Annotated in this window: 43 protein-coding genes, 1 tRNA gene, 1 other RNA gene, 1 pseudogene and 1 riboswitch (1 of these 47 running past the window's edge); of the genes and pseudogenes, 28 read left to right on the forward strand and 18 right to left on the reverse strand. The window is 65.2% G+C overall.

Annotated features, from left to right (window positions below; translation table 11 throughout):
* The 10 genes from RBA40_RS29675 to RBA40_RS29725 form a co-directional block, all read right to left on the reverse strand.
* Positions 1–1,239 (reverse strand): hypothetical protein (locus tag RBA40_RS29675; protein WP_306652178.1); only part of this gene is annotated, 1,239 nt, incomplete at its 3' end.
* Between the two features lie 685 nt (positions 1,240–1,924).
* Positions 1,925–2,000: transfer RNA gene (locus RBA40_RS29685), tRNA-Lys, on the reverse strand.
* Positions 2,001–2,083: 83 nt separating this feature from the next.
* Positions 2,084–2,845: a tol-pal system protein YbgF gene (gene ybgF, locus RBA40_RS29690; RefSeq protein ID WP_306652180.1), complete on the reverse strand. Its 762-nt coding sequence runs from the start codon at positions 2,843–2,845 to the stop codon at positions 2,084–2,086.
* A gap of 136 nt (positions 2,846–2,981) precedes the next feature.
* A complete protein-coding gene (gene pal / locus RBA40_RS29695) occupies positions 2,982–3,506 on the reverse strand; it encodes a peptidoglycan-associated lipoprotein Pal (protein ID WP_306652182.1) in 525 nt (174 codons plus the stop codon).
* A gap of 55 nt (positions 3,507–3,561) precedes the next feature.
* Positions 3,562–4,827, reverse strand: a complete 1,266-nt coding sequence (tolB, locus tag RBA40_RS29700) for a Tol-Pal system beta propeller repeat protein TolB (protein WP_306652183.1) — start codon at positions 4,825–4,827, stop codon at positions 3,562–3,564.
* Positions 4,820–5,851, reverse strand: a complete 1,032-nt coding sequence (tolA, locus tag RBA40_RS29705) for a cell envelope integrity protein TolA (RefSeq protein ID WP_306652185.1) — start codon at positions 5,849–5,851, stop codon at positions 4,820–4,822. Before tolA ends, tolB begins: the two co-directional genes overlap by 8 nt.
* 7 nt (positions 5,852–5,858) lie before the next feature.
* Positions 5,859–6,293: an ExbD/TolR family protein gene (locus RBA40_RS29710; RefSeq protein ID WP_306652186.1), complete on the reverse strand. Its 435-nt coding sequence runs from the start codon at positions 6,291–6,293 to the stop codon at positions 5,859–5,861.
* Between the two features lie 12 nt (positions 6,294–6,305).
* Complete coding sequence (tolQ, locus tag RBA40_RS29715) at positions 6,306–6,995, reverse strand: protein TolQ (protein WP_099881322.1); 690 nt, start codon at positions 6,993–6,995, stop codon at positions 6,306–6,308.
* Between the two features lie 29 nt (positions 6,996–7,024).
* Positions 7,025–7,429 carry a tol-pal system-associated acyl-CoA thioesterase gene (gene ybgC, locus RBA40_RS29720; protein ID WP_306652188.1) on the reverse strand — a complete coding sequence of 135 codons (405 nt, stop codon included), beginning with the start codon at positions 7,427–7,429 and terminating at the stop codon, positions 7,025–7,027.
* Positions 7,430–7,731: 302 nt separating this feature from the next.
* Positions 7,732–8,478: an SDR family NAD(P)-dependent oxidoreductase gene (locus RBA40_RS29725; protein ID WP_306652190.1), complete on the reverse strand. Its 747-nt coding sequence runs from the start codon at positions 8,476–8,478 to the stop codon at positions 7,732–7,734.
* Positions 8,479–8,607: 129 nt separating this feature from the next.
* Positions 8,608–8,718: riboswitch (ZMP/ZTP riboswitch) on the forward strand.
* Positions 8,719–8,820: 102 nt separating this feature from the next.
* On the opposite strand from RBA40_RS29725, the gene glyA reads away from it, so the two are divergent.
* The 11 genes from glyA to RBA40_RS29780 all read left to right on the forward strand — a co-directional run bounded on the left by glyA (position 8,821) and on the right by RBA40_RS29780 (position 20,372).
* A complete protein-coding gene (gene glyA / locus RBA40_RS29730) occupies positions 8,821–10,068 on the forward strand; it encodes a serine hydroxymethyltransferase (protein ID WP_306652191.1) in 1,248 nt (415 codons plus the stop codon).
* Between the two features lie 26 nt (positions 10,069–10,094).
* Entirely contained in the window at positions 10,095–10,562 is a 468-nt protein-coding gene (gene nrdR, locus RBA40_RS29735) for a transcriptional regulator NrdR (protein ID WP_306652193.1), read from the forward strand.
* A gap of 159 nt (positions 10,563–10,721) precedes the next feature.
* Entirely contained in the window at positions 10,722–11,303 is a 582-nt protein-coding gene (gene pilV / locus RBA40_RS29740; protein WP_306652195.1) for a type IV pilus modification protein PilV, read from the forward strand.
* Entirely contained in the window at positions 11,300–12,247 is a 948-nt protein-coding gene (locus RBA40_RS29745; RefSeq protein ID WP_306652196.1) for a PilW family protein, read from the forward strand. The genes pilV and RBA40_RS29745 overlap by 4 nt, the downstream gene beginning before the upstream one ends.
* Before the next feature lie 6 nt (positions 12,248–12,253).
* Positions 12,254–12,886, forward strand: coding sequence for a pilus assembly protein (locus RBA40_RS29750; RefSeq protein WP_306652197.1), 633 nt, complete (start codon positions 12,254–12,256; stop codon positions 12,884–12,886).
* Positions 12,883–16,749, forward strand: a complete 3,867-nt coding sequence (locus RBA40_RS29755) for a pilus assembly protein (protein WP_306652199.1) — start codon at positions 12,883–12,885, stop codon at positions 16,747–16,749. The genes RBA40_RS29750 and RBA40_RS29755 overlap by 4 nt, the downstream gene beginning before the upstream one ends.
* Before the next feature lie 24 nt (positions 16,750–16,773).
* Positions 16,774–17,223 (forward strand): type IV pilin protein, encoded by a 450-nt coding sequence (locus RBA40_RS29760; RefSeq protein WP_306652200.1) that lies wholly within the window; start codon positions 16,774–16,776, stop codon positions 17,221–17,223.
* Positions 17,220–17,789 carry a GspH/FimT family pseudopilin gene (locus RBA40_RS29765; protein ID WP_306652201.1) on the forward strand — a complete coding sequence of 190 codons (570 nt, stop codon included), beginning with the start codon at positions 17,220–17,222 and terminating at the stop codon, positions 17,787–17,789. The genes RBA40_RS29760 and RBA40_RS29765 overlap by 4 nt, the downstream gene beginning before the upstream one ends.
* A 329-nt stretch (positions 17,790–18,118) precedes the next feature.
* On the forward strand, positions 18,119–19,195 hold the full coding sequence (gene ribD, locus RBA40_RS29770; protein ID WP_306652202.1) for a bifunctional diaminohydroxyphosphoribosylaminopyrimidine deaminase/5-amino-6-(5-phosphoribosylamino)uracil reductase RibD: 1,077 nt from the start codon (positions 18,119–18,121) through the stop codon (positions 19,193–19,195).
* A gap of 6 nt (positions 19,196–19,201) precedes the next feature.
* Complete coding sequence (locus RBA40_RS29775) at positions 19,202–19,831, forward strand: riboflavin synthase (RefSeq protein ID WP_306652203.1); 630 nt, start codon at positions 19,202–19,204, stop codon at positions 19,829–19,831.
* A 64-nt stretch (positions 19,832–19,895) separates the two neighbouring features.
* On the forward strand, positions 19,896–20,372 hold the full coding sequence (locus tag RBA40_RS29780; protein WP_306652205.1) for a GNAT family N-acetyltransferase: 477 nt from the start codon (positions 19,896–19,898) through the stop codon (positions 20,370–20,372).
* 85 nt (positions 20,373–20,457) lie between these two features.
* Here RBA40_RS29780 and RBA40_RS29785 read toward each other — a convergent pair whose 3' ends face one another.
* Positions 20,458–21,396 carry a GlxA family transcriptional regulator gene (locus tag RBA40_RS29785; RefSeq protein WP_306652206.1) on the reverse strand — a complete coding sequence of 313 codons (939 nt, stop codon included), beginning with the start codon at positions 21,394–21,396 and terminating at the stop codon, positions 20,458–20,460.
* A 156-nt stretch (positions 21,397–21,552) separates the two neighbouring features.
* On the opposite strand from RBA40_RS29785, the gene RBA40_RS29790 reads away from it, so the two are divergent.
* The 3 genes from RBA40_RS29790 to RBA40_RS29800 all read left to right on the forward strand — a co-directional run bounded on the left by RBA40_RS29790 (position 21,553) and on the right by RBA40_RS29800 (position 24,508).
* On the forward strand, positions 21,553–21,861 hold the full coding sequence (locus tag RBA40_RS29790; RefSeq protein WP_306652208.1) for a DUF3817 domain-containing protein: 309 nt from the start codon (positions 21,553–21,555) through the stop codon (positions 21,859–21,861).
* Entirely contained in the window at positions 21,858–22,286 is a 429-nt protein-coding gene (locus tag RBA40_RS29795; protein WP_306652210.1) for a CopD family protein, read from the forward strand. Before RBA40_RS29790 ends, RBA40_RS29795 begins: the two co-directional genes overlap by 4 nt.
* A 269-nt stretch (positions 22,287–22,555) precedes the next feature.
* Complete coding sequence (locus tag RBA40_RS29800; protein ID WP_306652212.1) at positions 22,556–24,508, forward strand: S9 family peptidase; 1,953 nt, start codon at positions 22,556–22,558, stop codon at positions 24,506–24,508.
* A gap of 40 nt (positions 24,509–24,548) precedes the next feature.
* Here the strand turns inward: RBA40_RS29800 and RBA40_RS29805 are convergent, their stop codons facing one another.
* Complete coding sequence (locus tag RBA40_RS29805) at positions 24,549–27,365, reverse strand: M16 family metallopeptidase (protein WP_306652214.1); 2,817 nt, start codon at positions 27,363–27,365, stop codon at positions 24,549–24,551.
* Between the two features lie 36 nt (positions 27,366–27,401).
* Positions 27,402–30,251 carry an EAL domain-containing protein gene (locus RBA40_RS29810; protein WP_306652216.1) on the reverse strand — a complete coding sequence of 950 codons (2,850 nt, stop codon included), beginning with the start codon at positions 30,249–30,251 and terminating at the stop codon, positions 27,402–27,404.
* 350 nt (positions 30,252–30,601) lie between these two features.
* On the opposite strand from RBA40_RS29810, the gene ribBA reads away from it, so the two are divergent.
* The 3 genes from ribBA (at position 30,602) to nusB (ending at position 32,806) form a co-directional block, all read left to right on the forward strand.
* Positions 30,602–31,735, forward strand: coding sequence for a bifunctional 3,4-dihydroxy-2-butanone-4-phosphate synthase/GTP cyclohydrolase II (gene ribBA, locus RBA40_RS29815; protein WP_306652217.1), 1,134 nt, complete (start codon positions 30,602–30,604; stop codon positions 31,733–31,735).
* Positions 31,736–31,781: 46 nt separating this feature from the next.
* The gene (gene ribH / locus RBA40_RS29820) at positions 31,782–32,261 is read left to right on the forward strand and encodes a 6,7-dimethyl-8-ribityllumazine synthase (protein ID WP_306652219.1); all 480 of its coding nucleotides are present in this window, start codon (positions 31,782–31,784) and stop codon (positions 32,259–32,261) included.
* Between the two features lie 74 nt (positions 32,262–32,335).
* Positions 32,336–32,806, forward strand: a complete 471-nt coding sequence (gene nusB, locus RBA40_RS29825) for a transcription antitermination factor NusB (protein ID WP_054263535.1) — start codon at positions 32,336–32,338, stop codon at positions 32,804–32,806.
* A 238-nt stretch (positions 32,807–33,044) separates the two neighbouring features.
* On the opposite strand, the gene RBA40_RS29830 is transcribed toward nusB, so the two are convergent.
* Positions 33,045–33,854, reverse strand: coding sequence for a transglycosylase SLT domain-containing protein (locus tag RBA40_RS29830; RefSeq protein ID WP_374710563.1), 810 nt, complete (start codon positions 33,852–33,854; stop codon positions 33,045–33,047).
* Between the two features lie 569 nt (positions 33,855–34,423).
* On the opposite strand from RBA40_RS29830, the gene ubiD reads away from it, so the two are divergent.
* The 11 genes and pseudogenes from ubiD to RBA40_RS29890 all read left to right on the forward strand — a co-directional run bounded on the left by ubiD (position 34,424) and on the right by RBA40_RS29890 (position 50,669).
* Positions 34,424–35,908 carry a 4-hydroxy-3-polyprenylbenzoate decarboxylase gene (gene ubiD, locus RBA40_RS29835; protein WP_306626846.1) on the forward strand — a complete coding sequence of 495 codons (1,485 nt, stop codon included), beginning with the start codon at positions 34,424–34,426 and terminating at the stop codon, positions 35,906–35,908.
* 260 nt (positions 35,909–36,168) lie between these two features.
* Positions 36,169–40,419: pseudogene (locus RBA40_RS29845) on the forward strand (RHS repeat-associated core domain-containing protein).
* A 27-nt stretch (positions 40,420–40,446) separates the two neighbouring features.
* The gene (locus RBA40_RS29850) at positions 40,447–40,965 is read left to right on the forward strand and encodes a hypothetical protein (RefSeq protein WP_306652223.1); all 519 of its coding nucleotides are present in this window, start codon (positions 40,447–40,449) and stop codon (positions 40,963–40,965) included.
* 50 nt (positions 40,966–41,015) lie between these two features.
* Positions 41,016–41,114, forward strand: an RNA gene (gene ffs / locus RBA40_RS29855) — signal recognition particle sRNA small type.
* Between the two features lie 161 nt (positions 41,115–41,275).
* Positions 41,276–43,450 (forward strand): DNA polymerase III subunit gamma/tau, encoded by a 2,175-nt coding sequence (locus RBA40_RS29860; protein ID WP_306652224.1) that lies wholly within the window; start codon positions 41,276–41,278, stop codon positions 43,448–43,450.
* 46 nt (positions 43,451–43,496) lie between these two features.
* Positions 43,497–43,823, forward strand: a complete 327-nt coding sequence (locus RBA40_RS29865; protein WP_099881273.1) for a YbaB/EbfC family nucleoid-associated protein — start codon at positions 43,497–43,499, stop codon at positions 43,821–43,823.
* The gene (gene recR / locus RBA40_RS29870; protein ID WP_306652226.1) at positions 43,824–44,414 is read left to right on the forward strand and encodes a recombination mediator RecR; all 591 of its coding nucleotides are present in this window, start codon (positions 43,824–43,826) and stop codon (positions 44,412–44,414) included. It begins immediately after the preceding gene.
* On the forward strand, positions 44,414–45,634 hold the full coding sequence (locus tag RBA40_RS29875; protein WP_306652228.1) for a CaiB/BaiF CoA transferase family protein: 1,221 nt from the start codon (positions 44,414–44,416) through the stop codon (positions 45,632–45,634). The genes recR and RBA40_RS29875 overlap by 1 nt, the downstream gene beginning before the upstream one ends.
* A gap of 135 nt (positions 45,635–45,769) precedes the next feature.
* Positions 45,770–46,903, forward strand: a complete 1,134-nt coding sequence (locus RBA40_RS29880; RefSeq protein WP_306652230.1) for a glycosyltransferase — start codon at positions 45,770–45,772, stop codon at positions 46,901–46,903.
* Entirely contained in the window at positions 46,884–47,873 is a 990-nt protein-coding gene (locus tag RBA40_RS29885; RefSeq protein WP_306652231.1) for a DUF2334 domain-containing protein, read from the forward strand. The genes RBA40_RS29880 and RBA40_RS29885 overlap by 20 nt, the downstream gene beginning before the upstream one ends.
* 396 nt (positions 47,874–48,269) lie before the next feature.
* On the forward strand, positions 48,270–50,669 hold the full coding sequence (locus RBA40_RS29890) for a penicillin acylase family protein (protein WP_306652232.1): 2,400 nt from the start codon (positions 48,270–48,272) through the stop codon (positions 50,667–50,669).
* Between the two features lie 64 nt (positions 50,670–50,733).
* Here RBA40_RS29890 and RBA40_RS29895 read toward each other — a convergent pair whose 3' ends face one another.
* From RBA40_RS29895 to RBA40_RS29910, 4 genes are all read right to left on the reverse strand, one after another.
* Complete coding sequence (locus tag RBA40_RS29895; RefSeq protein ID WP_099881265.1) at positions 50,734–52,839, reverse strand: putative bifunctional diguanylate cyclase/phosphodiesterase; 2,106 nt, start codon at positions 52,837–52,839, stop codon at positions 50,734–50,736.
* A gap of 2 nt (positions 52,840–52,841) precedes the next feature.
* Positions 52,842–55,820: a hybrid sensor histidine kinase/response regulator gene (locus RBA40_RS29900; RefSeq protein ID WP_306652234.1), complete on the reverse strand. Its 2,979-nt coding sequence runs from the start codon at positions 55,818–55,820 to the stop codon at positions 52,842–52,844.
* A gap of 247 nt (positions 55,821–56,067) precedes the next feature.
* The gene (locus RBA40_RS29905) at positions 56,068–56,295 is read right to left on the reverse strand and encodes a YbdD/YjiX family protein (protein ID WP_306652236.1); all 228 of its coding nucleotides are present in this window, start codon (positions 56,293–56,295) and stop codon (positions 56,068–56,070) included.
* On the reverse strand, positions 56,292–57,671 hold the 3' portion of the coding sequence (locus tag RBA40_RS29910) for a carbon starvation CstA family protein (RefSeq protein ID WP_306652238.1). The gene runs 684 nt beyond the window's last position; 1,380 of the gene's 2,064 nt are visible here — the last part of the coding sequence; the start codon falls outside the window, past its right edge — the gene reads right to left on this strand; its stop codon occupies positions 56,292–56,294. The genes RBA40_RS29905 and RBA40_RS29910 overlap by 4 nt, the downstream gene beginning before the upstream one ends.

A 57,671-nucleotide genomic window follows, 5' to 3' on the forward strand; every position in this document is an offset into this window, starting at 1 on the left:
CCTAGACGTGTCGGAACCGTCAAATGCTTTCTCCAGTAGACCTTCCAAAAGCGACAAGCGAAAAGCGACATGCTTTCGTACCGTTGAAAGATCCGCTTCAACCTCTCCACACGCCAGACGGATTCGGTCGGTGGGCCAATCCAAGGTAGTGACTATCGGGGCGGTGCTGATTTGTGGCGGCTCCGACAAGGACCCTGGGTAGATCGCACAATGCAATGCACTAGGGGTTGGAAGAAGCGAGACTCCTGTCAGCCATGAGAGACTCCCCCATCCGAGATGTTCCAATTCCGCCAAATCCCGGAACGGTTTGGTGCTTTCGGCTAGAGATTCAACGTTCGGTAGTATACGGGGATCGCCATTGGTTAATTTTTCGAACTCGTGCGCTATTCGGGCGACTGCACGAACGAACAACCATGCGTCCGAAAACACATGAGAAATGAATGAAGCGAGCTCCAACTCCTTTGGAGGGTTCAGCGCGTTAGCGGTGAGTCCTTCGCGAAGCCTCAGGAACGCAATATCCATGGTCTCGGCTGCGTGGCGGATTGCGTTGAGACAGCGCATCTGCTTGGAGTCTATGTTGCTCGGTATACATCGAAGAGGCGACTCTCGCCCCAGAATCAACGCGCTTGAGGCGCGGAGGTTTGGAAGTTCGATGCGTTCGCCCGCCGAGCTGTCGATTGCCCTATCGTCGGCATCGGATGTCGAGAGAGGCCGGAATAGGTAGGCAGCCGCTCCACTTAGCGCATTCGTGAGTTCGACCAGTGCAGCGTGGGACATGAGTTCCGGCCCGCCGATTTCATAGGCGTATCGCCATTTGACGAACGGTTGCGCGCCGACTTCATCAAGCGCTTCGGCGAAAAGCTTCAAGTGGGTTTCAATTACGTTTTCGTGCGGATATTGGTCTGGATTTCGAAACATGCCAACGATCATCTTCCGCCGGGGAAGGCTTATTTTTTGCCATAATGCAGGCAAAGTGTGTCCAGATGCTTTTTCCTTTAAATTTTGCTGCTTCTCGGTGTTTTCGTACGTGATGAAGGCTTTGAGGAAAAGCTCGATGGAAAAGCTCGAGCATACGACTGCCGGGAAGACAAACTCTGTTTCGTGGGAGCGATGCGCCCTGTCGCTTAATATCAGACCGGACTGGGCATAGGCCATGGCGATTGCGAAGATCGCGCGGTAATCGTCTTTTGTCGATCCAGGAATAACTATTAGCGAGGGTACTGCGGGTTTTCGCACCATGTAAGGTCACCTTGGTTTGGTAGTCGTGTTTGGTTTTGGTATTAGTTCAGTGTCGTTTGCATCCTGATGAAGCGCTTTCGCTTTAAAAAATCTAGCTGAGTAGGCATCTGTATTCAAATTTGCCGAATTCGAAGAGCGTAGCCATAGACTATCTTGGCACGATTTGAGGCATAGGGTCCGGCAATCTGACATCGGCGAACTTCTCCACTGTCGATTAGTTCCACCATGTTCGATCGCCGGCCCTGACACACTTCTAGATTTTGGAACCTAACGGGACCTATTTCACTCCATCAGTCTGTTTGTGAAAATCTCCTCGTTCTATAAGGTCCTAGCCACTCAAGCACGTCAACACCAAGCCGTGGCGAAGCCCACTGGAGCGGGCAGGAATCAAGAATTTTCGCTAGCACGATTTGCGCCACACTTGGGCAAGCTGGCGGGGCCAGAAAGGCAAGCCGCTCTACGACTTGCATGAAATGGGCAGGCGGAAGTCGGCGGACATGGTGCCGCGGTATGCACACCTGACGCCGGCGTAGAAAGCGAAGCATGCCGCCGGTCGCTGGCCCCAAGCATGCCGTGGATCACCACACACTTGCGGCACAGGGGGGGCTAAACGGATCAGATTCCCCAAACAAAAAAAGCAGTTACGATCGCTCGTAACTGCTTCATTTGCTTACTGCTGTATTCGTGGTAGGCCGTGCGGGATTCGAACCTGCGACCAACGGATTAAAAGTCCGCTGCTCTACCAGCTGAGCTAACGACCCGAAGAAGCAAGATTATAGGGGGCATCCGTGCTTCTGTCAAATGCCCCTGCATACATTTTTTACCGCAGTGTTACATCAAGCGCCTACTTGAGCACCGCCAGCCGGTCTTTGGCCGCTTGCGCCGCGCTCGAGTCCGGATACTTGAGTACCAGTTCCTTCAGTGCCTTCTTGGCATTCTTAATATCTTTCAACTCGGTATAGCTGCTCGCGATGTTGAGGATGGCGTCCGGCGCCTTGGCGCTGTCGCGGTACTGGCTCACCACCACTTCCTGGGCCGCGATCGCGCCCTTGAAGTCGCGCTGCGCGTAGTGGGCATTGCCCAGCCAGTATTGCGCATTGGCCGCATAGCCCGACGATGGATAACGGCGCACGAAGTCGCCCAGCGCCGCCGCCGCGCTCTTGTAGTCGCCCCCCTTGAACAGGCCCATGGCCGCATCGTAGGCGCGCTGCTCGTTCGGGTCGACCGCCGCTTCGCGCCCGTCGATGGTCACCTGGCGCGGCTCGAGCTTGCGCATGCGTTCGTCGAGATCGGCGTATAAATCTTTCTGGCGTTTCTGGGCATTGGCCAGTTCATTGCTCAGCACTTCCACCTGGCCGCGCAATTTCGCAATTTCGGACAGGGTCTGTTCCTGCTGGTTCACCATGTCGAGCGCGCTGCTGCGGTCGGACTTGGTGTCGATGCGGGCGTTGAGCTCGCGCGCCATGTTCTCGACCTTGGCGCGCAGGTCGATGATGGCCTTGCGCGCTTCATCGTCGTCGAGCAGGCCGGCGTGGCCTTGCAGCGGCATGCAGGCGGCCAGCGCGACACAGGCGGCGGCAATGCGGGACTTGGACAGTGTGATCATGATCGTGACTCTTTCAAAACCGTTGAAACTGAAAACCACGGGACCCGGCGGTCGAACAGCCGCGCAAGGTCAGCGGGGCGGGCACAGTTCGCACTGCGCGCCGCCCCGATGGTCCGGATGCCGTTACGGCAAGCGATTAATAGACGATATCGGCACGACGGTTTTCCGTCCATGCTGCTTCGCCGCCACCGGTAGCTTTAGGCTTTTCTTCGCCCAGCGAGACGGCTTCCATCTGCGACTCGGCTACGCCCAGCGATGCCATCGACTTGCGCACAGCTTCAGCACGCTTCTGGCCCAGCGCCAGGTTGTACTCGGTGCCGCCGCGCTCATCGGTGTTGCCCTGGATGATGATCTTGCGGCCCTTGTTCTTGCTCAGGTAGCCGGCGTGGTTCTCGACGACTGGCTTGCCATCTTCGCGCACGACATAGCTGTCGAGGTCGAAGTAGATGCTGCGGGCTGCCAGCACGCCTTTTGGATCGTTGACCGGATCGACCGAGCCGGTTTCGACGGGGTTGACATCACGCTTGTCGGCGGCGACGTCTGGCTTGGCGGCGACCGGACGCTCGGTCACTGGCGCGACTTCTTCTTTTACTGGGGTGCTGCAAGCTGAGAGCAGGGCGGCGCTCGTGACGATGAATGCGAGGGTTTTAAAATTGCGCATGGGTTCTTCTCCTGGTCGGTGTTAAAAATGACGTGAATGTTTGGACTTCTTTTTTTTACTTCATGAAGGGACCCCAGTTGGGCTCCCTGATGTTTCCTGCCTGGGTTGTTAAGCGCTGCTTGACCCTTCCATCGACCGACACCACAGCCAGCGAAGTACGGCCGCCGCCTTTGGTTGCGTACATGATGTATTTGCCGTTGGGCGAAAAACTCGGTTCGGTGGCCGCATCGGCCAGGCGCAGTTCCTGGCCGCTGGCCAGGTCCATCGCATAGAGGGAATAGCCACCGTCACGCTGGGATACCCAGGCCAGGGTTTTGCCGTCCGAGGAGACGCGCGGGCTGATATTGTAACTGCCATTGAAGGTGACGCGCTGCGCCGCGCCGCCGTTGGCACTCATTTTGTAGATTTGCGGGCCGCCGCTGCGGTCGCTCGTGAAATAAATGGTCTGTCCGTCAGCCGAAAATTGCGGCTCGGTATCGATGCCGTTACTGTTCGAGACGCGCCGCAAGCCGCTGCCGTCCACGCCCACGACGTAGACCTGGGTGTGGCCATCCTTTGACAGCGCCACCGTCAGGCGCGTGCCGTCGGGCGACCAGGATGGCGCCGAGTTGCTGCCCTTTTCATTGACCACGATCTTGCGGCCGCCCGTCACCAGGTCCTGGACGTAGATGATCGGCTTGCGTTTTTCAAACGACACGTAAGCGACCTTGGTGCCGTCCGGCGACCAGGCTGGCGAAATGATCGGCTCGTTCGAGCGCACCGCCACCTGCACCGCTTCGCCATCGGCATCGGCGATTTCGAGGCGGTAGTCGCGCGCGCCGCGGTTTTCATTGACGTACGCGACGCGGGTGGCGAAGGCGCCGCGGCTACCGGTCAGCTTTTCGTAAATATCGTCGGCGATCTTGTGGGCCGACAGGCGCGTGTATTTCGCTTGCGCGGCCTGGGTCAGGCTCGACAACTGGTTGGTCTTGATGGTGTCGTGCAGCTTGTAGCGCACTTCAAACCGGCCGTCGGCCAGCTTTTGCACGCTGCCCACCACCAGCGCATCGGCGCCGCGCGATTTCCACTGGCTGTAATCGATCGGCGAGGTTTCCGACAGGGTGCTGCCGGCGTCGATGATCTTGAACATGCCGCTGCGCTCGAGGTCGGCGCGGATGATGGCTGAAATCTGCGCGGGCGCCACGCCTTCTTCGGCGAAAGCGGCAATGGCGATCGGAATCTGGTTGCTGCCGACGCCAACGACTTCCACGCGCATTTGCGCGTAGGCCGACGAACCGGTGATCAGGGCACCGGTCAGGATCAATGTGCTGAGTTTAGTCATGGTTTTTCTGGGTTTCCTTCAATTTGAATGCTGCGGGAACTGAACGATCTACCGTACCATCTTTTTTCCGTGGCAGCGGTGACGATTTGGCAATCGCGTTTTCCACTGCCTGGTCGTACGCCGGCACACCACTGCTTTTAATCTTCTTGACCGACTTGATTTCGCCGGTCGGCCATTGTTCGATCTGGTATACCGCTTCCGGATCGCCGGCCATGCTGGTGCTCCCCGTGTAATTCAGGTTGCTCTTGATCTTGGCGCCGATCGCGCCGAAGTAACTCGGATCGCCTTTCGGTGCGCTCTTTTGCTCGGCCTCGCCGGCACCGCCGGCGCCGCCGGTGATGCGGCGCATTTCGGCGGCGTGCAGCTTGTCGAGGATCTTTTTCTCTTCAGCCAGTTTCTTGTCCTTGGCCGCTTTTTCCGCCTTGGCGGCCTTTTCCTGCGCCAGCTTCTCGGCTTGCTTCTCGGCCTGCTTGTCGGCCAGCTTTTCCTGTTCCGCCTTCTGCTGCTCGAGCTTCTTCTGCTCGGCCAGTTTCTTTTGCTCGTCGAGCTTCTTCTCTTCGCGCTTCTTCTGCTCGGCCAGCTCCTTGCGGGCTTTCTCGAGCTCGCGCTTTTCCTCGGCCAGGCGCTCCTCCTGCTTGAGCTTCTGTTCCTTGAGCTTCTTTTCGCGTTCGAGCGCGATGTCCGGCGGCTTGACGGCCGGCGGTTTTTCGACCGGCTTCTCCACCGGTTTTTCGATTTTCTTCTCGACCGGTTTCTCGACCGGCTTGGGCGGCTCCACCGGTTTCACCTCGCGCGGCGGCGGCGGCGGCTCGGGGGCCGGCGGCGCCGCGTCCTGCACTTTCATGTCCCACACTTCCGCCTCGGTGGTGGTCGGGGCGACGTTCTGCCAGCTGATGCCGGCCCACAGGAACAGCAGCAAGCCGGCGTGCACGGCCAGCGCCAGCAAAATGGCCGGGGTGCGGCTCGGCTCGGGCGGAACAATGTAAGGGCCGCCAGTGCTGGCGGGAGGGTTCAGGGGCGCCATCGTGTCGTCACTTGGTGGCCAGGCCGACCCGGTTGATGCCCATTTTCTTCGCTTCGGAAATCAACTGGATCACTTCGTCGTACTTGCTGTCGCGGTCGCCGGCGATCATGACCGGATACTCGGGATGCTCGGCATGCAGCGCGCGCAGGCGGCGCAGCACGGCGGCGCGGTTCGGCAGTTCCTCGGGCGCGGCGCTGTTCTTGCCGTTGACGCCGATGCTCAGGCTGGCGTTGGGCTTGATCACGATCTGGATGTAGTCGTCCGGCGGCAGCGCCGATTTCTCGGCGCTCGGCAGGTTGATCACGCTCGGGCTGTTCGCCGGTGGCACGACCATGAAAATGATGAGCAGCACCAGCATCACGTCGATGTAGGGGACGACGTTGATTTCGGACTTGAACTTGCGTTTGCGTCCGCCGCGCAGGCTGCTGGAAAACGATGCCATGAGTGACTCCGATCAGCGCGACTGGCGCTGCAAGATGTTCGAGAATTCTTCGACGAAGCTCTCGAAGCGGATGGCCAGGCGGTCGATATCGTGCGTGAAGCGGTTGTAGGCGACCACGGCCGGAATCGCCGCGAACAGGCCGATGGCGGTGGCGATCAGCGCTTCGGCAATGCCGGGCGCAACCGCTGCCAGGGTCGCTTGCTGCACGTTGGCCAGGCCGCGGAAGGCGTTCATGATGCCCCATACGGTGCCGAGCAGGCCGATGTAAGGCGAAACGGAACCGACCGAGGCCAAAAAGTTCAGGTGCGAATCGAGGCCGTCGAGTTCGCGCTGGAAGGCGGCGCGCATGGCGCGGCGGGCGCCATCGAGCACGGCGCCGGTCTCGAGCGGATCGCGCTGGGAAGAGGCTTGCTTGCCCTTGATGAATTCGCCCATGCCGGCTTCAAAGATGCGCGCCAGCGCGCCGCTCTGCTCGCGCGTGGTGCTGGCGTTCTGGTGCAGGGTGTGCAGGTTGCCGCCGGCCCAGAAGCTGCGCTCGAACTGTTCGGTCTGCAGACGGGCGGCACGCACGGCAAACGCTTTGCGGAAGATGTAGGTCCAGCTCATGATGGACAGGCCCAGCAGGAGTGCCATGATCAATTGCACGATCAGGTGCGCGTTGCTGATCAGGGCGAGAAAGGAAAGGTCTTGGGCTGCATTCATGGGCGTTGGATTTTTCTGGATGTGAAGTGTCAGGCGGCACGCATTTTAGCAGCCGTTGCGTCGGGCAGGGCGCGTGGACGCAAGGATGCGGCATCGACGCAACCGACCTTGACCCGCGCGCTGGCCAGCAAGACGTCGCCGTGCCAGGCTTGCTGGAGGAACTGGACCGATGCGTGCCCCAGTTTTTCTATACTCAATTTCAAGTTTAATTCATCATCGAGGCGGGCTGGCGCGTGATAGTCGATGCTGGCGTTCTTGACGACGAAGATGGCCCCATCCTGGTCGCGCAGCGCCTGTTGGCCGACGTTGGCCGCGCGCAGCCACTCGGTGCGGGCGCGTTCGAAGAATTTGAGGTAATTCGCGTAAAAGACGATGCCGCCTGCATCGGTGTCTTCGTAATAGACCCGTACCGGCCAACTGAATACTGAGGGCATTTCATTTGCCATAAGTGAATATCGGAAACATTTTACGCGATTTCCGGGCTGTAAATGTACGCAAGCGCACATAAAGATGACCCGGCGCGGGTTGGGTGGGGCACAAGTAGACGTGAGCGATAGCGAAGTGCCAAGTTCTGTAACAATCGCTTACATGGGGTGTAGTTGTGTTACGTACTGCAGCCGTTTTTACCACTCCGCCACGTCGATCTCGTCATTTTGGCCTCCATCTGCGTCGTACCCGCGCCTTGGCGCGGGTACGACGTGGAGGCGGTACGACGTGGAGGCGGTACGACGGGGAATTAGGTCCGTTTGATCGCAAACGGCGAAAACCCCTGGCAAGTCGGCATCATCTCGATCGTATTGATATTAATATGCGGCGGCAGCGTCGCGATCCAGAACACCGTCGCCGCAATATCGGCTGCCGTCAGTGGCACCGTGCCTTCGTACACCTTGGCCGCGGCCGCATCGTCGCCCTTGAAGCGCACGTTGGAAAACTCCGTCCCACCGCACAATCCCGGCGCCAGGTTGGTCGCGCGCACGCCCGTGCCCGCCAGATCGGCGCGCAGATTCAGCGTAAACTGGTCGACAAAGGCCTTGGTCGCGCCGTACACATTGCCGCCCGGGTAAGGATAGTGGCCCGCCACCGACCCCAGGTTGATGATCAGCCCGCTGCCGCGCTCGACCATGGCCGGCAGCAGCGCGCGCGTCATCGTCACCAGCCCGGTGCAGTTGGTCGCGATCATGGTTTCCCAGTCGGCCAGCGGGGCTTCGTAGGCTGGTTGCGTCCCCAGCGCGAGCCCGGCATTGTTGATCAGCACATCGACCTGGCGCCACGATTGCGGCAGCATCGACAAAGCTTCATTGATCGATTCCTTGCAGGTGACATCCATGACGATCGGCAAAGCCAGGTCGCCAAGCTCGGCTGCCAGGGCGTCGAGGCGATCCTTGCGGCGACCGCTGATGACGACCTGATGGCCGTTGTTGACGAAGGTACGCGCCATTTCGGCGCCGAAGCCGGCGGAGGCGCCGGTGATGAAAACGATCATGTTGTGTCCTGAAGAAGTCCGAAACTATGCCGGATTGTAGCCCAAGTGACGATATTGGCCGCGACCTGCCATTTAGGCAATCCCATTCCTTGCCCTAATCAGGGACTTAACTTACAATTTGGGCTCCATTATGTCTCACGTAACTGGCGAAAAGTCGCGGCGCATTGCTGCCTGGCGGCGAAAGGTGGGCATCCACCGGGGAACGTGAGATTTCATCAGCCGTTCGCCTGGGCAGCCACCGATGGAAGCGCACGATGAGGCTGCCTGTTCCATTTCCGACGGCTTCCCTCATTCGATCCTTGCAATCAGGTGCCTCGCACTCTTATCGATTGGAGTTTTTTCATGTTTTCAAAAGAACACACGCTCGCCCATGTTGACCCGGAATTGTGGGGCGCGATCCAGAAGGAAACCGCACGCCAGCAAGATCACATCGAACTGATCGCGTCCGAGAACTACACCTCGCCAGCGGTCATGCAAGCCCAGGGCTCGCAGCTGACCAATAAATACGCCGAAGGTTATCCAGGCAAGCGCTACTACGGCGGCTGCGAATTCGTCGACATCGCGGAACAACTGGCGATCGACCGTGTCAAACAACTGTTCGGCGCCGAAGCGGCCAACGTGCAGCCGAACTCCGGCTCCCAGGCCAACCAGGGCGTGTTCTTCGCCATGCTCAAGCCGGGCGACACCATCATGGGCATGTCGCTGGCCGAAGGCGGCCACCTGACCCACGGCATGGCGCTGAACATGTCGGGCAAATGGTTCAATGTGGTGTCGTACGGCCTGACCGAACAGGAAGACATCGACTACGAGGCCATGGAGCGTCTTGCGCATGAGCACAAGCCAAAAATGATCATCGCCGGCGCATCGGCCTTCTCGCTCAAGATCGATTTCGAGCGCTTCGCCAAGGTTGCCAAGGCAGTGGGCGCTTACTTCATGGTCGACATGGCGCACTACGCCGGCCTGATCGCCGCCGGTGTGTACCCGAACCCGGTGCCGCATGCCGACTTCGTCACCTCGACCACGCACAAATCGCTGCGCGGCCCGCGCGGCGGCATCATCCTGATGAAAGCCGAGCACGAAAAGGCCATCAATTCGGCGATCTTCCCTGGCATCCAGGGCGGCCCGCTGATGCACGTGATCGCCGGCAAGGCTGTCGCGTTCAAGGAAGCGCTGGAGCCCTCGTTCACCGAGTACCAGAAGCAGGTTGTCAAGAACGCCGACGCGCTGGCCAAGGCGCTGATCGCACGCGGTCTGCGCATCGTGTCCGGCCGCACCGAATCGCACGTGATGCTGGTCGACCTGCGCTCGAAGAACCTGACTGGCAAGGAAGCCGAAGCCTTGCTGGGCGCCGCCCACATGACCTGCAACAAGAACGGCATCCCGAACGACCCGCAAAAACCGTTCGTGACTTCCGGCATCCGTCTCGGCAGCCCGGCGTTCACCACGCGCGGCTTCAAGGAAGAAGATGCAACCACGGTCGGTAACCTGATCGCGGACATCCTCGACAACCCGAACGACGCCGCCGTCGCCCTGCGCGTCAAGGCCGAAGTCAAGAAGCTGACCGACAAGTACCCGGTCTACGCGGCTTAACCTCACACCAGCAGCCCGGCGCCCCCATGAAATGTCCTTTCTGTCAGCATGAAGACACGCAAGTGCTCGATACGCGCGTATCCGAGGAGGGCGATTCGATCCGGCGCCGGCGCCGCTGCGTCAAGTGCGACAAGCGCTTCACCACCTATGAGCGGATCGAATTATCGATGCCGATCATTGTCAAGAAAAACGGCAGCCGCACCGAGTTCGCCTTGGTCAAGCTGCGCGGCAGCCTGATGCTGGCGCTGCGCAAGCGGCCCGTGTCGGCCGAAGCGATCGACAGCGCGGTCGCCTCGATCGAGGAAAAGCTGCTTACCAGCGGACAGCGCGAGGTCGATACCGGCCACGTGGGCGAACTGGTCATGCAGGAACTGAAACGCCTCGACAAGATTGCCTACATCCGCTTCGCATCCGTCTATAAAAACTTCGAAGACCTGGCCGAGTTCCAGGAAGCCATTGCCGAAGTAGGCCACGAGCGCAAACCGCGCAAATAGTTCAGCTCACACGCTTGAGGCAGGCCATCCGTGCCTGCGCGCACTGCTGTTAACGTAGCTCACAAGCGATCCGGATCACCCGTCCACGCACCTTGCAGCCACGCCTGCCGGGCCGCGGCGTCATGACCGGACGTGTCTGTTCAACGTTGCGGGGGAGTCATGCGCTTATCGCGAAAATGTGTCGCCGGCGGATTTACGCTGACCGAAGTGCTGGTGGCGGTGCTGCTGCTGACCGTCGGCATTCTGGGCGCCCTTGGCACGCAGGTCGCCGCGCTGCGCACGCACCAGGGAGCGAGCCTCATGTCGCGCGGGGTGCAACTGGCCAGCGGCCTGGCCGGGCGCATGCAGGCGAACGCCGGGCAAATGCAACGCGACGATCTCAGCAATCCCTATCTGCAACTCCATTACGATGCGGCCGATGGCGCGCCGCCGCCCGCGCCGGCGCAATGCTACGGCATGAACCGCTGCGACAGCGCCCAGCTGGCCCAGTTCGACATCGCCGACACGATCGCGGCGCTGCACGCGGGCTTTCCCGGCGGGCGCATCGCGGTCTGCCGCGACGCCACCGTGTGGGACGAGGCGCGCCAGGCGCTGGCCTGGGAGTGCGCCGGCGCGGCCGGGGCACCCGTCGTGATCAAGCTCGGCTGGCGCGCAAAGCGGGCCGACGGCGCTGCCGATGCCGCCGCCGGCGCACCATCCGCGCCGGCCGTGGCGGTGATGCTCGGCACGGGTGCCCCATGAGCGCGCACGCAGCGCTCCGGCGCGGATGGCATCAGGCCGGCCTGACGCTGCTGGAATTGCTGGTCGCGCTGCTGCTCGGCCTGCTGGTTTCCCTCGCTGCGGCATCGGTGCTGGTGTCGGCCCAGACCGGCTACGCCGCCCAGGGCGAACTGGCGCAGGTGGACGACGCCGGCCGCTTTGCGCTGGACGCCATCGAACGCGCGGCGCGCCAGGGCGCTTTTGTCGATCTTGACCGTGAAGACGCCCCGTCGTCGCCAGCCAGCGCCGCCGCCCGCATCGGCGGGCTGGACGACCAGGTGCTCGGCGGCGGGCCCGGCATCGCCAGCGCGCGCCCGGGCGGCGTCAACGGCAGCGACGTGCTGGCGCTGCGCTTCGATGGCGTGGGCGAGGGCGCCGAGGGCGATGGCAGCATGCTCAGTTGCGCCGGGTTCGGCGTGGGTGCCGGCAGCGAGGGCTGGAGCATTTTCTATGTCGCGCCGGCAGCGGGGGGCGAGGCCGAACTGCGCTGCAAATACCGTGGCCAGAGAAACTGGCGCAGCGATGCGCTGGTGGCCGGGGTCGACACCTTCCAGGTGCTGTACGGACTCGACACCGACGCGCCGGCCGACGGCCTGCCCAACCAGTACCTCAGCGCCGGCGCCGTCAACGCGCTCGATGCCGTCCTGGCGCTTGACGGGGCAAGTGCTGCCGAGCGCGAGCAGGACCTGCGCCGCAAAACCCACTGGAAACGGGTGGCCAGCATCAAGGTGGCGCTGCTGCTGCACGGCGCCCGGCGCGGCGCGGCCGACCGCGAGCCGCACGCCTTCGACCTGTTCGGCGCGGGCTACAGCGGTGCGGCCGATCCCGGTACCCGGCTTGACGAAGCGCGCATGCCGCCAGCCCTGCGCTGGCGCGAACGGCGCAGTTTCGCCGCCACCATTGTGCTGCGCAACGCGGCCCTGTGAGACGCCATGCCCTGCGCTCCCTCTCCCCTCGACCGCCAAGCTGGCGCCGTCATGCTGGCGGCCCTGTTCGTGCTGCTGGCGCTGATGATCATCGGCGTGTCGGCTGCCCGCAGCGCGCTCGACGGCGAAAAATCGGCGCGCCACGAGCGCGACCGGCACATCGCCTTCCAGGCCGCCGAGGCCGCGCTGGCCGACGCCGAGCACGATATCGAAGGCGGCGCCGATCCCGCGTCGGCGCGCGCGGCCTTGTTTGCCCGTGGTTATGCGCTCGGCTTCGTCGACGGCTGCGGCGCCGAACGCGAGGTCAATGCCGGGCTGTGCCAGCATGTGCCCGGGACGCCGGCGTGGCAAAGCGCCGATTTGTCGGGCAATGACGGACCGGGGCCGGACGGGGTCGAATACGGCCGCTTCACCGGCGCGCAGCTGCCGTCTGGCAAAGGCACACTGCCGCTGCGGCCTCCGCGCTATCTGATCGAACTGTTGCCGCACACTCAGGCCGGCGCCGACGCTGCCCGCCCGCCGGGCAACTTTTACCGGATTACCGCCGTCGGCTTCGGCGCGCTCGACGCCACCCGCGTGGTGCTGCAATCGTTCTACCTCAAGGCCGTGCCGGAGGCCACGCCCCAGGAGGCGCCATGAAGCCGCTGCGCGCCTGTCTTCGCTGCCTGCTGGCGCTCGTGCTTGTCTGCGGCGCCTGTCTGGCCTCGGCCGCGCCGCCGCTGGTGCTGCCCGACGGCGTGCTCGGCGCACCCGGCCAGTTGCCACCCAATCTGCTGCTCAACCTGTCGCTCACGTTCGAGGATGCGGGCGCGGCTTACCGTGGCGAATATGCACAAGGGGCCGATTACCCCGGCTACTTCAACTCGCGCCTGTGCTACCAGTACCCGACCAGGGCGCGCTCGCACTCGGTGCGCGAGCCGGACCTGGACGAGCGCCAGGGGTATTTTTCACCCGTCGGGCCGGCCGATGGGCAGCATGGCTGCGGCGGCGACGCCTTCAGCGGCCATCTGCTCAACTGGGCCACGGCGTCCACGCTCGACCTGGTGCGGCTCGGCCTGACCGGGGGCGACCGCGTCATCGACGAAACCGGCATCACCGTGCTGCAGCGCGCATGGCTGCCCGATGGCGCGGCGCATCCTGATTTCTACGCCCATCCGCGCCATTTCCCGCGCAAGAAGCTGGCGGCGGCACACAGCGCGGCGCTCACGCCGTTCGGTAACGCCGACCTGTACATCGTGTCGTGCCGCAACCGCGTGCTGTTCAGCGGCACCGGCAAAGGCAGCAACTGCGACGCGCCCCGTTACGGCGCCAGCGGCACGCGGCTGGTGTCCGACAAGTACCACGGCGAATTTCTCGCGCGCGTGCGCGTCTGCGGCGCCGACGACAGCGCCAGCCGGCCCGGCTTGTGCCGTCCCTACGGCGCCGCCTTCAAGCCCGAGGGGGCGCTGCAGCGGCATGCGGGGGCGGGGCGCATCGGCCTCATGGCGTACCCGGCCGTCACGCGCGAGAAGGGCGCGGCGCACGGTGGCGCGGCGCACGACGGCGCGGCGCCCGACGGCGCGGTGCAGGGTAGTGGCGTCCTGCGCGCCCCGCTCAAGTTCATCGGCGAGAAGGCCGTCGAAGCGCCTCGCTACGAAGCGCAGGTCAATCAGCGCGCCGAATGGAGTGCAGTGAGCGGCGTGCTCGTACCCAATCCCGACCGCAGCAGCGGCGCGGCCAGCGGCACGATCGCGGCCATCAATTTGGCGGGCAGGAGCCATCCCGCCACCGCCGGCAGCTATGCGGCCAGCGATCCCGGGGCCGAACTGTATTACGAAGCCCTGCGCTACCTGCAGGGGCGCGAACCGGGCACTGGCGCCGTGCCCGGCGATGGCTTGCCCGCCTGGTCGAGCCGGGCCGACCCCGTCAGCGCCGCCTGCCAGCGCAACGTCATCGCCACCATCGGCCACGCCGCCTTCATCGATGACCGTCATGTGCCGGGCAACACCCGGAGCGGCCGCAACGATGCGGCGCGCGCCGTCGACACCTTCGGGCCGGTCCGCTTCGACGTCATGCAGGCGACGCGCCGCGTCGGCGACATGGAAGCCGACCGCAACGGCGCCTTCGGCAACGCTGCGCCCCGGCCGGACCTGGACGGGCTCGACCTGTGCAACGACGGCCCCGACGGCGCGGGCAGCCTGTACCTCGCCGGCGCCGCTTACTGGGCGCACACCAACCCGATCCGGGGCGACAAGCCAGTCACGGTCAGCAGCATCGCGCTCGAACTTGGCGCAGAATCGGACAAGGGCGCGGGCATGGGCGCCAGCGCGCTCTACCTCGCCGCCAAGTACGGCGCCTTTAACGACCGCAACGACGACGGCAATCCCTTCATCACCACCGGCAACCGGCGCGACAACACCGAATGGAGCGCCGACGGCAGCACGCCGACGGGCTTTTTTGCCGCCAGGGACGCGCCGGCGATAGTGCCAGCCATCGACGCCCTGTTCGCCGCTGCCCGCAGCGGTAGCGGCAAGACGCCGGGCGCGGTGGTGGCCAGCCCGGTCAGCAAGGGAAGCGGCTTCATCGTCCAGGCCAGCCACGATCTGGCGACTGGAAGCGGCAGCCTGCAGCGCCGCGCGCTGACCATCGGCAACGGCGGCGAGCCGGCCATCGCTCCGGCGCCGGACTGGGACGCGTCCGACCTGCTCAGCGGGAACGCCAGTGCAGTGCCGCCGTTGCCAGCGCCGAGCGCGGCGGCGCGCAAGATCTACACGCTGGACTACCGCCCGGACAGAACGGTCACGATCGCTTTCGACTGGGCCAGCTTGCCGCAAGAATCGCGCGCGCTGCTCGATGTTCCTGTTGCCGGTGGCGTCGCCGACGCACTGGGCGAGGCCCGCACCGCCTTCCTGCGCGGCGAACGCGGCATGGAAGCAGGGCGCCCCGGTGGCGTGTTCCGCCGCCGCAGCAGTGTGCTCGGCGACATCGTCCACAGCGTCCCCTTGCTGGTCGGACCGCCGCCGGCATCCCGGTCCGACCCGGCCTATGCCGACTTCCACCGGCGCCACCACGCACGGCGCAGCGTGGCCTATGTCGGCGCCAACGATGGCATGCTGCACGCCTTCGACACGGCCAGCGGCGCCGAGCTGTTCGCCTACGTGCCCCATGCGCTGTTGCCGGCGCTGCCGCTCCTCGCCAGCCCTGGCTATGGTCACCGGCCCTATGTCGACGCCAGCGCCGGCAGCGGCGAAGCGCTGGTGGACGGGCGCTGGCGCACCATTCTCGCTTCCGGCATGGGCATGGGCGCGCGCGGTGTGTTTGCGCTCGATATCTCCGACCCGGCCGCCTTTCATGCGGGCCTGGGCGCGCTGTGGGAATTTACCGAGCGCGACGATCCGGCCATGGGCCATGTGGCCGCGCCGCCCCTGATTGCCCGCTTTCGCACCGCCGTCAAGGATGGCGTGCCCCAGTACCGCGACTTTGTCGTCGTGGCCAGCGGCATCAACAGCGGCAGCGAGGATGGCGACGGTGCGCTTTTCCTGCTCGCGCCCGACAAGCCTGCCTCCCAGCGATGGCGGCGCGGCGTCAACTATTACCGCTTCGATGCCCCGGCATCGGTCCCGTCGTTGGCCAACGCGCTGGCGCCGCCGGCACTGGCCATGGCGGGCGACGCCAGCGTGCGCCACGCCTACGCGGGCGACTTGCAGGGCCGGCTGTGGCGTTTCGATTTCAGCGGCCCGGCGCCATGGGGTTCGGCCGTCTCGCCCTTGTTCGATGCGCGCGACGCCGGCGGGCGGCGCCAGCCGGTCGCGCACGCACCCCGTATCGTGTTCGCGCCCGGCGGTGGCTACCTCGTCCTGTTCGGCACCGGCAAGTTCCTCGAACTGGCCGATACCCAGCGCGGCAGCTACCTGCCGCAATCGTTTTACGCCGTCCACGATGCCGCCGGCAGGCCGCAGCCGCCGCTGTCGCGCGCCCGGCTCGTGCCGCGCATCTTGACCGGCACGGCGCGCTATGCGGTCACTGGTGCGCATGCCGGGCTGGGCGGGCCGGACGCGCCAGACGCGCCCAAGGGCTGGTTTTTCGATTTCCCCCAGACCGCGCTGGACGGCGAACGGGTCGCCGGCAGCCCGCTGTCCAGGGCGGGAACCTTGATCGTCGACACCGTGCTGCCCGGCGCCGACCTGTGCACCGCACCGGCGTCGCGCAGCTACGTGATCGACGCGCTGAGCGGCTTTGCCATCAACGCCGACGGCTTGGCCCGATCCGGGGAAAGCACGGGCGAGCGCCACGCAGCCCTTGCCGGCGTGGCCCCGATGATCATCGCAATGAGCGCCAGCACGGGCGTGCGCACGGCCACCGGACGTGCCGAGGCGGCACACACCTACGCCATTGTTCGCCCGCAGGAAGACGGCAAGGCTGCGCCGGCGCAGCAGGTCATCGTCAGGTTCCCGTCGCGGCGCCTCGGCTGGCGCGAAATACCCAACTGGCAAGACCTGCACGACGCAAGCAAGAAAAAATGACCACTTGAGCGAAGGGAGTCGGCAATGAAACGCAGTCAAGGCTTTACCCTGATCGAAACGATGATCGTGATGACGATCGTCGTCGTGCTAGCCGCGCTTGCCTATCCCGGCTACCAGGACTTCCTCATCAAGGCGCGCCGCGCCGAAGCCCAGGCGGTCCTGCTTGAACTGATGCAAAAGCAGGAGCGCTATTACACCCAGCACAACCGCTACCTGGCTTTCTCGGCCGACGCCGGCAGCCCGGAGCAAAGACACTTCAAGTGGTGGTCCGGCAGCAGCGCCGCGTCAAGCGCGTACGAGTTGCGCGGGCACGCCTGCGCCGGCCAGACGATTGCGCGCTGCATCATCATCGAAGCCATTCCCGGCACCGACCGGGTCGACTCCACCTTCCGCGATGGCCACTGCGAGACCCTGACGCTCAATAGCGTCGGCGAACACGCGGCCAGCGGCGGTGGCGCCGGTTGCTGGCCATGAACCACGCGCGGGCGTGGCGCCTGCATGCCTTCTCGCTGGTCGAACTGATGACGGTGCTATTCATCGCCACCATCGTGCTCGCTGTCGTCATTCCCGACATGCGCGCGCTGATCCGCCACTACCAGCTCAACGCGGCCGTGAACGACCTCGCTGGCGCCATCGCCATGACGCGTACGCAAGCCATGGCGCGCGGCCAGCGTGTCATGCTTGCGCCGGCCGACGTTGGCGGCGCCGACTGGAGTCTCGGCTGGGTGGCGTTTGTCGACCGCGATGGCGACCGCCGGCCCGGCGCCGCCGACGAACTGATCTCCATGCATGGCCCGGTCGGGAAGGGCATCGTCGTCAGCGCCGTGTTCACCAGCCAGAATTTGCCTGATTACCTGGCCTATAACAGTGCCGGACGCAGCTGCAGCGCAAACAGCAGCGCAGCGGCGCGCTGGGGCACGCTGTCGCTATTCCAGGGCGGGCAGACGCGCCGCATCAAGATCAACATGCTCGGCCGGGCCCGCGTGTGCGACCCCGCGCGCGACGGCGCCAACTGCGCCGGAGAAGAGGAGGAGCCGTAGAGCCTTTTCCGGCATACAGGAGTCGCAGCTGGCGGGCCTGCCACGAGGAGCGGCCTCGACAGTCCTGCGGAACGCCCTCGTCGCCGCATGGCTAGCCACGCATCGTCCTCGCGCCTTGCCTGCGCTGGAACATGCGTCGCCTACGCGCATGTCGCCCACGCGCATGTCGCCCACGCGCATGTCGCCTACGCGCATGTCGCCATCTACATCCTTCTATCTACCGGAACAGGCTCTTGGCAAGACCGGGCGGGAACGGCCGTCTTGGCGTAAAATCGCGGTCAGCCATTTACGCTGGGATATCCGTGCAACTACTTACCGATTCTGCCGCCATGACCCTCGCCCTTGACTGGGCTGCAAGAGGGCTGTACACGACCTCGCCAAATCCGCGCGTCGGCTGCGTGATCGTGCGCGATGGCGTCGTCATCGGCGCCGGGCACACACAACCGGCTGGCCAGGCTCATGCCGAAATCGAGGCCCTGCGCGACGCCGCGGCCCGCGGCAACGACGTACGCGGCGCTACCGCCTATGTGACGCTGGAACCGTGTAACCACCATGGCCGCACCCCGCCGTGCTCCGACGCCCTGGTGCGGGCCGGCCTGGGCCGTGTGGTCGCCGCCATGGTCGACCCCAATCCCCTGGTCGCGGGGCAGGGCCTGGCCAAGCTGGCCGCAGCCGGCATCGCAGTCAGTTCCGGCCTGCATGAAGCCGAGGCGCGTGAACTCAATATCGGTTTCCTGTCGCGCATGCAGCGCGGCGTGCCATGGGTCCGCCTCAAGACCGCCGCCAGCCTCGACGGCATGACGGCGTTGCACAATGGCGCCAGCCAATGGATTACCGGACCCGAGGCGCGTGCCGACGGCCACGCCTGGCGCGCGCGCGCTTGCGCCATCCTCACCGGCATCGGCACCGTCAAGGCCGACGATCCGCAGTTGACCGTGCGTGGCGTCGACACCACGCGCCAGCCGCGCCGCATCATCGTCGACAGCCGTCTTGAGATCGATCCCGCCGCCCGCGTGCTGGCCGGCGCCCCGAGCTGGATCGTGTGCGCCGTGCCCGATCCCATCAGGGAAGCCGTGCTGCGCGCCGCCGGCCACGAGGTCATCCTGCTGCCCAACGAAGCCGGCAAGGTCGATTTGCCGGCCCTGATGCGCGAACTGGGCCGGCGCGAAATCAATGAACTGCACATCGAAGCCGGCGCCCAGCTTAACGGATCGCTGATTCGCGAGGGTTGCGTCGACGAACTCCTCGTCTATCTGGCGCCGAGCCTGCTGGGCGAAGCGCGCGGCATGTTTTCAATGCCGGCGTTGACCAGCCTCGACCAGCAGAAGCGCCTGCGCTTTCACGCCATTCACCCGCTGGGCGACGATCTGCGCATCCTCGCCCGCTTTACTCACACCAAGGAATAGACCAGCATGTTTACAGGAATCGTCGCCGCCGTCGGCAAGATCAGCTCCGTCCAACCACTCGAAGGCGGCCTCGATGCGGGCGTGCGGCTCGACATCGATGCCGGCGCACTGCCGCTGGCCGACGTCGCCCTGGGCGACTCGATCGCCATCAACGGCGCCTGCATGACCGTCGTCGCCAAGACCGACGCCACCTTCAGCGTCGACGTTTCGCGCGAAAGCCTCAATTGCACGGCCGGCCTGGACGCGCCCGGTGAAGTCAACCTTGAAAAAGCGCTGACCCTGGCCGAGCGCCTGGGCGGCCATCTGGTGTCCGGCCACGTCGACGGGCTGGGCCGGGTGCACCGCTTTGAAGCCGTGGGCGAATCGTGGGAACTGGTCATCGACGCTCCGCACGAGCTGGCCAAATTCCTCGCCTTCAAGGGCTCGGTCGTCATCAACGGCGTCTCGCTCACGGTCAACCGCGTGGAAGACCTGGACGCCGCTTCGGGCAAGCTGTGCCGCTTCTCGATCAACCTGATTCCGCACACCATTTCCGTCACCACGCTCAAGCATTTACGCGTTGGCAGCAAGGTCAACCTGGAAATCGACCTGATCGCCCGCTACGTCGAGCGCATGCTCTCGGTCGGCAAAGCCTGACCGGCATCAATCCGGCGGCCGGCCCGTTGCCGCGCCGCCTCCCAGTACAACCGCCAGGAGCCGCATGACGATCACCTTGCAAGCTGTCGCGGAACACAATTTCGACGCCATCATCAAGCTGCCCTTGCTGCCGGAGCAGCAAGGCTACCTGGCCAGCAATGCCTATTCAATTGCGGAAGCAAGTTTCTTCCGCGAGACGCACTTCCCGCGTGCCATCTACCTCGGCGACAAGCCGATCGGGTTCATCATGTACGCGTCACTCCTCGATGACGGCCAGCCGGATGAGTACTCGATCTTCCGCTTCATGGTCGAGAGCGGAGAACAGGGCAAAGGCTACGGCCGGCGCGCCATTGCTCTGGTGCTCGATGAGATACGCAGCCGTCCGGGTGCCACTGTGATCTACATCTGCTACTTGCCCAAGAACCCGGTCGCCAAAGCGTTCTACGGCAGTCTGGGCTTCGTCGAGACCGGCCTGGACGAGGACGGCGACATGATCGCCGAAATCCGGCTGGACGGCGCTTGCGCGGCGCCATCGCTGTAACATCCTTAAGGCCGGCGAGGGCGGTCACTTCGGTCGTGGAATCCCTCCCGCTACGTCGCAAGGTTGCGTGGATGCCTGCTTGCCCTTAACGCGACCGGAAACTTTGCCGATAATCATGTGGACTGGTACCGACCTGTTTGCCGAAACAAGCCCGCAGGGCGGCGCTTGAACCGAATCCGGTCGCGTTGGCAACTTGCTCGATTGATAGCGCGCTCGTTTCCAACAGATACTGGGCGCGCCTCACGCGCGCGCCAAGCAGCCATTGCAGGGGCGAGGTGCCCGTCTGCTCGAGAAAGCGGCGGCTGAGGGTGCGTTTGCTGAGCGCGGCATGCGCAGCGATGGCCTCCAGCGTCAACGCAGAATGCAATTGCGATTCCATCCATTTGAGCACCGGCTGCAGAGCCAGCGACGATGACGGTTCCGGATGCACGATAAACTGGGCCTGGCCACCGCCACGTTCCAGCGGCATCACCGCGGCGCGGGCCGCATCGGCCGCGGCCGCGGCGCCGTAGTCGCGCCGCACCAGATACAGGCAAAGGTCGAGTCCGACCGCAGCCCCCGCCGAGGTCAGGAATTTGCCGTTGTCGACGAACAGCACGTTCGGGTCCACGGTAACTGCCGGAAATCGGCGCGCCAGTTCGCCCGCCGCCATCCAGTGGGTGGTGGCACGCTGGCCGTCCAGCAAGCCGCTTGCCGCAAGGAGGAAGGCGCCGCTGCAAATCGAGGCGATGCGAGCCCCTCCCGCTGCAGCGGCCCTGATCGTCGCAAGCACCGGTTCCGACACTGGCGCGTCGATGTCGTCGATGCCCGGAATGATCAAGGTATGGGCGCCGGCCGCATGGCTCAGATTCCATCGCGTGTGCAAATCGAACAGGCTGGCTGTCACCGACGCCGCTTCGCCGCATACGACGACCTCGTATGCAGCAGGCAAGCCCGCAACGCGAACGCGGCTGAACACTTCACAGGCAGTGGCCAGATCGAATGGTATGACGCCGTGGGGCGCCAGGATGGCGATTTTGTGCATGGCGCGATTCTAGCGACCATAGGCTGTCGTGTCAGTCTCTGGATAGCGTTTGGCCGGATTCATGCGCAATATGGCAATGCGGCCAATGTTCAGCTGGAAATTGCGTCGCCATAATCGTGCTTTATTCAACGGCAAGGGTGGGCGATGGAATCACGATTGAAGCAATTCCGGCGCTTGCGCCACGCTGCGCTGTGGGAAGGGGCGACCTTGGTGCTTCTGCTCGGTATTGCGGTACCGCTAAAACATATCGCCGGCCAATCGGCGCTGGTCACGTTCATGGGGCCGGTGCACGGCATGGCATTTCTCTATTATCTCTGGACCGTGACGAGCAACGTCACCGCCGAAGACTGGACCCGTACCGAAGTCGCGCAACTGATTGGCTGCGCGATGCTGCCATTCGGCGCATGGTTCAGCATCGGCCTGATCGAGCGCAAGGCCGCAGGGATCGTCACACCGGCCGCATGATGTACCTGCTCCTGAAAACGCTGCATATCGTCGCTGTGATGACCTGGATTAGTGGCCTGCTCATGCAGGCTTTCTTGTTGCGGACGGTGGCGCGTCAGCCCTTGCCGTTGTTGCCGGATGAGCGCAGCGTGATTGGCGCGGCGGTGCGTTGGGACCGGCTCCTGATCGCACCGGCGATGCTGCTGGCCTGGGCGTGCGGACTGGGGCTGGCCACCCTTGGACACTGGTGGATGACGCCCTGGCTGAGCCTGAAGATGGTGCTGGTGCTCGCCCTGTCGGCCTTGCATGGGATTCAGGGCGGCAGTCTGCGGCGCATGGTTGCCAGCCCAGCGCGCCGTCCACCCGCGTGCTTGCGGCACGCCACCGCAGCGGTTTTGTGCGGCGTGACGGCGATCGTCTTGCTTGTCGTACTAAAACCGGGCTGAGCGTCTCCAGTTGCGCTTGAACAGCAGCGCCCGGACCCGGTTGCTTCTGATCCTGCCCGGCGCTGCTCAACGGCCATGACGATGAGTTTATCCGGCGCCCATTCGATGACACCGTTCACCTGCCCGATGCAAGCAAACGCGGACCCGCCTGTGTAGCGCACTGCGCAATCGTATATATTGAGTCCCCTGAACGTGCCGGCCCTGTCGCCTGGCCGATCACGGTTTTCCTTTTGCCGGATTTGACAGAAACTCACCCACATAAACTCACTATGGCACAACTCCACACAGTCCTGTTCTCGGCCATGATGGCCGGCGCCGGCGCCGCCGCTTCCGCACTGGCCGCCGAGCCAGCCGTGCTGCGCGATTACCGCGCTCTGGCCATCACCCCGGACGGCAAGCGTATCGCCGCCCTCGAATCGCTCGACCCGGGCGGGCTGCCGCTTCGCCCGCACACCGTCGTGGTCGTGCGCGATGCCGTCAGCGGCGCCATCCTGGCCCAGTACGACCCGTGCGCCGCCTGCACCTACGACCATCCCGCCTGGTCGCCCGACCAGCGATCGCTGGCCTTCATCAGCGCCGACGCCAAGGCCGGCATGGCCACCGTCTACGTCGCCAGCCCCGCTGGCGCCGCGCCGGTCGCCTCGATCAAGGGCGTGGCCAGTACCGTGCGCTGGTCGCCGGACGGCAAACTGCTGTCGCTGCTGGCCACCCCCGGCGCGAAAAAACTCGGCGGCGCCGTCGAAGCGGGCGCGCGCCAGGTCGGCGAAATCGGCACCCAGGACGACGCCCAGCGCCTCGCCCTGGTGGCCCCGCACGGCGGCGAACTGACCATGGTCTCTCCGCCCGACAGCTACATCTACGAATACGACTGGACCCCGGACGGCAAAGGCTTCGTCGTCACCAGCGCCAAGGGCAACGGCGACAACAACTGGTGGGTTGCCACCTTGGGCCATGTGGACGCCGCCAGCGGCACATTGCGCATGCTGGCTTCCCCGAAGATGCAGATGAATATCCCGCGCGTTTCGCCCGACGGGCGCAGCGTCGCCTTCATCGGCGGCCTGATGAGCGACTTCGGCTCGGTCGGCGGCGACGTCTTTACGATACCCCTGTCGGGCGGCGAGCCGCACAACGTCACCCCGCGCTTCGCCGGCTCCTTCAACGCTCTGGCCTGGCAGGGCAGGCAGCTGATCGCCTCGGCGCTGGTCGGCAGCGACCATGCGGTATTGAGCATCGACCCGGCCAGGCGCAGCACGCGTACCCTGTGGTCGGGCGCCGTGGGTGCCACCGGCTCGCGCCAGGGCCGCTTCGTCTTCAGCGCCGATGGCGCGCTCGCCGCCTCGGTGCATGAAGACTTCGCGCGCGCCCCGCGCATCGTCGCCGGACGTTTGCCGCAGCTGGCCGCCATCACGCGCGACAACGACGGCTTCGCGCCGCAGGTGCGCGCCACCAGCGTCGAATGGACCAACGAGGGCTTCAAGATGCAGGGCTGGCTGGTCGCGCCGCTGGCGACCGAGCCGGGTAAAAAATATCCAATGGTGGTCCAGGTGCACGGCGGACCGGCATCGGCCGCCTCGCCGCGCTTCGTCTCCGAGGGCGAACAGGCCAATCCGCTGCTGCGCGACCTTGCGCGCAAGGGTTACTACGTGTTCCTGCCCAATCCGCGCGGCAGCTTTGGCCAGGGCATCGCCTTCAGCAGCGCCAACAAGCGCGATTTCGGCGGCGGCGACTGGCGCGACATCATGGCCGGCGTCGACGCCGTGGTGAAGACGGCGCCGGTGGACGCCGGCCGCCTTGGCCTGATGGGACACTCCTACGGCGGCTTCATGACCATGTGGGGCGTCACGCACAGCCAGCGCTTCAAGGCCGCGGTGGCCGGCGCCGGCATCGCCAACTGGATCAGCTACTACGGCCAGAACGGCATCGACCAGTGGATGATTCCCTTCTTCGGCGCCTCGGCCTACGACGACCCGGCGGTGTACCGGGCTGCCTCGCCGATCGAATCGATCAAGGCCGCCAGGACGCCGACCCTGCTCTACGTGGGCGAGCGCGACGTCGAAACGCCGGCGGTGCAATCGATGGAGTTCTGGCACGGCCTGCGCGCCATGGGCACGCCGACCACGCTGGTGATCTACGATGGCGAAGGCCACGCGATCCGCAAGCCCGAACACCAGCGCGATCAGCGCGCCCGCACGGTGGGGTGGTTCGAGCGCTATTTAAAATAAGCTGGAACAAGCCTTGGGTACCCGACAGGGCACCCAAGGCTTATTTTTCCGGATACAGCACCAGCTGCACGTAGTTGTTCATGTCGAAGTAGCGCCGCGCGGCTTGCTTGAGCTGTTCCGGCGTGATGGCCTCCACCTTTTTCGGATACGCCAGGATCTCGTGCGGATCGTTCCCCTGCAGCTCGGCCGCTTGCAGGCGGTTGACCCAGTAACCGTTCTCGCGCAGCGATTTCTGGTGGTTCTGCAGCCAGTTCTGCTTGACCTTGTTCAGGTCCGCCAGATCCGGTCCTTGCTCCTTGATGCGCGCAATCTCGGCCATCGTGGCGGCGATCACCTTGTCCACATTGGCCGGCCCGGTCGGCAGCGAGGCCGTGATCAGATAATTCTCGTACGGGTATTTGCTCAAGCTGCCGCTCATGCCTCCGCCGTAGATCAGGGCCAGCTTTTCGCGCAGGATGTCGGTGATCCGGATGTTGATCACTTCCAGCATCGCCTGGAAGCGCATCGCTTCTTCGTCCGAATACGGCGCCTCGCCGCTGAAGTTGAGCGACACGCTGCTCTTGGCCTCGGACCCGCTGCGCACGTCCTTCTTCACCACCCCGCGCACCGGACGCACGCCGGCATCCTTGTAGCCGATCTCGATCTCGCCCACCGGCAGCGCGCCCAGGTAAGTGGCCAGCAGCGGCTTGACCTTGGCCATGTCAAAACTGCCCGCGAAAATGAAGGTCATGTCTTTGGCGCTGAAGAAGCGCGCGCGGTAGACCGCCAGCGCGCGCTCCAGATCGAGCTTGTCGAAGTCGCTCGGGCGCGCCGTGCGGGCCACACGCGGATGGTTTTGATACAGGGTGCTCACCAGCGTGTCGCGAAACACCGATTCCGGCTGCGCCATCGCGTTGCGCGCAGCTTCGACCTGCTTGCCGACGAAGGACTTGTACAGGCCTTCGTCGCGCCGCACGCCCGTCATGCGCAGGTACAGCAGCTGCAGCATGGTTTCCATGTCGTCGTTGGCGGTGCTGCCGGTGATGCCGTCCACATGGTTCCCCAGCGTGACGCTGACCGTGGCGGCCTTGCCGGCCAAGATCTTTTGCAGGTCGAGCGGCGAGTGGTCCTTCAGCCCCATCGTCCCCACCACCGCATTCGCGTAGCGCGCGTTGATGATGTCGGCCTCCCCGAACAGGGTCTGGCCGCCGAAGCGCGCCGCGCTCATGAGCACCTGGTCGTTGCGAAAGTCGGTCGGCTTGAGGATCACTTTCACGCCGTTCGACAGGGTCAGCCTGGTCAGCCCCAGCGCCTTGTCTTCGCTCTGCGCGACGATGCTGCCGCCCGCCGGCGGCTTGTCCATCAGCTCCGTGGCCAGCGTCTTTTGCTCGAGCGCGCGCACCGTCACTTTTTCGGCCGCGGCCACCGCCGCCAGCAGCTGGGCGCTGGTCGGCACCGGAATATCGCTCTTGGTGCTGCCCGTGTACACCACCAGCTTGGCCGATGCGGCCGGAATGGTGGCGCGCGCGTAGCCGTTCATCTCGTCGAGGGTGATCGCCGGCAGCAGCTCGCGCACGTAGGCGTATTCGTTTTCGATGCCGGGGATGCTTTCCTGTTCCAGGAAGTTGCGCACGTATTCGCCGACGTAGCTGCCCGAGTCGGTCTTGTCACGTTCGTTGTAGGCCAGTTCGTACTGGCGCATCATGTTCTTGCGGGCGCGCTCGAATTCCTGGGCGCTGAAGCCGAACTGGCGCGTGCGCGCGTTTTCCTGCACCAGCGCCTCGATGGCCGGCGTGGCGCCGCCCTTGCCGAGCGCGGCGAAGGCATTGAAGGACGTGTAGCGCGGCGTGAGTTTGCCCACCGAGCTGCTGCCGGCGATGAACGGCGGGTCGGCCTGCTGCGCCAGTTCCTGCATGCGCTGGCCCAGCATGCCGGTAAACAGTGCCTCGACCAGCTTTTCGCGGTAGGCGCCGAAGGTGCCCTTGTCGATCGCTTCCTTCACCGGGTAGCGGATCAGCAGCGCATTGGAGGTCGCTTCCTTGTCGGTCACGACCAGCGCCTCGGTGTGGGCGCGCGTGGGAATGGCGGCGTAGGTGCGCGCGCGCGGGCTGGCCGGGTTCTTCAGCTGTCCGAAATGCTGTCTGATGCGCCGCTCGGCATCAAGCGGGTCGATGTCGCCCACCACCACCACCGCCATCAGGTCGGGCCGGTACCAGTCCTTGTAGAAGCGCCGGATGGCCTCGTGCTTGAAGCCCTTGATGACGTGTTCCTGCCCGATCGGCAGGCGCCTGGCGTACTGCGAGCCGTTGTACAGCTTCGGAATGAGCACCTTTTGCATGCGGTCGTTGGCGCCTTTGCCCAGCCGCAGTTCTTCCAGGATGATGCCGCGTTCCTTGTCGATGTCGGCCGCGTTCATGGTCAGCCCGCCCGCCCAGTCCTGCAGCACCAGGAAGCCCTTGTCGATGTTGTCGCGGTTGTCGGTCGGGATGGGCAGGATGTACACCGTCTCGTCGAAGCTGGTGTAGGCATTGAGGTCGGCGCCGAACTTGACGCCGATCGATTGCAGGTACGAGATCAGTTCGTGCTTCTTGAAGTTGGTCGAGCCGTTGAAGGCCATGTGCTCGGTGAAGTGGGCCAGCCCTTGCTGGTCCTCGTCTTCCAGGATCGAGCCGGCCTTGACGACCAGGCGCAGTTCGAGTTTTTTCTCGGGCCTGGCGTTTTTCTGGATGTAGTAGGTCAGCCCGTTGGCCAGCTTGCCCACCTTGACCTGCGGCCCTACCGGTATCGCGTCGTCCAGCTTGATGGCGGCCTGGGCGCCGATAACGCACGCCAGCAGGAGGGTGGCCGCACAGGCGGATCGAACGAAATACTTGGTCATCGGCGTCTCTGCAATTGTGTTGGTGGAGCGCGGATTCTACTCCTTTGCCGACACGGGTAGCGACGCCGGTTGCGGCGGCGGCAGCGCCAGGCGCGCATCCGACGCCATCAGCAGCGCCATCGCATCGGCCGCCAGCGGACGGCTGAACAGGTAGCCCTGTACCTCGTCGCAGCCGATGCGCTGCAAAAACGCCAGCTGCTCGGGTGTCTCCACGCCTTCGGCCACCACGGTCAGCGACAGGCCGTGCGCCAGCGCGATGGTGGCCTGGGCGATGGCGGCGCTGCGCGGATCGCTGATGATGTTGCGGACAAAACTCTGGTCGATTTTCAGCTTGTCGAGCATGAAGCGCGACAGGTAGCCGAGCGAAGAGTAGCCGGTGCCGAAGTCGTCGAGCGAAATCGATACGCCCATGTCGGTCAGTTCGGCCAGCTGCTTTTCGGCCGCTTCGCTGTCGCGCATCATGACGCTTTCGGTCAGTTCGATCTCCAGGTAGCGCGCCGCCAGGCCGCTTTCGCGCAGCGCCTCGCGCACCACGGCCGGCACCGTGCCGGCCGTGAACTGGTGCGCCGAGACGTTCACCGCCACCCGCAGCGGAGGCAGGCCGGCGTCCTGCCAGGCCCTGTTTTGCATGCAGGCCTGGCGGATCACCCAGTTCCCGATCGGCAGGATCAGGCCCGTGTCTTCGGCCAGCGCGATGAAGTCGCCCGGCCCGACCTGGCCCAGTTCCGGGCTGCTCCAGCGCAGCAGCGCTTCCATGCTGCACATGCGGCCACTGCCCAGCGCCACCTGCGGCTGGTAGTGCAGCGACAGTTCGTTGCGCTCGATGGCGCGGCGCAGGTGCGTTTCCAGCGCCATCCAGCGCAGCGCGTGCGCGTTCATCTCGCCCTTGAAGAAGCGAAAGCCGTTACGGCCCGCATCCTTCATGTGCGACAGCGCCACGTCGGCCGCTTTCAGCAGTTCGCTCGGGTTGGCGCCGTCGCGCGGGTAGATGCTGATGCCCACGCTGGTGGTGACGATCAGTTCATGGCCGTCGGCGTGGAACGGTTGCGCGATCTCCTCGATCAGGCGCCGCACCGCGACGATGATGGCGTCCGAGTCCAGGCATTCGGTCAGCAGCAGCACGAATTCGTCGCTGCCCAGGTGCGCCAGCGAGTCGGCGGGACCGGCCAGCATGCCGGCGCGGCGCGCCACTTCCTGAAGCAGGGCGTCGCCGGCTTCGTGTCCCAGGCTGTCGTTGATGCGCTGCAGGCGGTCGATATTGAATAGCAGCAGGGCGATCTGGCGGTCGCCGTGGCGCGCCGAGGCGATCGCCTGCTGCATGCGGTCGACCAGCACCGAGCGGTTCGGCAGCAGGGTCAATGGATCGTGGTTGCTCAGGAAGTCGACCTGGTGATGAGCCGCCTTGAGCGCGCTGATGTCGCTCGATACCGATACATACGCGTCGACCGCGCCGTTTGCCCCGCGCACGGCGTTGATGCTGATCCGCTCCGGGTACACCTGGCCGTTCTTGCGCCGGTTGGTGATTTCGCCGCGCCACTGGCCGCTGGAACTCAGGCTGGCCCAGATGGCGCGGTAAAACGCGCTGTCGTGGCGGCCCGACTGCAACAGGCGCGGATTGCGGCCCACCACCTCCGCTTCACTGTAGCCGGTAATGTGCTCGAAGGCCGGGTTGACGGCGATGATGGAGCCCTGCGCATCGGTCATCATGATGCTTTCCTGCGTGCTCTCGAGGATGCGGGCCGACAGGCGCAGGCGCTGCTCGCTGTCGCGCAGGGCGCGGTCGGCATGCAGGCGCGCGGCCGCTTCCAGCTGCAACTGGGCGGCGTGGCGCTGCACCACTTCGTACAGTCCGAGGTTTTCGTAGGCTACCGCCAGCTGGGCGCCGAGCGTCACGCCGATGCGTTCATCTTCATGGCTGAACGGCGTCGCGCCGGGCGCGCGGGCGCAGTACATCCAGCCGTACAGGTGGTTGCGGTCGCGGATCGCCAGGCCCAGGAAACCGCCCACCGCCGGATGGCCCTCGGGCAGCGCCGCGCCGTCCTGCAGACGCAGCGCCAGGGGCTGCTGGAGCAGGGCGCCGGGCAGCTGGCGCGTATCGAGCGCATGCCCGGCCAGCAGCGCGCTGTCGACCCCGCGCGCGGCCAGGTGGCGCACGCGCTGTTCGCCGCTGTCGAGCAGGCACACGGCCACGCGGTCGGCGTCCAGGATGGCGCCGGCCGCCTGCAGGAACACGCCGATCATCGCATCGGCATTGCGCTCGCCGGTCAGGCGCAGGCTCATTTCCTCCATGGCGCCCAGGCGCGCGGCCAGGCTGCGCAAGCCGCTCATGCGCTCCCCCAGCAGGGTGCCCAGGTCGGCGCCGAGGGCGGCATCCGTGGCGCCATGGCGCTGTAGCAGGGCACCGAGCGCCTGGCGCGCCGACACCAGCGCGTCGTCGATGCTGCTGCCCAGGTCCGCGCTCAGGCCCGGCGCGCCGTCGTCCGGTGCCGGTCCCTGCTGGTGCATGCTGGCGCTGCCGGACAGTCCCAGTTCGCCATGCACCGCGGCCAGGATGTCTTCCGGGTCGGCCGGCTTGGCCAGCACCCGCGTCACGCCGCAGCTGCGCGCCAGCGCGGTGGTTTCGCTTACGGCGTAGATGGCCGAGTAAAAGATCACGCGGGTGGCGGCCAGTTCCGGGTCGGCGCGCAGCTGCTGCACGAATTCGTAGCCGTCCATGGCCGGCATCAGGATATCGGTGATGATCAGGTCGGGCCGCTCGGTGCGCACCTGCGCCAGCGCGTGCGCGCCGTCATAGGCTTCGAGCAGGCGATGACCGGTGTGGCCGAGCAGGGCGCTCAGGTAGCGCCGGTTCGAGGGCCGGTCGTCGACGATCAGGATCGTGGACATACGCCAGGCTCCGGGGGCCGGGATGGTGTGCGGTGAGAGTGGGGACGTGCTTGCATCGGTGGCTCCGGGGCATCTCTCCGGCATGCAAAAGCACGGAAGGCGAGGCCTGCAGTGATAATAATGCAGGTCGGCGCACGCTTTCCGGATTTGTTTCGGAACGATTTGAAAAACGTAACATTTCCTTATCATTTACCCCATATTGTTGTCTCAGTGCAACGAATCAGGGCGAGCATGGGTGAAGTCGCTGTACCTCCTCGGAATCTTCCCAAGCTTAGGGCGGTTGAAGTCGGGTAAATCCTTTAAAATAGCGGATTACGCTCCAGCAGCTTTGTCGCATCAGAGGATCTTTTATGTCTATTTCCAGTACCCCCGAAATCGTTGAAGAGTTGCGCGCAGGACGCATGGTCATCCTGGTCGATGAAGAAGACCGCGAAAATGAGGGGGATCTGGTGCTGGCGGCCGATTTCGTGACGCCCGAGGCCATCAATTTCATGGTCAAGCACGCGCGCGGCCTGGTCTGCCTGACCCTGACCGAAGAGCGCTGCAAGCAGCTCAACCTGTCGATGATGACGTCGAGCAACGGAACCTTTTACGGCACCAACTTCACGGTGTCGATCGAAGCGGCCGAGGGCGTGACGACCGGTATTTCGGCGGCCGACCGCGCCAAGACCATCCAGGTGGCGGTGGCCAAGAACGCCAGCCCGGCCGATATCGTCCAGCCCGGCCACATTTTCCCGCTCAAGGCCCAGCGCGGCGGCGTACTGATGCGCGCCGGCCACACCGAAGCCGGCTGCGACCTGACCGAGATGGCCGGCCTGACGCCGGCCTCGGTGATCTGCGAAATCCTCAAGGACGACGGCACTATGGCGCGCCTTCCGGACTTGCTGGAGTTTGCCAAGGAACACAATCTGAAGATCGGCACCATTGCCGACCTGATCCACTACCGCGGCCAGAACGAGTGCCTGGTGGAACGCATTGCCGAGCGCAACATGCAGACCGCCTACGGCGAGTTCCGCCTGATCGCCTTCCGCGACAAGCCGAGCGGCTCGGCCCACCTGGCCATGGTCCATGGCGACCTGGCGCCCAACCTCGACGCCCTGGTGCGCGTGCACCAGCCGGTTTCCATCCTCGATCTGCTCGATAGCGAAGCGACCACCCACTCGTGGACCATGGCGTCGTCGATGCAGGCGATCAAGCAAGCCGACCGCGGCGTCATGGTGCTGCTCAACTGCGGCGAGACGGCCGACCAGCTGTTTGCCCAGTTCGCGGCGCTCGACGCCGACACCAGGCCGACCGGACGCGCCGCCAGCATGGACTTGCGCACCTACGGCATCGGCGCCCAGATCCTCAAGGACTTGGGCGTTGGCAAGATGGAATTGCTGGCCAGCCCGCGCAAAATGCCGTCCATGACCGGTTTCGACCTGGAAGTGACCGGTTATCGGGCCCGACCGAACGGCGAGCCATCCGCCAAGCCGGCCGCCTGACGCGGTACACTTCTCATTCAATCACACATATAAAAAGGGGTCTGCCATGACCGTAGGAACTTATGAAAGCAATCTGACCGGTGCAGGCCTGCGCGTTGGCATCGTCCAGGCGCGTTTTAACGCCGATGTGGGTCATGGCCTGCTGTCGGCTTGCCTGGCTGAACTGAAGCACCTGGGCGTGAGCGATGAAGACGTGCTGCACGTCACCGTGCCCGGCGCGCTGGAAATTCCGCTGGCGCTGCAAAAGATGGCAGAGACCCAGCAGTTCGATGCCCTGGTCGCGCTCGGCGCGGTCATTCGCGGCGAAACGTATCACTTCGAGCTGGTCTCGAACGAATCGGGCGCCGGCATTACCCGCATCGGTCTCGACTACGGCATCGCGATCGCGAACGCCGTCCTGACCACCGAGAACGACGAGCAGGCTGAAGCGCGCATGGCGGAAAAGGGTGCCGAAGCGGCGCGCTGCGCCGTCGAGATGGCCAATCTGCTGATCGCGCTCGAAGAGCTGCAAGCCGACGAAGACTGAGTCCGGGTCGTCAGCAATACATTGTCCAGAATACGTAGTTAAGAACAAACGGTAATAAAGAAGGTAAGAACACCATGACAGAGAAAACCTTGCACGCCAACCCCAGCAAGAACCGCACGCCGCGTCACCGGGCGCGCGAGTTCGCCTTGCAGGGGCTGTATCAGTGGCTGCTGAACAATGAAGATGCCACCACGGTCGTGACCAACATCCGGGCAGCGCACGGCTTCGAAAAGGCCGACGCCGACCACTTTGCGGTCTTGCTGTACGGCGCGATCAAGGATTCGGTTGCCCTGCGCGAAGCGTTTGCGCCCCTGATCGACCGCGGCGTGGCCGAGCTGTCGCCGATCGAGCACGCGGTGCTGCTGATCGGCGCGTTCGAGCTGAAGAACAACCTGGATATTCCTTATCGCGTTGTCATCAACGAGGCGGTCGAGCTGACCAAGTCGTTCGGCGGTATCGATGGGCACAAGTACGTCAACGGTGTGCTCGACAAGCTGGCGCCGAAGCTGCGCGCTGACGAAGTCGCGGGCGATACCCGGCGCTAAGGCGCCGGTCCCGCCATTGGCGCAACCGGCCTCCAGGGTTGGGGCGGCACTGGCGGGAGCCGGGAGCCGGGGTCCGCTCGTTCAGCCGGCACCGCGAAAGCCATCGTTTTTGCCACTGGCGGGAATCGATGGCACATTGCGCAGGGGGCCGGCCTCTACTTCCCGAACCGAAACGCCCATAAAAAAAGCCCGATGCATGCGTCGGGCTTTTTTACATCTATATATATATAGCAGCAAATTACAATCCGGCGATCTGCTCCTGCGAGGCTTTCTCCGCCAGGACCGGTTTCGGTGCGGCCGGTGCCGTAAACGTCGGCACTTTCTTTCCGCTCGCCACCAGCTTGAGCTTCTGATATTCGTTCATCACGCGCGAACCATAACCCTGGTCGGTTTCGAAGGCGGCGGCGCCCACGTAAGTCTTCAGGCCGGCTTCCACCGAACCGCCGCGTTTCACGTATTCCTTGAGGATCAGCGAGCCGACGCGGATATTCGCCACGGGATTGAGCGCGGCCTTGGTCCCGCCCATATCCTGAAACTTCTCATGGTGAATCTTCGACATCACCTGCATCAGGCCTTGCGCGCCGACCGGGCTCTCGGCAAACGGGTTCAGACCCGATTCGATGGCCATCACCGCCAGGATCAGCAGCGGATCGAGCTTGATTTCGCGCGCCGTCGAATAGGCGGTCGAAACGAGCATGTTGGCGGCATCGCCCGCCACGCGGTAGCGCTTGGACAGCCAGGTGGTCACGAACTCCTGCTGCTTGCGGTTGGCGTGGGTCGCCTTGTCGTCGAGCGCCAGAATCGGCTGCTCGTTCGGCGCCAGCACGGCTGGTGCCGGTGCGGGTGCCGGCGCGGGCGCCGTCATCAGGGCCGACAGGGCGGGCGCCTGCACAGGCGCGCGCGCGACCACGACGACGGGCGCCGGCTTGTGCGGCGCTGCCAGCAGTTGCGACGCTTCGTGCGCCAGTTCAGGACGCATGTAGAGCAAAGCCATCATGGCCAGTGCGGAAACGCCGAAAAACGTCAGTGTGTGTTGCATTGTAGTCAGGAGACCACGCGCCGTTTTGCTCACGGAAGACCACGTGAATGGCTGGCTGGCCATGGTTTGGGCGAGCTTTGCTGTCGCCCCGTTGAAACGATGTATCATCGAATTCCCCTTTGTCGCGGAAAAAGCCATCCCAGCACCGCGCGTTAGCGCAGCGGGCAGACTTGTGCCGTGCATCAGAAATATCGTCCATCGCCGCCGCGTGGGCGCGCGATTAACGCCGTCATTGCTCGCTTCAGCTGGTCGTTCCCTGTGGTATTGGACCAGTAGCTAAACAACTTTTTCGGGGGAGAAGGCAGACGCCTATTGAAAACACTCCTTAAAATGTCATTGGGGCCCCGACCCCGTGAAGTTATGAGACAGGCTAGAATCGAGTCCGTAGACAGTGCCTGCTCATCAAGTAGGGCGAATTGTAGAAGCGGGTATATACTAAGTCAATACTAACACAAACGTTCTATATTACTTTTAGATCTAGCTTTTTGTGCTGCGTTGCAGCAAAGTCCTATGAAATCAACCACTTGGCATGGCTAATTGAACAACCATGCTCACATGAAAAAAAGAATTTAAAACCGATGAATTACGTAGACTTGCGCGATTTCATGTCGAAAATGCAAGAAATGGGCGAATTAAAGCGCATTTCCTTGCCAGTTTCACCTTATTTGGAGATGACGGAGGTGTGCGACCGCGCTTTGCGGGCCGCCGGACCGGCCATTTTGTTTGAAAATCCGACCGGCCATACGATTCCGGTCCTCGGTAACCTGTTCGGTACGCCGCGCCGGGTGGCGCTCGGCATGGGCGCCGACGACGTCGGCGAGCTGCGCAAGATTGGCCATGTATTGGCCCGCCTCAAGGAGCCGGAACCACCCAAGGGCTTCAAGGACCTGATGGGGCTCGGTTCGCTGGTCAAGGCCGTGTGGGACATGTCGCCCAAGGAAGTGCGCGGCGCGGCCTGCCACGATATCGTCTGGGAAGGCGCCGACGTCGACCTGGCGCGCCTGCCGATCCAGCATTGCTGGCCGGGCGACATCGCGCCCCTGATCACCTGGGGCCTGGTCATCACCAAAGGCCCTAACAAGAAGCGCCAGAACCTGGGCATCTACCGCCAGCAGGTGATCGGGCCGAACAAGGTCATCATGCGCTGGCTGGCGCACCGGGGCGGTGCGCTCGACTTCCGCGAACATGGCATCGCCACCAAGGGCCAGCCGTATCCGGTGGCGGTGGCGCTGGGCGCCGATCCGGCCACCATCCTCGGCGCGGTTACGCCGGTGCCGGACAGCCTGTCCGAATACCAGTTCGCCGGCCTGCTGCGCGGCAGCCGCACGGTGCTGACCAAGGCCATCGGCAGCGAGCTGCGCGTGCCGGCCTCGGCCGAGATCGTGCTGGAAGGGCATATTTACGCCGATCCGAATCACCCGACCGGCTACGAGCACGCGCTGGAAGGGCCGTTTGGCGACCATACTGGTTACTATAATGAGCAGGACAGTTTTCCGGTGTTTACCATCGACCGCATTACCATGCGGCGCGACCCGGTTTATCACTCTACGTATACAGGCAAGCCGCCCGACGAGCCGGCCGTGCTCGGGGTGGCGCTCAATGAAGTGTTCATTCCGCTGCTGCAAAAGCAGTTCAGCGAAATCACCGACTTTTATCTGCCGCCCGAAGGCTGCAGCTACCGCATGGCCGTGGTGCAGATGAAGAAGCAGTACGCCGGCCACGCCAAGCGCGTGATGTTCGGCGTGTGGAGCTTCCTGCGCCAGTTCATGTATACCAAGTTCATCGTGGTGGTGGACGAGGACGTGAACATCCGCGACTGGAAAGAGGTGATCTGGGCGATCACGACGCGGGTCGACCCGATGCGCGACACGCTGCTGGTCGATAATACGCCGATCGATTACCTCGACTTTGCCTCACCCGTCAGTGGGCTGGGCAGCAAAATGGGCATCGACGCGACCAATAAATGGCCGGGCGAGACCAACCGCGAGTGGGGCACGACCATCAGCATGACGCCGGAAGTGAAGGCGCGGGTCGATTCGATCTGGCAGGAGCTGGGTATTTGAAGTGTCAAACGGGGGCTTGGCGGCAAGCCCCCGCCTCGGAGCCGCCGCCATCCGCACTTGCGCTTGTGCGGTGTGGTGACAAGCTCGCCCGTTTCGGTGTATTCTTGCACTGATCAATTGTTGCTATAGTTGTATCCTTGTGGTTTCGTCCAGCGCCACGCTGGCACCGATAACAAGCCCGGGCGCACGCTGGCGTCCGATGACCAACCGGAAAAGGCGTGCCGCGGCACTGGCCTTCACCAACCAGGTACGAGCCCGCCATGTTTGAAGCCGCCCGTCTCACCGACCCCATCGCCCACAGCAGCGCGCTGGCCGGATTTCTGGTCGGCGCCCTGATCGGCATCGCCCTGATCGCCGCCGTCGCGTTTGCCACCTTCACCTGCGGTTTTGGCGTCGCGCTGCTCGCTGGCCTGGCGGCCGGCGTGGGCGGCTCGCTGATACTCGGCATAGGCGAGGCGATCGGGAAGTCGATCATGTCGCCCGCCGGGGCCATCACCAGCGGCTCGCCCACTGTCTTTACCAACGGCCTGGCGGCCGCCTTCGCCAAGGCGAGCACGGTCCTGTGCGACAAGCACAGCCCGGTGCCGCTGGTGGCGGAGGGGTCGACCAATGTCTTCATCAACGGCTTCGGCGCGGCGCGCAAGGACGACTCCACGGTCTGCGGCGCCAAGATCGACGGCGGTTCGTCGAACGTGTTCATCGGCGGCGGCACCAAGGAATACCTGCCGGTCGCCGACGAAGTGCCGCCCTGGCTGCGCACCACGGTCGACTGGGCGTTCGCGCTGGCCGGGTTGGCGGGCGGGCTGGCCGGCCTGGTCAAGGCCGCCGGGGGCTTGTCGCGCGCGGTGCTGCCGTGCGCGGCGAAATTCATCGCCGGCTACGTGGCCGGCGAAGCGGTCGGCCGCTACGTGGCCGCCCCCGTCATCTCGCGCGTGATGGGTGGCCTGCTGGGCAACCCGGTCGAGGTGGCGACCGGGCGCAAGGTGCTGCTGGCCCAGCACGAAATCGACGCCGTGCTCCAGAGTCCCATCCCGCTGGTCTGTGCACGTTTTTACGGCAGCGACCTCGCTTTTGAGGGCAGCCTGGGCAAGGGCTGGGTGCTGCCATGGGATTTGCGCCTGCAGCAGCGCGACGGCATGATCTGGTTGACCGATGCCCAGGGCCGCGAAACCGGTTTCCCGCTGGTGCAGCCCGGCCACTGCGCCTACAGCGAAGCGGAGCAGTGCTACCTGGCCTGCACCGCCACCGGGCAGTTCATCCTGTATGACCTGAACGAGGTGTATCACGACTTCGGCCTGCTCGATGCCGGCGGCGATATCGCCTGGGTGCGGCGCAAGGAAGACCGCACCGGCTAGTGGCACAGCTACACCCGCGACGACGCCAACCGCGTGAGCATGATCCGCACCAGCGGCGGCCAGCAGCTGCAGCTGCGCTACGCCGAATCGCCATCGCGGCTGACCGCGATCGATTGCATCGATGGCGGCACCCCGGGCACCCTGGTCGCGTATGGCTACGACGGGTTCGGCCAGCTGGTGTCCGTCACCGACGCCAACGGCGCCGTGGCGCGCCAGTTCAGCTACCTTGACGGCCGCATGGCCAGCCACACCAACGCGCTCGGCCTGACCAGCACCTACGAGTGGGCCGAGATCGACGGCGCCGCGCGCGTGGTCGCGTGCGGCACCAGCGAGGGCGATCACACACGCTTTCGCTACGACCGCGAGGCGCGCCAGACCTGGGCCCAGGACGAACAGGGGCGCACCGCGCACTGGCAATACGACGCGCATTTCCAGATCGTGGCGTGCACCGATTTCGACGGCGCCAGCTATCGCATCACGTACAACGATGCCGGCATGCCGCAGCGGGTGTCGCTGCCGGGCGAGCGCGAAGTGGCGTTCGAATACGACCACGCCACGCGCGTCATCGCCGAAACCGATACCCTGGGCCGCGTCACCCGCACGGCCTACCACGCCAACAGCCTGCGCATCAGCGAGCTGATTGTGCCAGACGGCTCGCGCTGGCGCGCCGAGTACGACTATCTGGGGCGCTTGCTGGCGACGACCGATCCGCTGGGCCGCGAGGAGCGTAACGAATACCCGAGCGGCCTGAGTCCCTTCCCGGTTGCGCACATCGATGCCAGCGGCGGGCGCCAGCAGATGGAATGGAACCGGCGCGGCCAGATGACGTCGCGCACCGACTGCTCGGGCAAGCTCACGCGCTACCAGTACAACGCCGATGGCCAGCTGGCCTGCCTGACCGACGCCCTTGGCCAGGCCACGTACTATCACTACCTGCGCACGGGCGAACCGACGCAGGTGGTGCTGGCCGACGGCAGCACCGAAGAATTCGCGTACGACGCGGCGGGTCTGCTCATCGAACAGCGCAGCGGCGAGCAGCAAGCGCGCCGCTGGGTACGCAACGCGCGCGGCCAGGTGCTCGACGCCATCGATCCCGCGCAGCAGCATCTGCGCTACCGCTACGATGTGCGTGGGCGCGTGGTGGAACTGGCCCGCGACACCGGCACGCGCTACCGCTTCGAATACGATGCCGGCGACCGCCTGGCGCGCGAGATGCGCCCCGATGGCGCCGAGCGGCGCATGCGCTACGATCCGGCGGGCGAGCTGATCGAGGTTGAAAAAATCGGCGCCGTGAAAGGCGACGCCGCGCGCCGCACGGTGCTGTATGAACGCGACAAGGCCGGACGCGTGCTGGCGCAGACCACGGCAACGGCCGTCACCCGCTACACCTGGGACGACGGCGACCGCCTGCTCGAAGCAGCCTGCGAGCCGAATGCCGCCGGCGCCGCGCTGGGCGTGGCGGCGGGCGCGGTCCGCTTCGAGTACGACCGCGCGGGCCGCATGGTGGCCGAACACGGCGCCGACGGCACGGTCGGCTATTCGCTCGACATGCTCGACAACCTGGTATCGCTGGCGCTGCCGCATGGCCAGCGCATCGACATGCTCACCTACGGTTCCGGCCACGTGCACCAGATCCGCTGCGCCGACGGCGTGATTTGCGACTTCGAGCGCGACGACCTGCATCGCGAAATCGAACGCACCCAGGGCGGCCTGACCCAGCGCATCGCCTACGACATCCTGGGCAGGCGCACATCGCAGACGGCGGGCAGCGCGCCGGAACTGGCGGCGGGGCAGGCTCGCCTGTGGCGCAGCTATCGCTACCATCCTTCGGGCGACCTGGCCGAGCAGCGCGACAGCGTGCGCGGCGCGATCGATTTTCAGTACGATGCGGCCGGGCAGCTGCGGCGCCAGATGCGCCGCGCCGACCAGCAGCAGGAACGCTTCGTGTGGGATGCGGCCGGCAATCTGCTGCAGGACGCGGGCGAAAAGAGTCGCGGCCAGGTCGACGGCAACCGGCTCATGGTCTGGCAAGACATGCGCTTCGAGTACGACGCCTGGGGCAATATGGTCACCAAGCGCAAGGGGGCGCACCAGATCCAGCGCTTCAGTTTCGATGCCGAAGACCGCCTGGTGAGCATGGTGACGGAAAACCTGCGGGGTGTGACGGAAACGCGCTTCGCCTACGATCCGCTGGGCCGGCGCATCGCCACGACCGACACGCGCACGCAAGCGGGCGGGCTGGCGCACAGCGTCGTCAGGCGTTATGTGTGGCAGGGGCTGCGCATGGTGCAGGAGCGGCGCGGCAATGCCGTCAGCAGCTACGTGTTCAGTCCCGACGCCGCCTACACCCCGCTGGCGCGGGTCGATGCGGTGATTGCCGCCGCCGCGACGGCCGCCGCCATCGCCACCGCGAAAAGCACGGCGCGCGTGTATCACTTTCATACCGACCTGATTGGCGCACCGCTCGAAATGACCGACGAAGCGGGCGAGCTGGCCTGGGCCGGCACCTATCAGGCCTGGGGCAAGGTCGGCACCGACGACGATGTGGCGCTTGCCGGCGCCATCGACCAGCCCTTGCGCTTTCCGGGCCAGTATGCCGACGAAAGCACCGGGCTGCATTACAACACCTTCCGCTTTTACGATCCCGACATCGGGCGCTTCATCAGCCCGGACCCGATCGGGCTGGCCGGCGGCGACAATCTGTATGCGTACGCGCCCAATCCGTCCGGCTGGATGGACCCGTGGGGGTTGATGCCGTGGGTCGATCCGGTCAATGTCGGGCACCACCTGGTGCCGCAAAGCCTGGCCCGCTCGACCGGTCCCAGCCTGGTCGCGACCCTGTTCGGCAGCAACACCCAGACGCCGACCTTCTTCTTCTCGAAGCCGTATGTGGCGGGCAGCCATGAAGCCATCCACGCGGCCCAAAAGCCGTTCGTCGGGCGCCTGACAGGATCGTGGAGCGGCAAGCCGATGGACCTGGTCCGGGCCGCGGGCAGGGGGCTGGACGCGGTATCGCATATCCGCGGCGACCTGAAGATACCGGCAACAGGCGAAGTCATCGCGCACAATGTCACGCCGCGCCAGGCTTACTCCGCGCTGCTGACGTGGGGCAGGAAACAGGCGATGCCGCCGCCGTCGGCGTCCGGCGGCTGCTGATAACAATCTGATAGTGGAGCTATGAACATGCAACAATTCGAGGTGGTCGTCGACTTTGGCGGCATCGTGGTGTTCGACGACAAGGGCTTGCAGGCGTACTTCGGCAACATCGCCGAGGGCGACAATCTGTACCGGCGCTTCACGAGCACCGACGATGGCGACAAGGTGGTGGAGCAGGGAATCGTGATTCCCATTATTGGCGTCAACGACAGTTCCTACCGGGTATCGGTACGCATGGCCGGGGAACCGTCCGTCGTTCCTGACGAGCTGATCATTGTGAGAAACGCGTCGTTCCCGCTGCGGGTGACGGGCCGGCTCATCATTGCGGACCTGGCCGTGTTCCTTGAGTGGTATCCGGAGGAGGGCTGGCAGCAGATCGATATTGCGCCGGGATGCTACGCGGCCGCGGTCAACGGGTTTCGCAAGGTGGAAAATAATGTGGTGGTCGACTTCGGTTTTGACATTGTCCTTACGCCCGCCGACGCGCTCCCGCCCATGAGCGCCTCGCTGCAGCAGAACATGCAGGTGCTCGAGCTGCCGGGATGAGCCCGCAAGCTGTTTCCCACAAATTCTCCCGGTCGGTTATAATTGTCGCTGGCGGGCCCCTGCGCATTGTGGCATGGCTAACCTGGTCAGGTCGGGAACGAAGCAGCCACGGCCGTTAACCATAAGTGCCGCAGATCAGGCTCGCCTCTTTCGATCTCCTTGTTGTCCAGTCTCCGTCGTACCTTCCCCCAGCACAGTCGCAGCCCGTCCGCACAAGCGGTGGTTTCGCATTCGCGCGCGCTCTTGCTACAATTGCCTTTTCGGGGAGCGGGAATCCCCGCCGCGTTCGCTATCTACGGTAAAATTCAGCATGTCCTATCAAGTCCTCGCCCGCAAATACCGTCCCAAGAATTTCGACACGCTCGTCGGCCAGGAGCACGTGGTGCGCGCCCTGACGCACGCCCTGCAATCGGGCCGCCTGCATCACGCCTATCTGTTCACCGGCACCCGCGGTGTCGGCAAGACGACCCTGTCGCGCATCCTGGCCAAGTCGCTCAACTGCATCGGCCCTGACGGCACCGGCGGCATCACCGCCGACCCGTGCGGCGTGTGCGAAGCCTGCACCGCCATCGACGCCGGCCGCTTCGTCGACTATATAGAGATGGACGCGGCCTCGAACCGCGGCGTCGACGAAATGGCCCAGCTGCTCGAGCAAGCCGTGTACGCCCCCTCGAACGCGCGCTTCAAGGTCTACATGATCGATGAGGTGCACATGCTGACCAACCACGCCTTCAACTCCATGTTGAAGACGCTGGAAGAGCCGCCCGAGCACGTCAAGTTCATCCTGGCGACCACCGATCCGCAGAAAATACCCGTCACCGTGCTCTCGCGCTGCCTGCAGTTCAATCTCAAGCAGATGCCGCCGGGGCATATCATCAGCCACCTCGACAACATCCTCGGCCAGGAAGGCATCAGCTTCGAGCAGCCGGCCCTGCGCCTGCTGGCCCAGGGCGCGCACGGCTCGATGCGCGACGCGCTCTCGCTGACCGACCAGGCGATCGCCTACGCGGCCGGCGAAGTCACGCTCGAAGCGGTGCAGGGCATGCTCGGCGCGCTCGACCAGACTTACCTGGTGCGCCTGCTCGACGCGCTGCTGGCGCAAGACGGCGCCGACCTGATGGCGGTGGCCGACGAAATGGCCAGCCGCAGCCTGTCGTACAACGGCGCGCTGCAGGACCTTGGCACCTTGCTGCACCGGATCGCGCTGGCGCAAAGCGTGCCGTCGGCCGTGCCCGAAGATTTGCCCGAACTGGCCGACATCCTGCGCCTGGCGGCGGCCTTCGACGCCCAGGAAGTGCAGCTGTTTTACCAGATCGCCGTCCACGGCCGCAACGAAATCGGCCTCGCGCCCGACGAATACGCCGGCTTCACCATGACGCTGTTGCGCATGCTCGCTTTCCGCCCCGGCAACGGTGGCGCCGAAGGCGCGCCGCCGAGCGGTTCGACCGCGGCCCGTTCGCCCTCGCCAGCGCGTGCTGCGGCAGCCGCCGCCGCGCCGGCACGTGCCGCCTCGGCAGCCGTCGCCAGCCACGCCGTGGTGAGCGCGCCGCCACCACCGGCGCCACGCATGCCGCCACCGCCTGCGCCAGCAGCGGCGGCACCCGCTCCGGCGCCGCCCGCACCAGCGGCCAGCGTGCCGGCCATGAACTCGGCGCGCGCCGCGATCAACGCCGCCCTCGAAGCGGCGCGTTCGGCCAGCCGCGGACAGAACTCCTCGCCGCGCCGTCCGACCGCCATGTCGAACCAGGCCGCCGCCAACGCCGCCGCGGCTGCGCCAACGCAGGCCGCGCCGGAGCCGGAGCCCGCACCCGCACCACCGGCCGCGCCGGCCGCATCGAAGGCGCCGCCGCCGTGGGAGCAGGGCGAGTCCCAGGCTGCCGCACCGCAGGCCGCACCGCCGCCAGCGCCACCGATGCCGGAAGCGCACTATCCCGAGATGCAGGACGACGAGCCGCCATCGTGGGTCACCGAATTTTCCGACGACACCGCCGTCGCCCAGGAAGCGCCACCGGCCGCCGCCATGCGCGCGCCCGCGCGTGCGCGCCCCGCCTACGTCATCACCCCGGTGCCCGAGATCGGCTGGGACGGTAACTGGCCCGGCCTCGCCGCCGGCCTGACCTTGCGCGGCGTATCGCAGCAACTGGCGCTGCAGACGGAACTGGTGTCCTGCGTGGTGGACGGTAACGTCACCACCTTCAGCCTGCGCGTGCCGATCGACACCCTGCGCGCCAGCGGCAATACCGAAAAACTGTGCGCAGCACTGCAGGAGCGCTTTGCCACGACCAAGATCCACCTCGAGATCGACATCGGTCCGGTGTGGTACACGGCCAGCGCCGAAGCGATCGCCTGGCGCGAAGAATGCCAGCGCGTGGCCGAAGAAACCGTGGCCAACGACCCGTTCGTGAAAGACGTGATGCGCGACCTTGGCGCGTTCATCGTGCCCGGCTCGGTGCGTCCCGCCCCGGCGCCCGGCGCCTCCGCCTGAACCGCCACCCCCTTATTGACTATTTTTTGAATCCCGGAGAACCACCATGATGAAGAACCAGCTCGCAGGCTTGATGAAACAGGCGCAAGCCATGCAGGACAACATGAAGAAGGCGCAGGAACAGTTGGCCAGCGTCGAAGTCGAAGGCCAGTCCGGCGCCGGCCTCGTGAAGATCGTCATGACCTGCAAGAACGACGTCAAGCGCGTCTCGATCGACCCGTCGCTGCTGGCCGACGACAAGGACATGCTGGAAGACCTGGTCGCCGCCGCCTTCAACGACGCCGTGCGCAAGGCAGAAGCGACGTCCGCCGAAAAAATGAGTGGCCTCTCCGCCGGCATGCAGCTGCCGCCCGGCTTCAAGATGCCGTTCTAAATGTCCAAATCGCTCGACTTCCTGACCGAAGCGCTGCGCCGTTTGCCCGGTGTCGGCCCGAAGTCGGCGCAACGCATGGCCTTCCACCTGCTGCAGCACGACCGCGAGGGCGCCGCGATGCTCTCGCGCGCGCTGTACCAGGCGGTCGACGCGGTTCACCACTGCGCCCTGTGTAACACCTTCGCCGAAACCGACGTGTGCGACCTGTGCCTCGACGACCAGCGCGACACCACCTTGCTGTGTGTCGTCGAGACGCCGGCCGACCAGATGATGATCGAGCAGACCCTGACCTACAAGGGCCTGTACTTCATCCTCATGGGCCGCCTGTCGCCGCTCGACGGCATCGGCCCGAAGGACATCCACCTCGAAAAACTGCTGGTGCGCGCCGCTGACGGCGTGGTCGGCGAGGTGGTCCTGGCGACCAATTTCACCAACGAAGGCGAAGCCACCGCGCACTACATCAGCGAAATGCTCAAGGCGCGCGGCCTGAAGGTGAGCCGCCTGGCGCGCGGCGTGCCGGTCGGCGGCGAACTCGAATACGTCGATCCGGGCACCATCGCGCGCGCGATGCTCGACCGGCGCAGCACCTGATGACGGCGCCGCCATTCAAGCCCGGCGCGCTGGCCGGCATCAAGGTGCTCGAACTGGGCACGCTGATCGCCGGCCCGTTCTGCGCGCGCATGCTGGCCGAATTCGGCGCCGACGTCATCAAGGTCGAAGCGCCCGATGGCGGCGACCCGATCCGCCAGTGGCGCGTTCTCAAGGACGGCACCTCGCTGTGGTGGTCGGTCCAGTCGCGCAACAAGAAAAGCATCACCCTGAACATGAAGGATGAACGCGGCCGCGCCATCGCCAGGCAGTTGGCGCTGGAAGCGGACATCATCATCGAAAACTACCGCCCCGGCGTGCTCGAAAAATGGGGCATCGGCTATGAACAGATCAAGGCCCTCAACCCGGCCGCGATCATGGTGCGCCTGTCCGGCTTCGGCCAGACCGGCCCGATGAAAGACCAGCCGGGCTTCGGCGCCATCGGCGAATCGATGGGCGGGCTGCGCTACGTGTCCGGCCACCCGGACCGCCCGCCGGTGCGCGTGGGCGTGTCGATCGGCGACTCGGTGGCCGCGCTGCACGGCGTGATCGGCGCCATGATGGCGCTGCGCCACCGTGACGCCAGCGGCGGGCGCGTCGACGGCGAAGGACAGATGGTCGACGTGGCCCTGTACGAAGCCGTGTTCAATCTGATGGAGTCGCTGGTGCCCGAGTTCGACCACGCCGGCGTGGTGCGCGAGCGTACCGGCGGCGCGCTGCCGGGCATCGTGCCGTCGAATACCTACACCACCGGCGACGGCGAGAACATCGTCATCGCCGGCAACGGCGACGCCATCTTCAAGCGCCTGATGCTGGCCATGGGCCGCATCGACATGGCGGGCGACGCGCAACTGGCGCGCAACGATGGCCGCGTGCCGCGCAGCGCCGAGATCGACGATGCGATCCAGGCCTGGTGCGCCACGCAAAGCATAGCCAGCGCGCTGGCGACCCTGCAGGCGGCCGATGTCCCGGCCGGCAAGATCTACTCGGTGCGCGACATGATGAGCGACCCGCAGTTCCTCGCGCGCGACATGTTCGAGCAGCACCACTTCAGCGACGGCACGCCGGTCAAGCTGCCTGCCATCACGCCCAAGCTGTCGGCCACGCCGGGCCAGACCCGCTGGCTTGGTCCGGCGCTGGGTGAACACACTGACGACATCCTCGCCAGCCTCGGCTATGACGCCGAGGCGATTGCCGCCCTGAGACAGGCGAAGGTGCTGTAGAAGCTGCTGGCTGCCGCCAGTTCGGTTCGCTGCCAGCGGCGTTCCATCCCATGTCGCGCAGCGAGCGTTTGCGTGCGCTCAAACTCCACCCGCTTTGCGCTGCTATGGTGTGCTCTCCCAACCGAGTCCACCAACATGCACCTCGTCGACATCACCATGTTTTATGCCGCGGAAGGCGGCGTGAGCACTTACCTCAACGCCAAGGCGGCCTGGCTTGCGCGCCGCAACCGCGTGCGCCACACCATCCTCAGTACCAACGTCGACAGCCGCGAGGGCGCGCCGGCATTGCGGCGCGTTCCCGCCATCGCCTTTCCCGGCGTGAACGGCTTTCGCATGCCGCTCTCGATCGGCGCGTCCGCGCGCATCATGCTCGGCCTGCGACCGGACCTGATCGAAGCCGGCGACGCCGGCCACGGCGCATGGGCGGCGCTGCGCGTGCGGCGCAAGCTGGGCGTGCCGGCGGTCGCCTTCTACCATTCCGATTTGCCGCGCCTGATACACGAACGCTTCGGCCAGCCCGCGCGGCGCGCCGCCAGCGCCTACCTGGCCCACCTGTACCGGCAGTTCGACCTGGTGCTCGCACCGAGCCGGCTGATGGTGCACCAGCTGGCGGCCATCGGCGTGCGCGATGTGGTGCACCAGCCGCTCGGGATCGACATCCACACGTTTTGCCCGCAGCGCCGCAGCGCGTCGCTGCGCGAACGCCTGGGACTGGCGCCGCAAACGCGGCTGCTGGTCTACGCCGGCCGCTTCACCGCCGAGAAAAAGCTGACGGTGCTCATCGATGCCGTGCGCAAGCTGGGGCCGCCGTACCACCTGCTGCTGATCGGCGGCGGCGGTGCGGTCCCGCACTGCGCCGGGACCAGCCTGATCGCCTTCCAGCGCGACCAGCGCGTGCTGGCCGGCCTGCTGGCCAGCTGCGATGTGCTGGTCCATCCCGGCGACTGCGAAACCTTCGGCCTGATCGTGCCCGAAGCGATGGCGTGCGGCTTGCCCGTGGTGGGCACGAGCGGGGGCAGCGTGGCCGAGCTGATCGACGACAAAACGGGCATCGTGGTGCCGCCCAACAGCGTCGACAGCCTGGCCGCCGGGATCGAGGCGATCTTCCGCATGGACCTGGCGGCGATGTCGCGCGCGGCGTCGCGCAAGGCGCACGAATACTACGACTGGAACCGCATCATGCCGCAGCTGATGAATCGCTACGCGGGCCTGCTGGCATCGCGCGCGCGGGCCGACCTGGAGGCGGAACGTGTCTGCGCCACCGAATGAGCAGGCGGCGCTGTGCGTCGTCATCCACGATGTGGCGCCGGCCACCTGGCCCGATTGCCTGCGCCTGCTGCAGGCCGTGCGGGCGGTGGCCGACATTCCGCTCACGTGGCTGGCGGTGCCGCGCTGGCATGGCGGCGAGGACCGCTCGCCTGCGTGCGAAGCGGCGCTCGACAGCGTGCTGGCCGACGGTCATGAAATCGCGCTGCATGGCTATACCCATGTTGATACCGCTGCGGCGCGGCGCGACTGGCGCAGCCGCTTTTTGCGGGGGGTGTACACCGAAGGGGAGGGCGAGTTCGCCGCGCTCGACGCGGCCGAGGCGAGGCGCCGCATCGAGCTGGGGTTGGCATGGTTCGATGAGCGGGGCTGGCTCGCGAGCGGTTTCGTCGCCCCGGCATGGCTGCTCAGCGATGGAGCCTGGGAGGCGGTGCGCAGCTACCCGTTTCTCTACACGACGACGTGGAACCATTTTCACGTTCTGATGCCGATGCCCTCGAATCCGGCGATTCCGACACCGCCCTTGAATCCGTCGGCTGCCACGCCGCCCTTGCAACCATCGTTCCCGCGCGAGGACGGCCCTCGGCGAGCCCCTATGTTCTCCGAACCGCCGCCATTGCCCCGCGCCTTGCTATCGCCATCCCTGGTGTACGCGGCACGCAACCGCGCCGGGCGTATCGTTTCCCCGCCGCTCGCCCGGACACTCGCCCGGCTGATGCACGCTTCGCCACTGGTACGCATGGCCCTGCACCCGCGCGACGCCCGCCACCCCGCACTGCTGCGCCACGCGCAGCAACTCATCGAACATTTGCTGCAATCGCGCGCGGCGCTGACCAAGAGCGCCTTTGCCCGTCAATGGGCCGCAGCCGCTACCAGTACGGACCCCAATAACCGCCCAGCGACCAGTGCGACCGGCCCACACCGCCATGAAAATGCGGATAGCCATAGCGCTGCAGATCGTCCCGCGCGCTAAGTTGCAGTACGCAATTGCGCCACGGATCCGAGTTGGACGGATAGCCTAGCCTGGAACATGCCGGGCCGTACACGACCATCATCCGGTCCATTTCCGCCTGCGCCGAGGCGGCCCGTTGCTGCGGCGTGGTGCAGCCCGTGAGCAGCAACGCGCCAATACACACCGTCATGAGCTTACGCATTGATATCTCCTGTATGCGCGTCCGCTTTGCGCGCGGTCGCGTATGTCCTTGACATAGCTTAAGAGGGCCTGCCGAGCAGGGGCGTGATCCATATCAAACGGTTAAGGGGAACCTCGTACTTGTTCTAGTCTCGCCGCGAGGGTCCCACCAACAAGTTTGCGCACAGCCTGATTTTTCTGGCAAGATGCCTTGCGAAATCAACCCCGGGGAATGTTATGCGTACGCGTGGAATCAAAGTCCGGTCGGTCCGGCTGCTGCTTGGCCTGCTTGTTCTGCTGGTGCTCGCCGCACTGGCCGTGTGGCTATACCTGCGCGCCAGCCTGGCGCGGCTTGACGGCGACATCAAGGCGCCCGGCCTGTCGGCCCCGGTCACGGTGGCGCGCGACGAGCGCGGCGTGCCCCTGATCAGCGGCGCGCGCCGTGCGGACGTCGCCTACGCCACGGGTTTCGTCCATGCGCAGGAACGCTTCTTCCAGATGGACTTGCTGCGCCGCGCGGGCGCCGGCGAACTGGCCGAACTGTTCGGCGCGCGCGCCTTGCCGCGCGACCGCGCCAACCGCCTGCACCGCTTCCGCGCGCGCGTGGCCGCTTCGCTCAAGCTGCTCAACCCGGCCGACCGCCAGCTGCTCGATCGCTATGTCGCGGGCATCAACGCCGGCCTGACGGCGCTTGGCGCCAACCCGTTCGAATACGCCCTGATCGGCGTCAAGCCGCGTCCCTGGACCGCGGAAGACTCGCTGCTGGTGGTCTGCGCGATGTACTTCGACCTGCAAGGCACGGTCGAACCGCGCGAACTGACGCGGGGCTGGATTCGCGACCACAGCGACGCCGCGCAGCTGGCCTTCCTGCTGCCTGAAGCGAGCAAGTGGGACGCTCCGCTCGACGCCGACGGCATCGCCGTCGCGCCGGTGCCGATCCCACCTGCGCCGCCGGCATGGTGGGGCAAGCCGCGCCAGCCCGGCGCGCACCAGACTGCGTCGGCCGACTTCATCGATTCGGTTGGCAGCAACAACTGGGCCATCGCCGGCAGCCGCAGCAAGGATGGCGTGGCCATCGTCGCCGACGATATGCACCTCGGTCTGTCCCTGCCCAACATCTGGTACCGCCTGGCGATCCAGTACCCGGACGCCAAGGGCGCGCCGCGCCGCATCGTCGGCGTCACCTTGCCGGGGGCGCCGCCGGTCATCATCGCCGGCAGCAACGGCCGTGTCGCCTGGGGCTACACCAACAGCTACGCCGATCTGCTCGACCTGGTGATGCTGGGCCAGGACAAGCAGCATCCGGACCAGTTGCGTACTCCCGCGGGCTGGGAAAAGCCGGTTGCCGTCGTCGAAACCATTCTGGTCAAGGGCGCTCCCGCCGAGCGGATGACGGTACTCGACACCTCGTTCGGCCCCGTGCGCGAGAGCGGCGGGCGGCCGTATGCCATCCATTGGCTGGCGCACGCGCCGGCCTCGATCAATCTCGATCCGATCAGGCTGGAGACGGTCGATACGCTCGATGAAGCATTGTCGATCGCGGCCACCATCGGCATTCCGTCGCAAAATTTCGTCGGCGGCGACGACCAGGGCAATATCGGCTGGACCATTTCCGGCCCGCTGCCGCGCCGCACGCAGCCGGGCAGCGGCGCCACGTTCCCGCTGGCTGTCGATGGCGGGCAGGCCAGTTTCGATGGTGCGCTGGCGCCGGCCGATTATCCGCGCGTGGTCAATCCGCCCGGCGGCCAGCTGTCGACGGCCAACAGCCGCCAGTTAAATGGCGCGCACGCGCAGACCCTCGGCGACGGCGGCTTCGATATCGGCGCGCGCAACCGCCAGATACGCGACGGGTTGGCTGCGCTGGGGCCGAAGACCGACCTGGCGGGCGTGTACGGCGTGGCGCTGGATGACCGCGCGCTGTTTGTCGCGCCGTGGCGCGAGCGCGCGATCAAGGTGCTCGACACGGCGGCGCTGCAGGCCAAGCCGCAGCGCGCGCAGTTCCTGGACCTGTTGAACAAGAGCTGGAGCGGGCGTGCCAGTGTCGATTCGGTCGGTTACCGGTTGGCGCGCCACTTCATGTGGGCGGTGGGCGATGTGCTGTTCGAGGGAGTCAACGGCGATCTGGCCGCGCTGCATCCCAAGTCGACCATGGCGCTGGCAACGTCGCGCTGGCCGGAAGTAGTCACGCGCCTGCTCGACGAGCAGCCGGCTGCGTGGCTGCCGCCGGGGCACGCGAACTGGCAGTCGGTGCAGCTCGAAGCGATCGACCGGGTGATTGTGGAACTGGCGGCCGATGGCATGCCCTTGTCAAGTGCGACCTGGGGCGAGCGCAATACGGCGGCCATTGCGCATCCGATTGCCGCCGCCGTGCCGTTCGTGGCACGCTGGCTCAGCGCACCGGCCGACATGCTGCCCGGCGACGCCAACATGCCACGCGTGTCGGGTAAAAACTTTGGTCAGTCGGAACGGATGACGGTGTCGCCCGGGAAGGAAGAGCAGGGCGTTTTCAACATGCCGGGCGGGCAGAGCGGACATCCGCTGTCGCCGTATTTCATGGATGGCCATGCCGATTGGGTGAGCGGGAAACCGACCCCGTTGCTGCCGGGGACGGCGCGCCATACGCTGACGTTCAAGTAACCCGGATCGAACCGTCGACCCCGCGCCTTGGCGCGGGGTCGACGTTGTGAGGCGGCTCCCGGCCCTATTTCATCGCCAGCGCCATCGCCCCGGCTTTGTTGAGCATCAGCGTGATCGATTCGTGCGGTGATGGATGCCCCAGATAGAACCCCTGCACCAGATCGCACCCGTACTCCTCCAGCAGCACCAGCTGTTCATCGGTCTCCACGCCTTCTGCCACCACCACCATCTTCAATCCATGCGCCATCGCGATGATGGCACGCGTGATCGCGGCGTTTTCCGAATCCTGCGGCAGCCCGCAGATGAAGCTCTTGTCGATCTTGAGCGCACGCACATCGAAGCGTTTCAGATAGTTCATCGACGAGTACCCGGTGCCGAAGTCGTCGATCGACAGATACACGCCGATCCCGCGCAGCTGCTCCAGGGTCGCCATGGTCGCCTTGGCGTCGTCCATCAGCGTGCCTTCGGTCAGTTCCAGCTCCAGCATCTTGGGATCGAGCCCCGAGTCGTGCAGCGCCGAGAGCACGATCTGGGTCAGGTTCTCGTCCTTGAACTGCTTGGCCGACAAATTGACCGCCATGCGGATCGCGCGCCCGGTCGCCTTTTGCCAGGCCTTGGCCTGGTTGCAGGCGGTGCGCAGCACCCACTCGCCGATCGGCACGATCAAGCCCGTTTCCTCGGCCAGGGGAATGAACTCGGTCGGCGAAATGATGCCGCGCTCGGGATGGCGCCAGCGCACCAGCGCTTCGACGCCGACGATCTCGGACGAGCGCACATCGATCTGCGGCTGGTACAGCAGATACAGCTCTTCGTTCTTGAGCGCCTTGCGCAAGCCCACTTCGAGTTTCACGTGGCTCATGATCTGCATCGTCAGCGAGGAACTGTACAGCTTGGCGTTGTTCTTGCCGCAGTTCTTGGCGTGATACATGGCGGTGTCGGCGAACTTGAGGAGCGAATCGCAATCGTCGCCGTCTTCCGGGAACAGCGAAATGCCGATGCTGGCCGTGACAAAAATCTCGTGCCCCTCGATCAGGAAGGGGCGGCGCATCGCTTCCTTGACGCGGTGCGCCACATTGAGGGCGTTTTCGACCCGCTCCAGGTCCGGTATCAGGATCGTGAATTCGTCGCCGCCCAGGCGCGCCAGGTTGTGCGACTGGTCCCCGCGCGAGACCAGGTCGCTCGGGCGGATCGTTTCGCGCAGGCGCTCCGAGACGATCTTGAGCAGATGGTCCCCCACGTTGTGGCCCAGGGTGTCGTTGATGCGCTTGAAGGCGTCCAGGTCCATGAACAGCACCGCGAACTTCTTCTTGCCGACCTTGGAGCGGTGCAGTTCGCGTTCCAGCGTTTCGAGAAACGCCTGGCGGTTCGGAATGCCGGTCAGGCTGTCGCAGTAGGCCAGGCGGCGGATCTGTTCCTCGGTGCGGCGCCGCTCGCTGATGTCGCGCACGAGGCCCAGCACCTCGTCCGGCCCGGTGGCGACCAGGCGCGCTTCGAAGTGCTGCACCATGCCGAAGCTGGCCAGTTCATATTCGACCGAGCGCACGTGCTGGGTATCGAGCACGCAGTGCATCTGTTCGAGCAGGCGTTCGGCGATGTCGCGCGGGAGCACTTCGGTGATGTGCTTGCCCACGCACAGTTCCGCGGGAATCGCGGCCGAGGCGTCGTGGCCCTGTTCGTAATCGAGGTAGACGCCGTCTTTGCCGAGCCGGAAAAAGGTGTCGGGGATGGCGGCCAGCACGGCGCGGTTGTGGGCGTCGGCGATGCGCAGCCGCACGATGGCGTCGCTGGCGCGCAGCACGTACAGCACGCGGTGGCCGAGGATCGGCCAGTTGATCGGTTTCGACACGAAGTCGGTGGCGCCGGCCTCGTAGGCGTTGGTGACCGCTTCGATGTCGTCGCCGCCGGTGACCATGATGATCGGTACCGGGGCGCCGGTTTCGATGCGGCGGATCTCGCGGCAGGCCGAGAAGCCGTCCATGTTGGGCATGTCGACGTCGAGCAGGATCAGGTCCGGCGCCATGCTCTGGTAGAGGGCGACGGCCTGCAGGCCGTCCTCCGCTTCGATCGCGTCCAGGCCGACCTGGCCGAGCATTTCGAGCATCAGCAGGCGCATGACCGGATCGTCGTCCGCCACCAGGACGACGCCGCGCTTGATTGGGGTAGCAGCCATTTTTAATGTTCCTTCTCTAGGAGGGCATTGAGCGAGTGGCACACGGCCTGGAATTCCCGCTCCATGTCGGTAAGGATGCCGGACGCGCCTTCGGTGGTATCGGTGCGGCCCAGCGTTTCCATGTCTTTGCACATCTGCGCCAGCGTTTCGGCGCCGACATTGGCGCTGCTCGATTTGAGGCTGTGCGCGACCTTGCGCAGGTTGCCCGGATCGAGCCCGGAAATGGCCTGGCGCAGCGTGCGCAGGTGCTGCGGCGTGTCGCCCACATATGCCGCAATCACTTTTTGCACCAGCGCGTCGCCGCGCTCCTTGCTCAGCGCCCGGATATTTTCGAGCGCGTGACGGTTGATGACGTCGCGCTGCAGCGCGCCCGGCGTGGCTGGCCGGCGCGCGGCCGGCGCGCGCGGCTCGGTCTGGCGCAGCACGGCATCATGCGGACCCGCTTCGCGCGGCGCCGCGTCGGTGCGCACGGTTTGCACCGGCGGCGCGGGAGGGGGCGCAGGGACCGGCGCCGGGACCGGAGCAGATACCGGAGCCGGCACCGGCACCGGCGCTGCGCCGGCGTGGTGGACGTTGGCGGCCAGCGGCAGCGTGATCCAGCGTCCGAGCACGGCGGCCAGCTCCTGCTGGCTGAATGGCTTGCTCAGGTAATCGTCCATGCCGGCGGCGAGGCACGCTTCCTGGTCGCCCTGCAGCGCGTTGGCGGTAATCGCAATGATGGGCAGCGTGCGCGCGCGGCCGCATTCGCGCTCGTGGCGGCGGATTTCGGCGGTGGCGGCAAAGCCGTCCATCACCGGCATCTGGCAATCCATCAGCACCACGTCGTAGCCGTCGGTGCGGGCCGCGGCCAGCGCTTCGGCGCCGTTGCGCGCGCAGTACACGCCCAGGCCGAGCGAGTCGAGCATGGCGGTCGCCACTTCGACATTGACCGGGTTGTCCTCGGCCAGCAGCACGCGCTGGCGGCGCAGCTTGCGCCCTGTTGGCGCGACCGGGGCGTGCGCCACCGGTACCGGCGCCAGGGAGGCAACCTGCTTGCCGCGCGGGCGCGTCATGATGCATTCGAACAGGTCGGCCGCGCGCGCCGGCTTGATCAGCTGATACGCCACGCCTGCTTCGCGCCGCTGCACCGGATCGGCGGCCAGCCGGTTGTCGCTGATGAGCATGATGCGGGTGGCGCTGGTGGCGGGGTCGCCCTTGATGCCGGCCGCCAGCGACAGCCCGCTGGTACGCTCCAGGTTCATGTCGATGATCGCCACTTCGTACGGGCGTCCGCTGTGGGCCGCGGCCAGCAGGCGGTCGACCGCGTCGCGCGCCGACACCGCGCTGTCGCTGGCGACCTGCCACTCGGCCAGCTGGTGTTCGAGACTGGCGCGGCTCTCTGCCTCTTCATCGACGATCAGCACGCGCATGCCCTCGGTCATGCGCAGGCTGGCATCGAGCATGTTCGGGTCGACCCGGCGCTTGTCGAAGCTGACCGTGAACCAGAAAATCGAGCCCTGGGTGGGGGCGTTGTCGACGCCGATCTTGCCGCCCATCAGTTCGACCAGCTGGCGCGAAATGGCCAGCCCAAGGCCGGTGCCGCCGTACTTGCGCGTGGTCGAACTGTCGGCCTGGGAAAAAGCGTCGAAGATCCGGCTGCGCGCCTCGCGCGAGACGCCGATGCCGGTGTCGTGCACTTCGAAGCGCAGGCCGACGCTGGCGCCGTCCTCGGTTTCGACAGCGACCTTGGCCAGGATCTGGCCGCGGTCGGTGAACTTGAGCGCGTTGCCGATCAGGTTAGCCATGATCTGGCGCAGGCGGTTGGGGTCGCCGCAGATGGCGATCGGGATATCGTTGGCGATCGCAAAGTCGAGCGCGATGCCCTTGGCCTGCGCTTGCGGGGTGTAGATGGTGTTGATGTCGTCCAGCAAGTCCCACAGGTTGAAGTTGATGTACTCGATCGACAGCTTGCCGGCCTCGATCTTGGAAAAATCGAGGATGTCGTTGATGATCACCAGCAGGTGCTCGCCGGAGCGCTTGACCAGCTTGGTGTAGTTGCGCTGGGTATCGTTGAGCGCGGTGCTCAGCAGCATTTCGGTCATGCCGAGCACGCCATTCATGGGGGTGCGGATTTCGTGGCTCATGGTGGCCAGGAAGGCGCTCTTGGCGCGGCTGGCCGCTTCGGCCGCGTTCTTGGCCTTTTCCAGCTGCTCGGTGCGCACGCTGACCTGGCGTTCGAGTTCGTCGCGGTGGTGGGTGAGGGCGGCGCCGCGCCCTTCGATCTGGGCCAGCATGGCGTTGAAGCTGTCGATCAGCGAACCCATTTCGTCGGTGCGCTCGTGGGGGATGCGCAAGTTGTAGTTCTGGCTGGCCGAGACCTTTTGCGCCGCATTGATCAGCTTGGCCACCGGGTCGGCGATGCTGGCCTTGAAGCGGCTGGCCAGCATCAGCGACATGAGCAGCGAGCCGCCCATCGCAGCGGCGATCACGCCCAGGCTCTTGAGGATGTCGAGCCACATCAGGGTCAGGTCGGCTTCGATCATGACGATGCCGACCTGATAATTGCCGTTGATAATAGGACGGTACAGGCGCATGCGGCTGGACCAGAAGCGGCTGCCCTGGCGGCTCGCTTCGGCCAGTACGTCTTCATCCAGGTTCATTTCCGGCGCGCTCGGTTCCGGTTCGGCCTGGCCGCTGCGCACGTAGCGGGCAAAGAGTTTGCCTTTGCGGTCGAACAACACCGCGTTGGATATTTCGACCTTGGCCTTGAGCGCGGACAAGGTGGCGGTGGCTTGATCGCGATCGTTGAACATCAGCGCGTCGACGCTGTTGGTGCCGATCACACCGGCAAACGAGGACAGTTGCATGCCCTCGTCCTTGCGGTGGTTGAGGACCGAGGTGACGGCAAAGGCGATGAAGACAAAGAACAGCGCGGTGCCGGTCGACAGGAACGAGATGATCGTCAGTTTTTTGTTCAGGCTTGAGCGTTCAAAGTTCAGCATGGGACGACCCGGCAAAAGGTGGTGTGGCCCGGGAAATATGTCCCGCAGGAAAAATATACGGGGATTGATCTGGCACGACTTTGATAAGGCACAAAGGTGCCGGGACGGTGTCTGAAAATGCGACAGGTGGGAGTTGCTTGGATGATATTGCAAGCGCGTGTCTTCGGGACCGTGCGCGCCCCCGCCCAATGACGGCGCGCGCACGGTGCGGGTGTAAAAAAGGGACGCCGCAGCGTCCCTTTGTGTTTCAGCAGCAGCCGCCGCGTTTTCCCGCGCCACCGTAGCGCGCTTCCTGGCGCTCGCGGAAGAACTCTTCGTAGCTCATCATCGGCTGGTCCGGATGGGTTGCCTCCCTATGCGCCACATACGTGTCGTACTCGGGCAGGCCGACCATCAGGCGCATGCTTTGCCCGAGATAGCGGCCGGCCTGGGCCAGGCCGCTCCCGGCATCAAGCAGGGTGCTGAACATGCTCATGCGGGCGTGACCGCGTTGGCGACGAACGGCGTTTCCTGCGAGCTTGGCGCGGCATTGGCGCGTGCCTTGAACACCGTGCGCGCGCCGAAAAACAGTACCGACAGCACCACGAACATGAAGAAGCCCGCCAGCGATGCATCGAGGTAATCGTTGAACACGATCTGGTGCATCTGCGCCATCGACTTGGCCGGCGCCAGCACGGTGCCCTGGTCGATGGCTGCCTGGAACTTTTGCGCGTGAGCCACGAAACCGATGCGCACATTGTCGTGGAAAATCTTCTGCCAACCGGCGGTCAGGGTGCAGGCCAGCAGCCAGGCGGTCGGCACCATGGTCACCCACGCATACCTGGCGCGCTTCATCTTGAACAGCACGCAGGTGGCGAGGATCAGGGCGATGCCGGCCAGCATCTGGTTGGCGATGCCGAACAGCGGCCACAGGGTGTTGATGCCGCCCAGCGGATCGACCACGCCCTGGTACAGGAAGTAGCCCCAGGCCGCCACGCACAGCGAGGTGGCGATCAGGTTGGCCGGGATCGATTCGGTGCGTTTGAGCGAGGGCGCGAAGGTGCCCAGCAAATCCTGCAGCATGAAGCGTCCGGCGCGGGTGCCGGCGTCCACCGCGGTGAGGATGAACAAGGCCTCGAACAGGATCGCGAAGTGGTACCAGAAAGCCATCATGGCCTTGCCGCCGATGACGTTCGAGAGGATGTTGGCCATGCCCACCGCCAGGGTCGGGGCGCCGCCGGCGCGCGAAATGATGGTGCTTTCGCCGACATCTTTCGCGGTCTCGGTCAGCATTTCTGGGGTGATGTAAAAGCCCATCTGCGTCACGGCCGCGGCCGCCGATTCGGCTGTCGTGCCGAGGATCGCGGCCGGGCTGTTCATGGCGAAGTAAATGCCCGGCTCGATGGTCGAGGCGGCCACCAGCGCCATGATGGCGACGAACGATTCCATCAGCATCGCGCCGTAGCCGATGAAGCGCGCATGCTGCTCGTTTTCAATCATCTTCGGGGTGGTACCGGACGAAATGAGCGCATGGAAACCCGATACCGCGCCGCAGGCAATCGTGATGAACAGGAAGGGGAACAGGCTGCCCGACCACACCGGTCCGCTGCCGTCGATGAACTTGGTCATGGCCGGCATTTTCAGGTCCGGCGCGACGATCAGGATGCCGATCGCCAGGCCCACGATGGTGCCGATCTTCAAAAAGGTCGACAGGTAGTCGCGCGGCGCCAGCAGCAGCCACACGGGAATTACCGAGGCCACGAAGCCGTAGCCGATCAGCATCCAGGTCAGTTCGGTGCCGGTGTAGGTGAACATGGGGCCGAGCACGGCGTGTTCCTGCACGTACTGGCCGCCGATAATGGCCAGCATCAG

The sequence above is a fragment of the Massilia pseudoviolaceinigra genome, from assembly GCF_030846505.1.
GTDB lineage: Bacteria > Pseudomonadota > Gammaproteobacteria > Burkholderiales > Burkholderiaceae_D > Telluria_A > Telluria_A violaceinigra.

Bases quoted from the DNA above. Each gene is read 5' to 3' on its own strand.
- glyA (WP_306652191.1), top strand. From the start codon at position 8,821: ATGTTTTCAAAAGAACACACGCTCGCCCATGTTGACCCGGAATTGTGG.
- ubiD (WP_306626846.1), top strand. From the start codon at position 34,424: ATGAATTACGTAGACTTGCGCGATTTCATGTCGAAAATGCAAGAAATG.
- RBA40_RS29905 (WP_306652236.1), bottom strand. From the start codon at position 56,295: ATGAGCATGTTCAGCACCCTGCTTGATGCCGGGAGCGGCCTGGCCCAG.
- RBA40_RS29710 (WP_306652186.1), bottom strand. From the start codon at position 6,293: ATGGCATCGTTTTCCAGCAGCCTGCGCGGCGGACGCAAACGCAAGTTC.
- RBA40_RS29800 (WP_306652212.1), top strand. From the start codon at position 22,556: ATGGCACAACTCCACACAGTCCTGTTCTCGGCCATGATGGCCGGCGCC.
- RBA40_RS29865 (WP_099881273.1), top strand. From the start codon at position 43,497: ATGATGAAGAACCAGCTCGCAGGCTTGATGAAACAGGCGCAAGCCATG.
- ybgF (WP_306652180.1), bottom strand. From the start codon at position 2,845: ATGATCACACTGTCCAAGTCCCGCATTGCCGCCGCCTGTGTCGCGCTG.
- tolA (WP_306652185.1), bottom strand. From the start codon at position 5,851: ATGGCGCCCCTGAACCCTCCCGCCAGCACTGGCGGCCCTTACATTGTT.
- pilV (WP_306652195.1), top strand. From the start codon at position 10,722: ATGCGCTTATCGCGAAAATGTGTCGCCGGCGGATTTACGCTGACCGAA.
- RBA40_RS29805 (WP_306652214.1), bottom strand. From the start codon at position 27,365: ATGACCAAGTATTTCGTTCGATCCGCCTGTGCGGCCACCCTCCTGCTG.
- ribH (WP_306652219.1), top strand. From the start codon at position 31,782: ATGACCGTAGGAACTTATGAAAGCAATCTGACCGGTGCAGGCCTGCGC.
- RBA40_RS29765 (WP_306652201.1), top strand. From the start codon at position 17,220: ATGAACCACGCGCGGGCGTGGCGCCTGCATGCCTTCTCGCTGGTCGAA.
- RBA40_RS29745 (WP_306652196.1), top strand. From the start codon at position 11,300: ATGAGCGCGCACGCAGCGCTCCGGCGCGGATGGCATCAGGCCGGCCTG.
- RBA40_RS29890 (WP_306652232.1), top strand. From the start codon at position 48,270: ATGCGTACGCGTGGAATCAAAGTCCGGTCGGTCCGGCTGCTGCTTGGC.
- RBA40_RS29725 (WP_306652190.1), bottom strand. From the start codon at position 8,478: ATGATCGTTTTCATCACCGGCGCCTCCGCCGGCTTCGGCGCCGAAATG.
- RBA40_RS29795 (WP_306652210.1), top strand. From the start codon at position 21,858: ATGATGTACCTGCTCCTGAAAACGCTGCATATCGTCGCTGTGATGACC.
- RBA40_RS29755 (WP_306652199.1), top strand. From the start codon at position 12,883: ATGAAGCCGCTGCGCGCCTGTCTTCGCTGCCTGCTGGCGCTCGTGCTT.
- nrdR (WP_306652193.1), top strand. From the start codon at position 10,095: ATGAAATGTCCTTTCTGTCAGCATGAAGACACGCAAGTGCTCGATACG.
- RBA40_RS29875 (WP_306652228.1), top strand. From the start codon at position 44,414: ATGACGGCGCCGCCATTCAAGCCCGGCGCGCTGGCCGGCATCAAGGTG.
- RBA40_RS29900 (WP_306652234.1), bottom strand. From the start codon at position 55,820: ATGCTGAACTTTGAACGCTCAAGCCTGAACAAAAAACTGACGATCATC.
- ribBA (WP_306652217.1), top strand. From the start codon at position 30,602: ATGTCTATTTCCAGTACCCCCGAAATCGTTGAAGAGTTGCGCGCAGGA.
- RBA40_RS29810 (WP_306652216.1), bottom strand. From the start codon at position 30,251: ATGTCCACGATCCTGATCGTCGACGACCGGCCCTCGAACCGGCGCTAC.
- nusB (WP_054263535.1), top strand. From the start codon at position 32,336: ATGACAGAGAAAACCTTGCACGCCAACCCCAGCAAGAACCGCACGCCG.
- RBA40_RS29760 (WP_306652200.1), top strand. From the start codon at position 16,774: ATGAAACGCAGTCAAGGCTTTACCCTGATCGAAACGATGATCGTGATG.
- tolB (WP_306652183.1), bottom strand. From the start codon at position 4,827: ATGACTAAACTCAGCACATTGATCCTGACCGGTGCCCTGATCACCGGT.
- ribD (WP_306652202.1), top strand. From the start codon at position 18,119: ATGACCCTCGCCCTTGACTGGGCTGCAAGAGGGCTGTACACGACCTCG.
- tolQ (WP_099881322.1), bottom strand. From the start codon at position 6,995: ATGAATGCAGCCCAAGACCTTTCCTTTCTCGCCCTGATCAGCAACGCG.
- RBA40_RS29850 (WP_306652223.1), top strand. From the start codon at position 40,447: ATGCAACAATTCGAGGTGGTCGTCGACTTTGGCGGCATCGTGGTGTTC.
- RBA40_RS29895 (WP_099881265.1), bottom strand. From the start codon at position 52,839: ATGGCTGCTACCCCAATCAAGCGCGGCGTCGTCCTGGTGGCGGACGAC.
- RBA40_RS29750 (WP_306652197.1), top strand. From the start codon at position 12,254: ATGCCCTGCGCTCCCTCTCCCCTCGACCGCCAAGCTGGCGCCGTCATG.
- RBA40_RS29785 (WP_306652206.1), bottom strand. From the start codon at position 21,396: ATGCACAAAATCGCCATCCTGGCGCCCCACGGCGTCATACCATTCGAT.
- RBA40_RS29860 (WP_306652224.1), top strand. From the start codon at position 41,276: ATGTCCTATCAAGTCCTCGCCCGCAAATACCGTCCCAAGAATTTCGAC.
- RBA40_RS29775 (WP_306652203.1), top strand. From the start codon at position 19,202: ATGTTTACAGGAATCGTCGCCGCCGTCGGCAAGATCAGCTCCGTCCAA.
- ybgC (WP_306652188.1), bottom strand. From the start codon at position 7,429: ATGCCCTCAGTATTCAGTTGGCCGGTACGGGTCTATTACGAAGACACC.
- RBA40_RS29880 (WP_306652230.1), top strand. From the start codon at position 45,770: ATGCACCTCGTCGACATCACCATGTTTTATGCCGCGGAAGGCGGCGTG.
- RBA40_RS29780 (WP_306652205.1), top strand. From the start codon at position 19,896: ATGACGATCACCTTGCAAGCTGTCGCGGAACACAATTTCGACGCCATC.
- recR (WP_306652226.1), top strand. From the start codon at position 43,824: ATGTCCAAATCGCTCGACTTCCTGACCGAAGCGCTGCGCCGTTTGCCC.
- pal (WP_306652182.1), bottom strand. From the start codon at position 3,506: ATGCGCAATTTTAAAACCCTCGCATTCATCGTCACGAGCGCCGCCCTG.